General features: G+C 66.8%; 37 protein-coding genes and 1 pseudogene. 17 read left to right on the top strand and 21 right to left on the bottom strand.

Annotated features, from left to right (window positions below):
* Together AC1DN0_RS27345 and AC1DN0_RS27340 are read left to right on the top strand one after the other, a co-directional pair.
* A pseudogene (locus AC1DN0_RS27345) lies at positions 1-96 on the top strand (taurine dioxygenase); the annotation flags it as partial.
* 53 nt (positions 97-149) lie between these two features.
* Positions 150-1,571 carry an aldehyde dehydrogenase family protein gene (locus AC1DN0_RS27340; protein ID WP_477111542.1) on the top strand — a complete coding sequence of 474 codons (1,422 nt, stop codon included), beginning with the start codon at positions 150-152 and terminating at the stop codon, positions 1,569-1,571.
* 153 nt (positions 1,572-1,724) lie between these two features.
* On the opposite strand, the gene AC1DN0_RS27335 is transcribed toward AC1DN0_RS27340, so the two are convergent.
* The 6 genes from AC1DN0_RS27335 to AC1DN0_RS27310 all read right to left on the bottom strand — a co-directional run bounded on the left by AC1DN0_RS27335 (position 1,725) and on the right by AC1DN0_RS27310 (position 7,751).
* On the bottom strand, positions 1,725-2,852 hold the full coding sequence (locus AC1DN0_RS27335; protein WP_441630455.1) for an acyl-CoA dehydrogenase family protein: 1,128 nt from the start codon (positions 2,850-2,852) through the stop codon (positions 1,725-1,727).
* Positions 2,853-2,867: 15 nt separating this feature from the next.
* Positions 2,868-4,064, bottom strand: coding sequence for an acyl-CoA dehydrogenase family protein (locus tag AC1DN0_RS27330; RefSeq protein WP_441630453.1), 1,197 nt, complete (start codon positions 4,062-4,064; stop codon positions 2,868-2,870).
* Between the two features lie 178 nt (positions 4,065-4,242).
* Positions 4,243-5,019 (bottom strand): SDR family NAD(P)-dependent oxidoreductase, encoded by a 777-nt coding sequence (locus AC1DN0_RS27325; RefSeq protein ID WP_441630451.1) that lies wholly within the window; start codon positions 5,017-5,019, stop codon positions 4,243-4,245.
* Positions 5,020-5,041: 22 nt separating this feature from the next.
* The gene (locus AC1DN0_RS27320) at positions 5,042-5,500 is read right to left on the bottom strand and encodes a MaoC family dehydratase (protein WP_441630449.1); all 459 of its coding nucleotides are present in this window, start codon (positions 5,498-5,500) and stop codon (positions 5,042-5,044) included.
* Positions 5,501-5,504: 4 nt separating this feature from the next.
* Positions 5,505-6,473: a Bug family tripartite tricarboxylate transporter substrate binding protein gene (locus tag AC1DN0_RS27315; RefSeq protein ID WP_441630447.1), complete on the bottom strand. Its 969-nt coding sequence runs from the start codon at positions 6,471-6,473 to the stop codon at positions 5,505-5,507.
* A 54-nt stretch (positions 6,474-6,527) separates the two neighbouring features.
* The gene (locus AC1DN0_RS27310; RefSeq protein WP_477111543.1) at positions 6,528-7,751 is read right to left on the bottom strand and encodes a CaiB/BaiF CoA transferase family protein; all 1,224 of its coding nucleotides are present in this window, start codon (positions 7,749-7,751) and stop codon (positions 6,528-6,530) included.
* Positions 7,752-7,997: 246 nt separating this feature from the next.
* Between AC1DN0_RS27310 and AC1DN0_RS27305 the strand changes: the two genes are divergently transcribed.
* A complete protein-coding gene (locus AC1DN0_RS27305; protein WP_477111544.1) occupies positions 7,998-8,942 on the top strand; it encodes a LysR family transcriptional regulator in 945 nt (314 codons plus the stop codon).
* 55 nt (positions 8,943-8,997) lie between these two features.
* On the opposite strand, the gene AC1DN0_RS27300 is transcribed toward AC1DN0_RS27305, so the two are convergent.
* From AC1DN0_RS27300 to AC1DN0_RS27245, 12 genes are all read right to left on the bottom strand, one after another.
* Positions 8,998-9,699 (bottom strand): alpha/beta hydrolase, encoded by a 702-nt coding sequence (locus tag AC1DN0_RS27300; protein WP_441630441.1) that lies wholly within the window; start codon positions 9,697-9,699, stop codon positions 8,998-9,000.
* A 135-nt stretch (positions 9,700-9,834) separates the two neighbouring features.
* Positions 9,835-10,857 (bottom strand): NAD(P)H-dependent flavin oxidoreductase, encoded by a 1,023-nt coding sequence (locus tag AC1DN0_RS27295; RefSeq protein ID WP_477111545.1) that lies wholly within the window; start codon positions 10,855-10,857, stop codon positions 9,835-9,837.
* Between the two features lie 25 nt (positions 10,858-10,882).
* Positions 10,883-11,677 carry a crotonase/enoyl-CoA hydratase family protein gene (locus tag AC1DN0_RS27290; RefSeq protein ID WP_477111546.1) on the bottom strand — a complete coding sequence of 265 codons (795 nt, stop codon included), beginning with the start codon at positions 11,675-11,677 and terminating at the stop codon, positions 10,883-10,885.
* 21 nt (positions 11,678-11,698) lie between these two features.
* Positions 11,699-12,370 carry a hypothetical protein gene (locus AC1DN0_RS27285; protein ID WP_477111547.1) on the bottom strand — a complete coding sequence of 224 codons (672 nt, stop codon included), beginning with the start codon at positions 12,368-12,370 and terminating at the stop codon, positions 11,699-11,701.
* Entirely contained in the window at positions 12,367-13,368 is a 1,002-nt protein-coding gene (locus AC1DN0_RS27280) for an acyl-CoA dehydrogenase family protein (RefSeq protein ID WP_477111548.1), read from the bottom strand. Before AC1DN0_RS27280 ends, AC1DN0_RS27285 begins: the two co-directional genes overlap by 4 nt.
* Positions 13,369-13,420: 52 nt before the next feature.
* On the bottom strand, positions 13,421-14,578 hold the full coding sequence (locus AC1DN0_RS27275; protein ID WP_477111549.1) for an acyl-CoA dehydrogenase family protein: 1,158 nt from the start codon (positions 14,576-14,578) through the stop codon (positions 13,421-13,423).
* A gap of 70 nt (positions 14,579-14,648) precedes the next feature.
* Positions 14,649-16,220, bottom strand: coding sequence for an acyl-CoA synthetase (locus AC1DN0_RS27270; protein ID WP_477111550.1), 1,572 nt, complete (start codon positions 16,218-16,220; stop codon positions 14,649-14,651).
* A complete protein-coding gene (locus AC1DN0_RS27265) occupies positions 16,217-17,152 on the bottom strand; it encodes an SDR family oxidoreductase (RefSeq protein ID WP_477111551.1) in 936 nt (311 codons plus the stop codon). The genes AC1DN0_RS27270 and AC1DN0_RS27265 overlap by 4 nt, the downstream gene beginning before the upstream one ends.
* A gap of 47 nt (positions 17,153-17,199) precedes the next feature.
* On the bottom strand, positions 17,200-18,189 hold the full coding sequence (locus tag AC1DN0_RS27260) for a Bug family tripartite tricarboxylate transporter substrate binding protein (RefSeq protein ID WP_441630425.1): 990 nt from the start codon (positions 18,187-18,189) through the stop codon (positions 17,200-17,202).
* A 90-nt stretch (positions 18,190-18,279) separates the two neighbouring features.
* On the bottom strand, positions 18,280-19,467 hold the full coding sequence (locus AC1DN0_RS27255) for a lipid-transfer protein (RefSeq protein ID WP_441630423.1): 1,188 nt from the start codon (positions 19,465-19,467) through the stop codon (positions 18,280-18,282).
* A 34-nt stretch (positions 19,468-19,501) separates the two neighbouring features.
* Positions 19,502-20,641 (bottom strand): acyl-CoA dehydrogenase family protein, encoded by a 1,140-nt coding sequence (locus AC1DN0_RS27250; protein ID WP_441630421.1) that lies wholly within the window; start codon positions 20,639-20,641, stop codon positions 19,502-19,504.
* Between the two features lie 180 nt (positions 20,642-20,821).
* Positions 20,822-23,599, bottom strand: coding sequence for a winged helix-turn-helix domain-containing protein (locus AC1DN0_RS27245; RefSeq protein ID WP_477111552.1), 2,778 nt, complete (start codon positions 23,597-23,599; stop codon positions 20,822-20,824).
* 263 nt (positions 23,600-23,862) lie between these two features.
* Between AC1DN0_RS27245 and AC1DN0_RS27240 the strand changes: the two genes are divergently transcribed.
* From AC1DN0_RS27240 to AC1DN0_RS27220, 5 genes are all read left to right on the top strand, one after another.
* Entirely contained in the window at positions 23,863-25,026 is a 1,164-nt protein-coding gene (locus AC1DN0_RS27240; protein ID WP_477103641.1) for a CaiB/BaiF CoA transferase family protein, read from the top strand.
* A gap of 46 nt (positions 25,027-25,072) precedes the next feature.
* The gene (locus AC1DN0_RS27235) at positions 25,073-25,582 is read left to right on the top strand and encodes a PaaI family thioesterase (protein ID WP_441630415.1); all 510 of its coding nucleotides are present in this window, start codon (positions 25,073-25,075) and stop codon (positions 25,580-25,582) included.
* A gap of 461 nt (positions 25,583-26,043) precedes the next feature.
* On the top strand, positions 26,044-27,012 hold the full coding sequence (locus AC1DN0_RS27230) for a Bug family tripartite tricarboxylate transporter substrate binding protein (RefSeq protein WP_441630413.1): 969 nt from the start codon (positions 26,044-26,046) through the stop codon (positions 27,010-27,012).
* A 232-nt stretch (positions 27,013-27,244) separates the two neighbouring features.
* Positions 27,245-28,390: a porin gene (locus tag AC1DN0_RS27225; protein WP_477111553.1), complete on the top strand. Its 1,146-nt coding sequence runs from the start codon at positions 27,245-27,247 to the stop codon at positions 28,388-28,390.
* 61 nt (positions 28,391-28,451) lie between these two features.
* Positions 28,452-28,751: a c-type cytochrome biogenesis protein CcmI/CycH gene (locus AC1DN0_RS27220; RefSeq protein WP_477111554.1), complete on the top strand. Its 300-nt coding sequence runs from the start codon at positions 28,452-28,454 to the stop codon at positions 28,749-28,751.
* 9 nt (positions 28,752-28,760) lie between these two features.
* On the opposite strand, the gene AC1DN0_RS27215 is transcribed toward AC1DN0_RS27220, so the two are convergent.
* Positions 28,761-30,650 carry an FAD-binding protein gene (locus tag AC1DN0_RS27215; protein ID WP_441630407.1) on the bottom strand — a complete coding sequence of 630 codons (1,890 nt, stop codon included), beginning with the start codon at positions 30,648-30,650 and terminating at the stop codon, positions 28,761-28,763.
* A gap of 138 nt (positions 30,651-30,788) precedes the next feature.
* Positions 30,789-31,115, bottom strand: coding sequence for a hypothetical protein (locus AC1DN0_RS27210; protein ID WP_035874195.1), 327 nt, complete (start codon positions 31,113-31,115; stop codon positions 30,789-30,791).
* Between the two features lie 1,039 nt (positions 31,116-32,154).
* On the opposite strand from AC1DN0_RS27210, the gene AC1DN0_RS27205 reads away from it, so the two are divergent.
* From AC1DN0_RS27205 to AC1DN0_RS27170, 8 genes are all read left to right on the top strand, one after another.
* Positions 32,155-32,643 carry a VOC family protein gene (locus AC1DN0_RS27205; RefSeq protein WP_441630405.1) on the top strand — a complete coding sequence of 163 codons (489 nt, stop codon included), beginning with the start codon at positions 32,155-32,157 and terminating at the stop codon, positions 32,641-32,643.
* Positions 32,644-32,645: 2 nt separating this feature from the next.
* Positions 32,646-33,869, top strand: a complete 1,224-nt coding sequence (locus tag AC1DN0_RS27200; protein ID WP_477146151.1) for an FAD binding domain-containing protein — start codon at positions 32,646-32,648, stop codon at positions 33,867-33,869.
* Positions 33,870-33,918: 49 nt separating this feature from the next.
* Positions 33,919-34,281 (top strand): DUF485 domain-containing protein, encoded by a 363-nt coding sequence (locus AC1DN0_RS27195; protein ID WP_441630401.1) that lies wholly within the window; start codon positions 33,919-33,921, stop codon positions 34,279-34,281.
* Positions 34,278-35,918: a cation/acetate symporter ActP gene (actP, locus tag AC1DN0_RS27190; RefSeq protein ID WP_477111555.1), complete on the top strand. Its 1,641-nt coding sequence runs from the start codon at positions 34,278-34,280 to the stop codon at positions 35,916-35,918. Before AC1DN0_RS27195 ends, actP begins: the two co-directional genes overlap by 4 nt.
* A gap of 206 nt (positions 35,919-36,124) precedes the next feature.
* Positions 36,125-36,721 carry a TetR/AcrR family transcriptional regulator gene (locus tag AC1DN0_RS27185; protein WP_045242397.1) on the top strand — a complete coding sequence of 199 codons (597 nt, stop codon included), beginning with the start codon at positions 36,125-36,127 and terminating at the stop codon, positions 36,719-36,721.
* Positions 36,722-36,767: 46 nt separating this feature from the next.
* On the top strand, positions 36,768-37,691 hold the full coding sequence (locus AC1DN0_RS27180; protein WP_441630397.1) for a LysR family transcriptional regulator: 924 nt from the start codon (positions 36,768-36,770) through the stop codon (positions 37,689-37,691).
* A gap of 190 nt (positions 37,692-37,881) precedes the next feature.
* The gene (locus tag AC1DN0_RS27175) at positions 37,882-38,994 is read left to right on the top strand and encodes an alkene reductase (protein ID WP_441630395.1); all 1,113 of its coding nucleotides are present in this window, start codon (positions 37,882-37,884) and stop codon (positions 38,992-38,994) included.
* Positions 38,995-39,110: 116 nt separating this feature from the next.
* Positions 39,111-39,329 carry a hypothetical protein gene (locus AC1DN0_RS27170; protein WP_477111556.1) on the top strand — a complete coding sequence of 73 codons (219 nt, stop codon included), beginning with the start codon at positions 39,111-39,113 and terminating at the stop codon, positions 39,327-39,329.
* Here AC1DN0_RS27170 and AC1DN0_RS27165 read toward each other — a convergent pair.
* Entirely contained in the window at positions 39,326-39,985 is a 660-nt protein-coding gene (locus tag AC1DN0_RS27165; protein ID WP_441630391.1) for a response regulator transcription factor, read from the bottom strand. The genes AC1DN0_RS27170 and AC1DN0_RS27165 overlap by 4 nt on opposite strands.
* A 462-nt stretch (positions 39,986-40,447) precedes the next feature.
* Between AC1DN0_RS27165 and AC1DN0_RS27160 the strand changes: the two genes are divergently transcribed.
* The coding region (locus AC1DN0_RS27160; RefSeq protein ID WP_477146150.1) for a hydrolase at positions 40,448-40,964 on the top strand (517 nt) is incomplete at its 3' end.

Genomic DNA, 40,964 nt, shown 5'->3' with positions numbered 1-40,964 from the left:
GACAACCGCTCCACCCAGCACTATGCAGTCCAGGACTACTTCCCGGCGGTACGGCACATGATGCGGGCGACCGTCATCGGCGACCGTCCGGTCTGAGCCGGGCATCCGGCTGCTCGTACCACGCGTACAAAACACGAAGGAGAACGCTAATGAAGATGCTGAACCATTTCTACATCAACGGCCAATGGGTCGAACCATCCGCCGGCAGCACGCTGGTGGATATCGTCGATCCGGCCACCGAAGCACCGGCCGGCAAGCTGGCAATGGGCACCGCCACGGACGTCCACGCCGCCGTCGCCGCCGCGCGGGCTGCTTTCCCGGCGTGGTCGGAAACCAGCCGCGAGGAACGTATCGCCCTGCTTGAACGCGTGATCGAGCTTTACCGCGCCCGCCTGGGCGACATCGCCGAGGCCGTGCGTGCCGAAATCGGCGCCCCTATCACGCTGTGCAAGAACGTGCAGGCGCCCATCGGGCTGGCGCAGATCCAGGCCGCCGTGGAGACGCTGCGCCATTTCGAGTTCGAAACCGCGCATGCCAAGAGCTATGTCCGGCGAGAGGCGATCGGCGTCGCCGCGCTGATCACGCCCTGGAACTGGCCGTTGAACCAGATCGCCGCCAAGGTTGCGCCGGCGCTGGCCGCGGGCTGCACGGTGGTGCTCAAGCCGTCCGAGATTTCGCCGCTGGACGCGATCATCTTCGCCGAGATCATGCACGAAGCCGGCACGCCTCCCGGCGTATTCAACATGATCTATGGCGCAGGCCCGATCGTGGGCGCCGCCCTCTCCTCGCACCCCGGCGTGGACATGGTGTCGATCACCGGATCCACGCGCGCCGGCGTGGAAGTGGCGATCAGCGCCGCCCCTACCGTCAAACGGGTGGCCCAGGAGCTTGGCGGCAAGTCCGCGCTGCTGATCCTCGACGATGCCGACCTGCAAGCCGCGGTGACCAGCGGCGTGGCGCAGTGCATGGCCAACTCCGGGCAGACCTGCGTGGCGCCGACGCGCATGCTGGTGCCGCGCGAACGCTATGAGGAGGCCGTCACCATCGCCGCCGCGGCTGCCAACGCGGTCGTCGTGGGCGACCCGGCGGATCCGGCCACCAGGATGGGCCCGATCTCCAACCGTGGGCAGTACGAAAAGGTGCAGCGCATGGTCGGCATCGGCATCGAGGAAGGCGCGCGCGTGGTGGCTGGCGGCCCTGGCCGTCCGGAAGGGCTGGAGCGCGGCTTCTACGCCAGGCCCACCGTTTTCGCCGATGTGCGCAATGACATGGCCATTGCTCGCGAGGAAATCTTCGGGCCCGTGCTGGCCATGATCCCGTATGACGGCGAAGACGACGCCATCGCGATTGCCAACGACTCCGTGTTCGGCCTGGCCGGCTATATCGCCTCGGGCAACCCCGAACGCGCACGCCGCGTGGCGGCGCGCCTGCGGGTGGGGTCGGTGCGGATCAATGGGGCGATGCTGGATATCACGGTGCCTTTCGGCGGGTACAAGACTTCGGGCAACGGGCGGGAGTATGGGGCCGAGGGTCTGGCCGAGTTCCTGGAGTGCAAGTCGGTGACGAGCTGAAACAAGAGAAGAAAGCGAGGTTTATCCGGCTTTCGTGTGGGTCGATTCATCGCTGGGGTGACTCCAGCAATGCCGCCCTCTCCCGCATGGCGGGAGAGGGGCGCAAACCGGCGTTTTGCCGCAGGCCACCCGCACCCGTTCAGAACACAGGCACTACGCGGCCATCGCCACGCAATACCGCCCCAGGTGGTAATCCGAATCCCCCAGCAGCACATCCATCATCGTCAGCCGCTTGAAGTAGTCTCCCACCTCCAGCTCATCGGTCATGCCCATGCCGCCGTGCAGCTGCACCGCTTGCTGGCCGACCAGGCGGCCAGCCCTCGCCACCACCACCTTCGCGCCGGACAGCATACGGCGACGCGCGGCGAGGTCGGACTCGGTCAGCCCCTGCGCGGCAACATAGGCCATCGACAGCGCCAGCTCGGCCTGCACCAGCATATCCGCCATGCGATGCTGCAGGGCCTGGAAACTCGCCAGCGGCTTGCCGAACTGGTGACGGTTGCGCAGGTATTCGCCGGTGATGGCAATCAGCTTCTCCATCGCGCCCGCCGCTTCGGCGCAGAGCGCGGCAAGGCCGTGATCGATACCGTGCTCGAGCGCGGCCAGGCCATCGGCAGGCTGGCCGATCACCGCATCGCCGCCCACCAGCACATTGCTCAGCGTCAGGTCCGCGGCATGCAGGCCATCCATGGTGGGGTAGGCACCGATGGTCAGCCCGGGCACGTCGCGCGGCACCAGGAATAGCGCAAGGTCGTTGCTGCCGGCGACACGGGCGCTGACCAGCAAGGCGTCCGCGGCCGCACCGTGCCAGGCCAGCGACTTGATACCGTTGAGCACATAGCCGTCGCCGCGGCGCTCGGCGCTGGCGCGCGCGGCCTCCGGGCGGTAACGGGTGGCGGGTTCGAGATAGGCCAGCGCAAGCACGCGCTCGCCGGCGGCAAGCGCGGGTAGCCAGGCTTGCTGCTGCGCCTTGCTGCCGTACGCGGCGAGCACCGCCGTAGCCATCACCGCGCTGGGGATCACCGGTTCCAGCACCAGGCCCCGGCCCAGCTCGCGATGCACCACCAACTGGCTCGCCGCGCCTTGGCCGAAGCCGCCGAATTCCGGCGGCACGGTCAGTCCCAGCACGCCCATCTCGGCCAGCGCCGACCACATCCTGCGGTCGAAGCCACCGCCACCGCGTGCGCTGTTGCGGCGTTGCGTAAAGGTATATTCCGTGTCGACAAACCGGCGCAGGCTGTCCGCCAGCATTTGCTGTTCTTCGCTGTAGGTGAAGTCCATGTCTGCTTAGTCCCTTCAGAAACCGAGGATCATCTTGGCGATGATGTTCTTCTGCACCTCGGTGGCGCCGCCATAGATCGTGGTCTTGCGCATATCGAAGTAGGTCGAGGCCGCCGGCGCGGCCCAGTCCGGGCCGCTCACCGGTTGCACGGAGCCCGCGTCGAGCCATTGCGGCGCAAATGGCCAGGCGTGCGGGCCAGCCACCTCCATCTGCAGCATGGCGATATCCTGCTGCAGCTCGGAGCCGCGAATCTTGATGATGGAGGCCTCGGGGCCCGGGCCCCGGCCGCCATCCTGGGTGATCGCGCGCAGCAGCAACATCTCCAGCGCCATCAGGTCCATCTCCAGGCGCGCGATCTTGTCGCGCATGCGCACGTCCTCGCTCATCGGACGGCCCGCGCCATCGGTGGCCTGGCTGGCATAGTGCTTGAGCTGGCGCAACTCGCGGTGGCAATGGCCGATGCCGGCAATGCCGGTGCGCTCATGGCCCAGCAGGTATTTGGCGTAGGTCCAGCCACGGTTTTCCTCGCCCACGAGGTTGGCGACCGGCACCTCGACATTCTCGAACCACGTTTCGTTGACATCGTGACTGCCATCGAGCGTGACGATGGGCCGCACGGTGATGCCGGGCGAGTTCATGTCGATCAGCAGCATCGAGATGCCTTCCTGCTGCTTGGCCTCGGGATCGGTCCGTACCAGGCAGAAGATCCAGTCTGCGTACTGGGCCATGGTGGTCCAGATCTTCTGGCCGTTGACGATGTAGCGGTCGCCCCGGCGCTCGGCGCGCGTCTTCAGCGAGGCCAGGTCTGAGCCCGAGCCCGGCTCCGAGTAGCCCTGGCACCAGAAATCCTCCATGCCCGGGATGCGCGGCAGGAAGCGCGCCTGTTGCTCGGGGCTGCCGTATTTCATCAGCACCGGGGCGATCATGGTCAGGCCGAACGAGAGCAGGCGCGGCGCGCCGGCGCGGAATGTCTCGATCTCGAAGATCAGGCGCTGCATGGCGGTCCAGCCGGTGCCGCCGAACTGCTTCGGCCAGGCCGGCGCACCCCAGCCGTGCGCGTGCAGGATACGGTGCCAGCGCACGTAGTCGTCCTTACCCAGGCGGCGGTGGCCCAGCACCTTGTCGCGGATATCGGCGGGCAGCCTGTCCTGCGCAAAGGCACGGACCTCCTCCCGGAACCCTTGTTCCGCCGCGGTGAATCGCAAATCCATTGGCTTGTCCCCTCGTATGCTCGCGCGCGCCCGGCGCCTCTCTGCCTGCGCCAGGCCCGGCGTGTTTGAAAGTGTTTGGCTGCCCCCATGCTAGCGGTACGAGATGCGTCCCGGCCGCGCGCCGACGGGTGGGCCACCCATCGGGCAAGAACACCCTGCCGGCGCCGCCGCACCGGGTTCAAAGACCGATGGTGTAGCCCCCGTTGACCGACAGGTGCTGCCCCGTCACATAAGAGCCCGCATCGGAAAGCAGGAAGCAAACCGGACGCGCCACTTCTTCCGGCGCCGCCCAGCGCCCCAGCGGGATCTGCGCGAGGTAGGTGTCCCGGAACTTGTCGCTGCGGATGGTCTCGGTCATCGGCGTCTCCACCACGCCGAAGCCGACGGTATTGACGCGGATGGCGTACTTGCCCCACTCGCGCGCCGCGCACATGGTCAGGCCCAGCACGCCCGCCTTCGCCGCGCCGTAGTTGATCTGGCCGATGGTGCCGCGGCGCCCCGCGTCGGATGAAATATTGACGATGGCCCCGCCCGTGGCGTCTCCGGCGCGCGCGCGCTCCAGCATGTGGCGGCCGGCCGCTTGCAGGAAGTGAAAGGAGCCGGTCAGGTGCACGTCGATCACCTGCTGCCAGGCTTGCGCCGTCATCTTCTCGATCATGGCCGGGCGCGTGATGCCTGCGTTGTTGACCAGGCCATGCACGGCCCCGAAACGCGCCACGGCTTCGCGCACGGCATGCGCGGCAAATTCCGCGTCGGCTACGCTGCCGGCCAGCGTCAGCAGCGGGGCGTCGCCGCAGGCCAGCCGCAGTTCGGCCAGCGCTTCGGCGTTCAGGTCCACGGCGCTCACCTGGGCGCCCAGGTCCAGCGCCAGGCGCGCGATGGCGCGGCCGATGCCCTGTGCCGCGCCGGTGACGATGATGCTCTTTCCCTGCAGGGAATTCGGGGTGCAGTCCATATTCTCTCCTTCCTGTCGGCGATCAGTAGCGCATCTGCAGCAGCCACGTGGCCACCATGGCCGGGCGCTCGCTCCCTTCCACATGGATCTCCACCCGCCAGATGCCGCGCACCTCGCCCGGGCGGACGTCTTCCAGACCGGCCAGGTGGAAGCTGCCGCGGATGCGGGCACCCGCCGGCACCGGGCCGGTGAAGCGGATCTTGTCGAAGCCGTAGTTGAGCAGGAGCTTGCAGCCCGGAAGGCTGAAGCACTGCGTGTAGGCGACGGTGACCATCGACAGGGTCAGCAGCCCGTGGGCGATGGTGCAGCCATAGGGCGAATCGGCGGCGGCGCGCGCCGGATCGACATGGATCCATTGCCGGTCGCCGGTCACGTTGGCAAAGGTGTCGATGGTGGCCTGGTCAAGGGTGAAATAGCCGCTGACCGCGGCCGGCCCGTGTAGCCGGGCGCGAACCGCGTCGATGGAGTTCAGGGTATGCATAGGTCTAATCCGCTTTCAGTCCGAGGGTGTTCGCCACCGGAATCCATTTGGCGCGTTCCTCGCTCAGGAGACGGCCAAACTCCTCCGGGGTGGCAGGAAGGGGTTGCGCGCCGATGGCCTGCAGCTTCTCTATCAGCGCGGGTTGCCGCAACGACACATTGATGGCCTTGCTCAGTCTCGCGATGACCGGCTCCGGCGTCCTGGCCGGGGCCACCACGCCGAACCACGCGCTGGCATCGGTATTGGGAAAACCCAGTTCGCGCAGCGTCGGCACGTCCGGCAGCAGCGCAAAGCGCGTGGCGTCCAGAATGGCAAGCGCGCGGATCTTGCCGGCGCGTACCTGTTGCAGCGACGACGGCAGCGCGTCGAAGAGCAGGTCGATATTGCCGCCGACCAGGCTGATGATGGCGGGAGCGCTGCCGCCATAGGGCACCAGGGTGGCCTTGAAGCCCAGGGCATTGGCGGTGTACTCGCCGGCCAGGTGCGAGATGTTGCCGTTGCCGGCCGATCCCATGGTCAGCTTGCCCGGCTCCTTCTTGCCGAGGGCTACCAGCTCCGCGACCGACTTCACCGGCAAACCGGGCCTGATGGCCAGCAACAGCGGCGTCTTGCCGAGGCCCGCCACCGGCACGAAGTCCTTGACAGGGTCGTAGGGCAATTTGCGGAACAGCGCGCTGTTGATCACCAGCGGGCCGTTCGAACCGATCAGGAAAGTCCTGCCGTCCGGCTCGGCGCGGGCAACCGTCTCGGCAGCGATCATCCCTGCCCCGCCGGCCTTGTTTTCCACCACGATCGGAGTGCCCAGCGCATTGGCGGCTTCATGCGCCACCAGGCGGGTTATCTGGTCCGTGGCGCCACCCGGAGGATAGGGCACGATGAAGCGGATGGGCTGGTTCCGGCCTTGTGCATGCGTGGCCGCCGGCATGCACAGGAAGGCCACGGCAATTGCCATGGCACGAACGAAGCATTGCATGGTTGTCTCCGCCATTTCTGTTATCGATGGATGTGGCGCGGCGCCGGCCAGGGCTCAGATCCGCCCTTTGCCGCGCAGCGCGCCGATGCGCTCGGGCGAATAGCCCAGTTCCCGCGCCAGCACTTCGTCGGTGTGCTGGCCAAGCGTGGGCGCGGCTCGCTCATAGCGGATCGGCGTGTCGGAGAAGCGGATGGGGTTGGCGAGCGAGGGCACCTGTACCCCATTGCCATGGGGCATGGACAGCAGCATTTGCCGATGCCTGACTTGCGGATCCTCGAATACCTGCTGCATGTTGTAGATCGGACCGCATGGCACATTGGCCGCTTCCATGCGCGCGATCCATTCCGCCATCGGGCGCGTCAGCATGGCGCGCGCGATCTCGGGGATCAGCTCCGCGCGATAGCGATTGCGCTGCGGGGCCGAGGAAAAACGGGGATCCGTTGCCAGCCCGGGCCGGTCGATTACACCGCAAAACGCAGTGAACTGGCTGTCGTTGCCGACCGCCACGATGACGTCGCCCTCCTGGCAGCGGAACACCTGGTAAGGCACCATGTTGGAGTGGGCATTGCCCATGCGCTGCGGAATCTTGCCGGACAGGAAGTAATTGATGGCTTGGTAGGAGCCGATGGTGACCATGCAGTCGAGCAGCGCCAGGTCGATATGCTGGCCGCTCCCGCTGATATTGCGGTGTTCCAGCGCGGCCAGGATGGCGGTGCTGGCGTACATGCCGGTAAGCAGGTCGCTGATGGCGATGCCGGACTTGACGGGGCCGCCTCCGGCCTCGCCGTCCGGCAGGCCGCTGATGCTCATCAGGCCGCTCATGCCCTGGAACACGAAGTCATAGCCGGGCAACGACGCATAGGGCCCGGACTGGCCGAAGCCGGTGATGGAGCAATAGACCAGGCGCGGATTCAGCGCGCGCAGGTCTTCATAGGCAAGGCCGTAGCGTGCCAGCGTTCCCACCTTGTAGTTCTCCACAAGCACGTCCGCCGTGCGCGCCAGTTCGCGCACGATCTCCTGGCCTTCCGGCGAGGCCAGGTCCGCCGTGACCGAGCGCTTGCCGCGATTGGCGCTGAGGAAGTACGACGAATCGGCGGCTTCCATGCCTTGCGCGTTCCTCAGGAACGGCGGGCCATAAGCGCGCGTGTCGTCGCCTCCGCCCGGCCGCTCTATCTTGATCACGTCCGCGCCCATGTCGGCGAGATTCTGCGTGGCCCACGGGCCTGCCAGCACGCGTGTCAGGTCGAGCACCTTGATATGTCCGAGCGCTTTCATCATGTCAGTCTGTCCTCGCCAAAAATTGCATCTGTCATCGAATCTGTCATCGAACGTCGCGCCAGATTAGTCAGCGCGCAAGACAGCGTCCAATACCGATTTGCGCGCGGCCGATAGACAATCGTTATCGCGCCGCGTGCCGCCACCGGGCACGTCGTTGCGCTATCGGGCTAACCCGGATGCGTAATGCCCGCGCGGCGGACTAACATGTTCCCTTCGAAGTCCCCTCTAAGCGAAGTCCCCGATCTGATGGATCTCCGACGCATACGGCACTTTGTCGTGCTGGCCGAAACGCTGAATTTCCACCGCGCCGCCGAACGCCTGCATATCGCGCAGCCCGCCTTGTCGGTTTCGATCCAGAAGCTGGAGGCGGAGCTGGATATCACGCTGTTTTCCAGGGACGCGCGCGGCGTCACGCTGACCGCCGCCGGCCGCGCCGCGCTGGCCGAAGCGCGTCTTATCCTCTTTCACGGGGGGCAGTTGAGCGAAGTGGCCCGTGCCGCCAGTTGCGGCACCGGCGGCGTTCTGCGCATCGGCTTTGTCGGCTCCGCCACCCTTGCGTTGCTGCCGCGCCTGGTGTCCCGCTTTCACGCCGACTACCCCGGTGTGGAGCTGGTCCTGCGCGAATCCACTTCCGTGCGCATCATGCAGATGCTGGACGAGGAAGCGCTCGATGTGGGCCTGGTGCGCACGCCCTTGCTCAGGCGCGCCAACGCGGAACTGTTGCAGCTGGAGCACGACCAGTTCGTGGCAGCGCTGCCGCGCGCCCACCCGCTGGCCGGTGAAGGACCCATGCCGCTGGCCGGACTGGCGCAGGAGCGCTTTGTGATGTACGCCCCGGACGAAGGGTCCGGGCTGCACAGCGCGGCCATGATGGCCTGCCAGCTCGCGGGCTTCCTGCCGCGCGTCAGGCAGGAAGCCATCCAGATCCAGACCGTACTGGCACTGGTGGAAAGCGGGCTCGGGGTTGGCCTGGTGCCGTCCATCGTGAAACGCTGGCCGAGCGCCGGCATCGTCTACCGGCCCTTCACCGACTTCCCGCTGGCGGCATCCATCGGCCTGGCGCTGGTCCACCGCCCGGGCCTTGAAAGCCAGGCGGCACATCGTTTCCGGGAACTGGCGGAGCGCGAGTTCCCGCTCGGGACCGTGGCGGACGGGACGGGATGCGCCGGGCTGACGCATCCCGTCCCCTGACTGCCCGTCCCCGCTTGCCTGCCGATGGTCTCGGCAAGCGCTGCGTCAGGCGCGTCTACTTCGCCTCCAGCGAGCGGGCGGCCTCATCGATCAGATCGGCGATCTCTCCCGCATGCGACGCCAGCGAAGCGTGGCTCGCCGCAAGCGAAATCGTCTTCTTCGGCTGCATGCGTTCCGCCATCCAGCGCTCGGCCTCCGGCGGGATCATGCGGTCGTTGTCCGACACCTGGTACCAGGCAGGCTTGGTCTTCCAGGCCGGCGGTCCGGACTTATCCTCGAAGCACCGTGCTGCGATAGGCTTTTGCGTCGCCGCCATCACCAGGGCGTCCGTGTCATCCAGGTCGTCGCCAAAGCTCTCCTTGAAGGCCACGGGATCGAGCCAGAGGAAGCCTTCCTTGTCCGGCCGGATATGCGCGGCGCCCGGAGGCGGCGCTTGCCGTGCAAAGATGCTCCCCAGGCTTTCCCCTTCATCCGGCGCGAACGCGGCGACATAGACAAGGCCCGCCACATTCGGCGCGTGGCCAGCGCCGGTGATGACCGCGCCGCCATAGGAATGCCCCACCAGCAAGGTCGGACCCTCCTGTGCCGCGGCGAGCTTGCTCGTGCGGTCAATGTCGTCGGCCAGCCCCGTCAGGGGGTTTTGCACCGCGACCACGTGGTAGCCCTTGGCGTGCAGCAAGGGGATGACGCCCCGCCAGTGCGAGGCATCGCCCCAGGCACCATGCACAAGAACAATGTTCATCCGAGACTTGGTCATATCCTTTCTCCGTTTGGCAGCATGAAGATCGGGGGCTGCCATCCCGCACAACAATGCCGTAACCATGGAACAAGCTACCGGACCCAAATCCCTCGGGAACCGTATGCTGACTAGCTTAGACGATTGAACCGCGGTCTAAGCCGGGAAAACATGCCCGGGAGCCGCCCAGGCAAAGCGCCCGGCGAACATCCGTGCTGCACTCGCCGCATCGCGCATGAGCCGCTCAACGATCTCCGCCGCCGGCACGATGCCATCGGCAAAGCCGCCGGCGGGCCCCAGCGAGACGATCCCGCCTTCGACATCGCCATCCTGGTAGACCCGCTGCCGGGTACGCGAAGACAGGATCAGGTCGCCAAATTCCGCATGGCGGCGCGCGCCACCGGCTTCCAGCCGCTGCACCTCGCGCGCCGCGTCATTGACCAGGACCCGCCACGTATCGCCGAGCGAAGCAAGGATCGCGGTCGAACAACCCGCATCGGACGCCACGATTCTCTGCTTCAGGGCATCGTGCGCGATGATCTCCGACGCGACCATGAAACGGCTGCCCATGACAACGCCGTCGGCGCCCAGCGCGAGCGCGGCGGCAATCTGCCGGCCGTTGCCGATACCGCCGCCGATCACCAGCGGGATGCGGATCTGTTCCAGCGCAAAGGCGCCATTCAGGAACGCCGACAGCTGGTTGTCTCCCGGATGGCCACCCTCTTCCATCCCGACCAGCGCGATCGCGTCCACCCCAAGCCGCTCCGCGCTCAGCGCATGGCGCACGCTGGGGCACTTGTGGATCAGGATGCCGCCGCCATCATGGATGGCATCGACCAGTTCCCCTGGCGACGAACCCGCGCTCTCGAAGTGGCGCACGCCCTCCGCCAGCGCGGCCTGTATCCACGCGGCGACGTCCTTGTTGGCGCCCGGGCGGCGCGACAGCGTCAGGTTCACGCCGAACGGCCGGCCGTTGGTCAGCGCCCGGCAGCGGCGCAGATCGCTGCGCAAGGCGTCGACACTGTCGAACGAGCGCGCGGTGATAAACCCCATGGCGCCCGCGTTGACCACCGCGGCGACGATGCCGGATTCGCCGAGGTGATGCATGCCGCCGAGCAGCAGCGGATGGCGGATGCCGAAGAGATCGGTGATGCGCGTGCGAAAGCTGGATTCTGTCATGGCATGACGATGGCTTGCGCCATGCTTATCCCTCGAACGACGGGGAACGTTTCTCGACAAAGGCGGAGACCGCTTCCCGATGGTCCTCGGTCTGGTGCGACAGGACCTGAAAGGCCGCCGACATCTCCAGCAGCGTGTCCAGCCGCGTGTGCATGCCCTCGCGCAGCAGCCGCTTGGCCAGCCGGACCGCGTGCGGCGGGTTGGCGGCAATCACCTGCGCGATGCCGTACGCGGTGGGCAGCAGTTCCCCGGCCGGTACCACGCGCGACACCAGGTTCCATTCCAGCGCCTGGCGCGCATCGATCATCCGGCCGGTAAAGGTCAGCTCCGCCGCGCGCGACAGGCCGATGATGCGCGGCAGCAGCCAGGCGCCGCCGTCGCCGGGAATGATGCCCAGCTTGACGAAGCTCTCGGCGAACCTGGCTTGCTCCGACGCGATGCGGATGTCGCACATGCACGTCAGGTCCAGCCCCGCGCCGATGGCAGGCCCGTTGACCGCCGCGATCAACGGCACCTCCAGGTTGAACAGCGCCAGCGGCAGGCGCTGGATGCCGCGCCGGTAGTCTTGCCGGATCTCCATGCCAGGTACCTCGCCGGAGGCATGGCGCCCCATGTCGCGCACATTGCCGCCGGACGAAAACGCCGCGCCGCTACCGGTGATCACCACGGCGCGCACGGAGCGGTCGTCCTGGATCCGGTCGACGGCGGCCAGGAACTCCGGTACCGCCGTGTTGCCGGTCAGGGGATTGCGCCGTTCCGGCTCGTTCATGGTCAGCGTAACGATGTGGCCTTCCTGCTCGTACTTCAGAAAATCGGACATGGATTTGTTCTCCTCGCGGCGTCAATCGCTGCTTGATACGATGCTTCCATCGTGGTGAATGGGTGCGGCATGGCGGGTCACTGTCCATCCCGTGAACGGATCCGACACACTCCAGCGCCGGGTCCATCTGGTGTTGCAGGCGCGGCACTGATGTTCCTTGGTCTGGCACACGACGCCCGCGCCAAAGCTGCGCCAGCGGACGTCGCCGACAGGCCGCAGCGCGGCATGGCCATCGGCGCAGCGCGCGTCGTGGCGCAGGCTTTCGCAACGCGCGCACAGGTCCTGCAATGGCGGTGCCGCCTCCGGGCTGGCGGCCAACGGCGGGGGCGCGGGCGCGCGCATGTCAGGGGCGTGGCCGCGCCGCGCCTGAATACGGCGCAGCGATGCCCAGAACAGCGCGCGCAGCGCATCCGATCCGCTCTCCTGGGCCGCGGCCTGGCAGCGTTCGGCATGGTGCTGCATCGCCATGCCGAACTCCGTCGCCGAGGCGAAGCAGACCACCCGCGTATGGAAGTCGCTGTCCTCGATCCAGCGATCGAACAAGCCGGCCAGATGGGCGTAGTAGTCTTCCGTGCCATTCGCCGTGCGCTTCAGCGTGAGCTTGTGGGCGAGCCGGCTGCGCGCGCGAACTTCCATCCGGAGTTCGCTGAGGATCGGCAGCAGCCGCCCGGCGGCCCGGCTGCGCGCGCTCATGCCGGCACGGCGCAGAGCGTCGTCCGTGCGAAATCCGCCACCGAGCCCTGCGCCCGGTCCAGCAGCGCTTCACCGACCATGCGGTTCCAGAACGTCTCCGCGCCATCGGCCGCGCGCCATTCATGCAGGCGCCGCGTGTAGAGCTGGAGATCGTATTCCTCGGTCACGCCGATGGCGCCATGCAGGGCGTGCGCCGCCGCTGCCACCAGCGGCACCGCCATGCTGGTGCGCGCCTTGGCCATGGCTGCCGGCAGCCGGGCCGGGACCTGGCCCGCATCGCTGAAGGCCATTTCGGCGGCAATGCCCGCCGATGCCACATGCTGGGCCATCACGCTCAAGTGATGCTGCACCGCCTGGAACTTGCCGATCGACTTGCCGAATTGCGAGCGGTCATTGCAGTATTGCAGGGTCATGCCGAACACCCGGTCAAGGGCACCGGCGATAGCGGCCGCGTGGATCGCCGCGCTGAACAGACGAACCTCTTCGCCATTGCCGCCAAGGGCGGCAGGCACGGCGTCACTGTTCCAGCTCAGCGTGCCGCACAGGCTGCCGCGCACGCCGGTGGGCACGCGCTGCGCTTGCGTCGCGTCAAGCAGCAGCAGGCTGCAGTCCACGTTCGCGAGCACATGGTCGCTGGTCATGCCGAACGGCACCAGCGGCGCGCGCAGCACGCCGTCCGGCGTGCGCCGGCAGGCACCGGCCAGGGTGATCATGCCGGCAGGCACCGGCACGCCGGCGTCGCGCAACAGCGCCCGCGCCGCGATGCTCTGCGCCGCAGGCACCGGCAAGGCATAGCGCCCGAAAGCGGTGAAGATGGGCGCCAGCGCCGGCAATGGCAGCCCCGCGCCGCCTTCGGCCTCGGGCGCCAGCAGTTCCAGGAAACCCGCCGCATCCAGCGCGTCCCAGACCGCCGTGGGCGCCGCGCCTTTCTCGATTGCCCGCACCGCTTCCGGTGTGACCCGGTCGCGCAGGATTTGCTCAATGGCTTCGGTGAACATGAGTCTCTCTTTCTAAATCGTAGGCATTAGCCGTATGCGTTGGCCGCGTGCTTCAGCGCAAGCCCAGGCCGCGCGCGATCATGCCGCGCAGCACTTCGCGCGTACCGCCGCGCAGCGAGAATGTCGGCGAGATCTGGCTGAGGTAAGCCACCGTGCGATAGAGCTCGGCATCCACTTCCTGCCCGGGGTCCGCGGCAATGGCGGCTTCCAGCAGCGCGGGGATGGCCTGCTCGAACTCCGTGCCGATGTCCTTCACCAGCGCCGCCTCGACAATCGGGCTTTCGCCGCGGACCAGCCTGGCGGTGACCGCCACCGACAGGCTGCGCAAGGTGGCCAGTTGCGTGGCGAAGCTGCCCAGCAAAACGGTATCGGCGTCGGTGGCGCCGTGCCGGCGCAGGTGCCCGGCCCAGCAATCGATCAGCACGATGCTGGAGTAGATGCGCTCGGGGCCGCTGCGCTCGAAGGCCAGTTCCGCCGTGACCTGCTCCCAGCCGCCGCCCTCGTTGCCGATCAGCGTGCCGTCGGCCAGGAAGACGTCGTCGAAGGTCACCTCGGAGAAGTGCGCGTCGCCGGTCAGGTCGACGATGGGCCGCACGTTGACGCCGGGCAGCGACAGGTCGACGATGAATTGCGAGAGGCCCTTCTGGCGGTCTTCCGGCACACCGGACGAGCGCACCAGCGCGATCATGTAGTGGCAGTGATGCGCGTTGGTGGTCCAGATCTTGCGGCCGTTCAGGCGCCACCCGCCTTCGCAGCGCGTGACGCGCGTGCGCACGCTGGCCAGATCCGAACCGGCGTTCGGCTCGCTCATGCCGATGCAGAAGAACGCCGTGCCCGCGCAGATCCGGGACAGGTAGAAGTCCTTCTGCGCCTCGCTGCCGTATTTCAGGATCAGCGGACCGCTCTGCCGGTCGGCCACCCAGTGGGCCGCCACCGGCGCGCCCGCGGCCAGCAGTTCCTCCACCAGCACGAAGCGCCTGAACGCATCCATGCCCGCGCCGCCGTAGCTGGCGGGCAGGGTCAGCCCGACCCAGCCGCGCTGGGCGAGGCGCCGGCTGAAAGCTGCGTCGAAGCCCAGCCACGAGCGCGCGCGGATATCGGCGGTCGCGGGTGGCAGGCTTTCCTTGAGGAAATCCTTCACTTCCGCGCGAAAGGCCTCGGCCTCGGGAGGCAGGGCCGTAAGGTGGAAGGCATCAAGCAGGTTGCTCACTTCTTGCTCCAGGTTTCGGTGCGGGCGGATGGCACGGCGCTACAGCGCGGCCGGCCCGCCGCATCGTTATTCAGGTCTTGCGCGCCGGTACGGGCGCATTCCAGTAGCGCTCCCGCAGCGGCTGCTTGTAGAGCTTGCCGGTCGGCAGGCGCGGCATGGCGTCGATGAAATCGATCGAGCGCGGCACCATGTAGCGGGCCACCTTGGTGCGCAGGTAGGCCAGCAGTTCCTCGGCCAGCGCTTCCGACGGCACCACGCCGCTGGCCGGCTCGACCACGGCCTTGACCTCTTCGCCCATCTCGGCGTTCGGCACGCCGATCACCGCGGCGTCGCCCACGCTAGGGTGGACCACCAGCGCGTCCTCGATAGCCTGCGGATAGATATTGACGCCGCCCGAGATGATCATGAACGCCTTGCGGTCGGTCAGGTAGAGATAGCCGTCCGCATCCAGGCGGCCCACGTCGCCGACGGCGGTCCAGGTCGGATGCACCGGATGCTGCGCCGAGCGGGTCTTCTCGGGATCGTTGTGATAGTGGAACGGGAGCTGCTCGCGCTCGAAGTACACCATGCCGGTTTCCCCCACCGGCAGCTCATTGCCCTCGTCGTCGCAGATATGGAGGACGCCCAGCAAGGCGCTGCCGACCGAACCGGGGTGAGCCAGCCATTGCTGCGTATCGAGCGTGGTCACGCCATTGCCCTCGGTGGCCGCGTAGTACTCATGCAGGATCGGCCCCCACCAGTCGATCATCTGGTGCTTGACGTCCTGCGGGCACGGCGCCGCGGCATGGATGGCGACACGGTGGCTGGACAGGTCGAAGCCCTGGCGCTGCGCCGGTTCGAGCTTGAGCATGCGGATGAACATGGTCGGCACCCACTGGCTGTGGGTCACGCGGTAGCGCTCGATCATGCGCAGCGCTTCCACCGCGTCGAACTTCTCCATGAAGACGATGGTGCCGCCGCAGAACTGCGTTTCCAGCCCGTAGCCGAGCGGCGCGGTGTGATACAGCGGGGCCGGCGACAGGTAAATGGTCCGCGCGTCGAAGCCGTAGCGTTCGAACTGCGGCCGGCGCGCCGACCCGGAGCCTTCCGTGACCATGCCGTTGGGCTGGTTGCGGATGATGCCCTTGGGCCGCCCGGTGGTGCCCGAGCTGTAGATCATGGTGGCTCCCATCCATTCCTCGGCCAGGCGCTCGGCGGGACAGGCCTGCGTGGCTGCCTCGTAGCTGTCCCAGCCGGGGATCGTGCCATCCATCATCAGTTGCAGGCGGCAGGTGGGCATCTGGCCGGAGAGCTGCGCCGCCAGGTCGCGCATGGCGTACGACGTCACCACCACCTGGGCGTTGCTGTCCTGGATGATGTAGGCCGCTTCCGCCGCCGTCAGGAAGCGGTTGACGGGGGTGATCATCAGCCCCGAGCGCAGCGCCGCCCAGCACAGCTCGAAGCAGCGCATATTGTTCTCGAGCACCATGGCGATGTGGTCGCCGCGCCGCAGCCCCAGCGCGTACAGGCACTGGGCGAAACGATTGGAGCGCGCGTCGAGTTCCCGATAGGTCAGGATCTCGCCGGTGGAGCCGTTGATTGCCGCGGGCTTTTCCGGCGTCAGTTCGGCGTGGTCGCCCAGGTATTTCGGGGTCTTGGTCATCGAGTCACTCCCGGGATCTCGCCGGAGGTGTCGGCGTTGGCCGCGGCCTGCCGTACCAGCCCGGGAATCCTCGCGCCCAGTTCTTCGGCCAGCCAGCGGCCTTCCTTTTCCATGCGCGGGCCGGCATGCCAGCCCTCGGCCACGGTGATGCGGCCGCCGCGCACGCCGAACACGCGCCCGGTGATATCGCTCGATTCGGTACTGCCCAGCCATGCCACCAGCGGCGCCACGTTGCCGGCGTCCAGCGGATCGAAGCCCGGCGCGGCGCCGGCGGTGAACTCGGCGCGCCTGGCCGCGAAGATGTCTTCCGTCAGGCGGCTCATCGCGGTCGGGTAGATCGCGTTGACCGTCACGCCATAGCGGTCCAGTTCGCGCGAGGCAATCACCGACATGGCGGCAATGCCCGCCTTGGCCGCGCCATAGTTGGCCTGGCCCGCGTTGCAGTACAGGCCCGACGACGAGCTGGTATTGATCAGGCGCGCCACGCGCTGGCGGCCCGCCTTGGACTCCTCGCGCCAGTAGGCGGCGGCATGGCGCGACGGCGCGAAGGTGCCGCGCATATGCACGCGGATCACCGAGTCCCAGTCTTCCTCGGTCATGTTGACGAGCGTGCGGTCGCGCAGGATGCCGGCGTTGTTGACCAGCACATCCAGCCCGCCGAACTCGCGGATGGCGGCGTCGATCATGTTCTTCGCGCCGGTCCAGTCGGCCACGTCGTCGAAGTTGGCCAGGGCCTCGCCGCCCATCGCGCGGATCTCCGCGATCACTTCCAGCGCGGGTCCGCTGGCCGCGCCCGAACCGTCGCCCTTCCCGCCCAGGTCGTTGACAACCACCTTGGCGCCCTGCCGCGCGAACTCCAGCGCGTACTCGCGCCCGAGGCCCCGGCCAGCGCCGGTGATAACGACTACGCGATCCTTGCAAAGCTGTTGCATGGCGAATCCTTGATTCCTAATTCTGTTGGCTGGTTGCGTTGCGGCGTTCAGCGCGCGCTGACGTCATAGGTCTTGACCAGTTGGCGGTAACGCACCGTTTCCGCTCCGATCATGGTGGCCATCTGCTTGCCGGACTGGCCGATCACGTCGGCATACGCGGTGCGTGCGGCAAAGTCCTTGAACTCCGGCTTGTCGATCACCTTGAGCAAAGCCATTTCGAGCTTGTGCGCAATGGGTTCCGGGGTTTTGCTGCTGACGCCAAAGCCGATCCACACGGAGAGTTCGTAGTTCGGCAGCCCGCTCTCGCGCACGGTCGGCACGGCCGGCAACTCCGGATGGCGGGCCTTGCCGGTCACCGCCAGCGGCCGCAGCTTGCCGGCGCGGATGAGCGGCAGCGCGCCGCCCACGTCCAGCAGCGCAACGTCCACCGAACCGCCCATCAGGTCCGACTGCACCTGCGACGCGCCCTTGTAGGGAATGTGGTTGAACTCAACGCCCGCCATCTGCTGCATCTGCAGCCCGCCCAGGCGGTAGTGGTAGCTGTAGTTCGCCATGCTGACCGACCGCGCCTTCTTGCGGGCCGCGCCCAGCACATCGTCGAAGGTCTTGAAGCTGGAACCGGCACCCGTCACCAGCACCGAGGTGCTGCGGATGGCGCTGGCCAGCGGCCGGATATCGCGCTGCGGATCGTACGGCAGGCTGTCATGCACCAGCGGGTTGATCACCATGGAACTCGGCGTGATCAGCAAGATGCTGTAGCCGTCGGCCGGCGCGTTGAGCATGCTTTGCACGGCGATCAGCGTATCGGCGCCGGGACGGTTCTCCACGATGCCGGGCTGGCCCAGCTCCTTGCCCACCTGGTCCGCCACGAAGCGGGTCACGGTGTCGGAGCCGCTGCCCTGCGTCAGCGGCACGATAAAGCGCAGCGGGCGCGACGGAAAGCTGTCGGCCGAAGCGGCTGGCGCCGCCAGCGCCGGCGCCAGCATGGAGATGGCGAGGCCGAAGCCAAGCAGGCGCAACGGTAGAGAGAACTTCATTTTGCTGTCTCCTGTCTGGGTGCGGCCGCCGGCTCGGGTCGGCAGGCGGCTCGCACCTTGTCCTTCATGTCGGGCAGGTGGTGCCCTATGTCAGTGCTTGCCGTACAGCGTCACCACGCAGGCGCCGCCCAGCCCCAGGTTGTGCTGCAGCGCCAGTTTCGCATCCTTCACCTGACGCTGTTCGGCGGTGCCGCGCAGCTGATGGGTCAGCTCGTAGCACTGCGCCAGCCCCGTGGCGCCCAGCGGGTGCCCCTTGGAGAGCAGGCCGCCCGACGGGTTGACCACAACCTGGCCGCCGTAGGTGTTATCGCCGTCCATCACGAACTTCTCGGCGCCGCCTTCGGGGCAGAAGCCCAGCGCTTCGTAGCAGATCACTTCGTTCTGCGCGAAGCAGTCGTGCAGTTCGCACACGTCGATGTCTTCCGGCCCGATGCCTGCCTTCTCATAGACCTTGTTGGCAGCCGCGCGCGTCATATGCGTGCCGACATAGTTCAGCATCGACGGCGGATCGAACGAGGCGGGCGGATCGGTGGTCAGCGACTGGGCCAGGATCTGCACATCGGTGCGCAGGCCGTGCTTTTTGGCGAAACGTTCCGACACCAGGATGGCGGCGGCGCCGCCGCAGGTCGGCGGGCAGGCCATCAGGCGGGTCAGTACGCCGGGGAACAGCACCGCGTCGTTCATCACGTCTTCGGTGGTCACCACCTTGCGGAACAGCGCCAGCGGGTTGTTGGCGGCGTGGCGGCTGGCCTTGGCGCGCACCGCGGCGAAGGTTTCCAGGCGGGCGCCATAGCGCTGCATGTACTCGCGCCCCGCGCCGCCGAAGGTGCGCACCGCCTGCGGCAGGTGCGCCATGTCGGCGGTCAGGCCGTGCATGATCGGCTGGAAGCGCGCGCGGGTGACCGGGCGGTCGTCCCAGTGGGACTTCAGCGCGCCGGCCTGCATCTGTTCGAAGCCGACCGCCAGCACGCAGTCGGCATCGCCCATCGCGATGGCCTGGCGTGCCAGGTACAGCGCGGTGGAGCCGGTCGAGCAGTTGTTGTTGACGTTGACGATGGGGATGCCCGTCATGCCCACCTCGTACAGCGCGGTCTGGCCGCAGGTGGAGTCGCCGTAGACGTAGCCGGCGAAGGCCTGCTGCACGAGGTCGTAGCCGATACCGGCGTCGGCCAGGGCGCGGCGCACGGCTTCGGCGCCCATTTCGGTATAGCTCAGGCTCGCGCCGGGCTTGGCGAAGGGGATCATGCCCACGCCGCCAACTAGTACTTTTTCGCTCATGATGGTTTCCTGGTTCTCTGGATGACGGTAGGACTTAAAGCTTGCGGGCGATCAGGTCGCGCAGCACTTCGCTGGTGCCGCCGAAGATGCGGGTCACGCGCATGTCGACGAAGGCGCGCGCGATCGGGTACTCCAGCATGTAGCCGTAGCCGCCGTGCAGTTGCACCATCTCGTCGATGCACTTCCACATGGTCTCGGTGGCGAAAAGCTTGGCGATGGCCGCCTCCTGCAGCGTGAGCTTGCGCTCCATGTGCTGGGCGATGTAGTAGTCCACCATGGTGCGCACGGCCACGGCCTGGGCCTTGACGTCGGCGAGCTTGAACTTGGTGTTCTGGAAGTCCCACACGGTCTGGTTGAAGGCGCGGCGGTCCTTGACGTATTGCACGGTCAGTTCGAGCTGGCGCTCCAGTCTTGCCGCGCAGTACACGGCGATGATCAGGCGCTCCTGGGGCAGTTCTTCCATCAGGTGGATGAAGCCGCCGTTCTCATTGCCGATCAGGTTGCCGGCAGGCACGCGCACGTTGTCGAAGAACAGCTCGGCGGTATCGGCGGCGCGCTGGCCCACTTTCTCCAGCTTGCGGCCGCGGCGGAAGCCCTCGCGGTCCGCTTCCACCATGATCAGGCTCACGCCCTTGGCGCCGGCCTTGGGGTCGGTCTTGCAGACCACCACGACCATGTCGGCATTCAGGCCGTTGGAGATAAAGGTCTTGCTGCCGTTGATGACGAAGTCGTCGCCGTCGCGTACGGCGGTGGTGCGGATCGACTTCAGGTCGGAGCCGGTGCCGGGCTCGGTCATGGCAATCGCCAGGATCTTTTCGCCGCGGCAGATCGGCGGCAGCCATTCGCGCTTCTGCTCCTCGGTGCCCAGGCGCACGATGTACGGCGCGGTAATGTCCGAGTGCACCGAAAAGCTCGGGCCGGAGATCCCGGAACGGTGGTACTCCTCGGCCAGCACCGCCGAGTGGCCGAAATCGCCGCCGCCGCCGCCGTATTCCTCGGGGACGGTCACGCACAGCAGGCCGTCGCGGCCGGCCTTGAGCCAGGTCTCGCGGTCGACCAGGCCGTCCTTGTCCCACTGTGCCTGGCGCGGCAGGCATTCGCGCTCGAAGAACCGGCGCGCGGTTTCCCGCAGCATTTCATGGTCGTCGCGATAGACGGTGCGCTTGATTTCCACCAGAAGCTCCTCATTGGTCGGTTGCGAGGCCAGCGTCTGTCGCGGTGAGTCCGGACCGGGGATCGCTGCCTTGATGGAAGTATTCTGGTTGCCGGGCGGGGAAAAGTACCTACCCCGGTGGAGTAGGGGTAGGGGTAGGTACGGGCGAGGGTGGCGAGGGTGGCCTGCGCGGCCGGTGCCCTAGCGGGTGGGGTGGGCGTGCTGCGGTTGCGCGGTCTTGTAGTCGCGCATGCGGGCAACCGCTTCGTCGCGGCCCGACACGTCGAGCTTGCCGTAGATGTTCTTCAGGTGCCACTTGACGGTGTCCAGCGAAACGCCGAGCACCCGTGCGATCTTCTTGTTGGGCAGCGCCTGCGCAAGCAGGCCTAGCACTTCGTTCTCGCGTTCGCTGAGCGTATCGGTCACCGGGTGAGCCGGAAGGGACACGGACGGCGCCGCCTCCTGCCCGGCCGGTGCCGTCGCCGCCATCAGCCGCTGCGCGTAGAAGCCAAGCACCGGGTCGAACCCCTGCTCCGCCGGCAAGCCTTCGAGCCTGTCACGCAAGCGCGGCGATACATCCAGCAGGCTGCGCATCAGCCCGAGCCGATGCCCCAGGCGCAGCGCTTCGACGAGGTGCCCGCGGGCGCCTTCGGGATTGCGGCGGCCTTGTTCGGCAAACGCCATCTGCAGCCGCAGGCTGGCCACCCGGCACCAGCGTCCGCCGGCTTCGGAGAGCGCGTTGAGCGGCGTGAGCCGCGCCATGGCGCCGTCGAAATCATTGCGGTGCAGGCACATGCCGATACGCGCCATCTGCGCGCAGACGCTGATCTCCCAGGCGGTGCTGCGGGCCGCGCCCGCATAGCGGGCAGCGAGCGCTTCCAGGCGCAACAGGCTGGCGTCCGCCTCGTCGATCTCCCCCTCTTCCAGCAACCAGCGCGAGCGCAGGCAAAGCGCGTTCGCCAGCAGGCGGTCGACACGATGGCGCGCCGCATAGTCTTCCAGACGCTCCAGGCTGGCCCGCGCCTCCAGCCGGCGCCCGCCCTGCCAGTGCGCGTTGGCCAGCACCATCAGGCCGCGCAGCACGGTATCCGGGATCGAGACGCGCTCCAGCACGTCGATCCGCTTTTCCAGCAACTCGCGCGCGGCATCGACATCGTTGAGTTCGTAGAGCGCCTCGCCAAGCAGCGCCGCGGCCATGCAGGCAATGCCGATGTAGGCCGGGCCCTGCTGCTCGGCCTGCGCCAGCACGTCGCAGAAGATGCGCTCGGCCAGCAGGAACTGTCCCTCGGCCGCATGGGTCATGCCGCCCATGCAGCGTCCCAGCAGGACGCCGCGCGGCGCGCCTCCATGCAACGCGCCCTCCTCCAGCACCTTGCGCGCCTGCTTGTACTCGCCGCGGTGGATAAACATCCACGACAGCACATTGCCGCGCCCCGCGTAGGTGAAATCGTCGGCGTCGGACGGCACGCGCTGCAGTTCCGGCAGCAAGGCCACCACCAAGTCGGTGTCGTCGCGCTGCAGCGCCAGCCCGCCGCGCAGCAGTGCCAGCGCATAGCGCTGCCTGGGGCCGAGCCGTTCGTGCTGCGACGCCATCTGCTCGATGCTCTGCGTCAGCGCATCGATCTCGCCGGCATACATCTGCAAGTGGGCCAGCACCAGATGCAGGTCGAAGCGCGCCGTGACCTGTTCCGGCGGCAGCTGCCGCACCAGCCCCGCGAGCTGGCTGAGTTCCCCGCGCGCCAGCAGGTCGTGCGCGCAGGTTTCCACCAGGTCCGCCGCCGCGGCCGCGTCGCCCGCCCGGACCGCATGGCGCACCGCTTCGTCGATGTGCCCCTGCGCGCCGAACCAGTGCCAGGCCGCCGCGTGCAGCGCGTGCTGCTCCGCCGGCGGCAACTCCGCCAGCCGGGCCAGCAGGACTTCGCGCAGCAGCGGATGCAGGCGGTACCAGGTTTCACCGTCCTGGCCGCCACCGATCTGCGTGATAAAGAGGTCATCCGCGTCAAGCCGGGCCAGCCTGGCCGCGATCTCGCCGGCGGCATCCGGGCGCCCCAGCAGCGTGGCGCACAAGGACGCGCAAAAGCGGTTGCAGACGGCCATGCGCGTCAGCAGGTGCAGATCGCCGCCGGCCAGGCGCACCAGCACCTCGCGTTCGAAATAGCTGGCAAACGCCTGGGCGTCGCGCACCTGCACCCGCGCAAAGCCTGCCCCCTGCTTGCCTTTGACATCGATCGCGAACAGCTGGAGGCCCGCAGCCCAGCCATCGGTCAGCTCGTGCAGCACCTGCGCGTCGCGCCTGTCGATACTGCCAAGCTGTTCGCGCAGGAAACGCTCGGACTCCTCGGCCGTGAAACGCAGGTCGCGCAGGTCGAATTCGGTCGCCAGGCCCTGGTTGCGCAGGCGCGCCAGCGAGAGCGGCAACGCATTGCGCGAGGCCAGGGCCACGTGCAGGTGGGGCGGCGCGTAGTCGAGCAGCCAGCGCAGCGCCTGGAATATCCGGGGATCGTCCAGGAGGTGGACGTCGTCCAGCATCAGCACCAGTTCCCGCCGGCGGCTTGCGATGCCGCGCACCAGCGTGATCACCCAGTGCTCGGCCGCGGACTCGTCGCCGTCGCGCCCCATCAGGATTTCTGCTTCGCGCACCATCGCCGCGTCCACCGCGGCGAGGCTCGCCAGCAGTCCATGGAAGAAGCTGGTCAGGTCGTTGTCTTCGGGCGCCAGCGAGAGCCAGGCCACATCGAAGTCCAGCGTCAGCAGGGCCTGCCGCCAGGCGAGCAAGGTGCTGGTCTTGGCGCTGCCCGCCGGCCCCTGGATCACCACGCAGCGCTGGCGGCGCGCGTCCACCAGGCGCGCCATCAAGGCCTCGCGGGGCATCAGGTGGCGCGCCCCGCGCGGCGGAGTGAGTTTGGTGGGCGTGATTGGCTGGACCGGGCGCTCGGGTGAAGCGCGCGTTCCCGCCAGCTGCTCGCCGGAGTCGGACATGCTGGGAAGCCTTGTAAGCACTGCTTTCCGGGTGGGGGGGGGCAGCGCGCTATCGCGAAGGGATCTGGTGCCTGGATTATAGGGGCCGGATATGCCTCTCCGAGCGCCCGGCGTGGTCCCCTACCCGACGCGGGTAGGTCCGCGCATGGCCGCAATTTGTTCTACTTTGCCCCATGACGCCGGCGGCATTTGCCCGCTCCGGCCCCTTCCAAACCGGCCAGGACGCCGCGCCGCGCCCGGCCAGACCGTTCACAGGATCAGCAATGGGTGTACTAAGCGGCATTCGCGTAGTGGAGTTCGAGGCAATCGGGCCGGGCCCGTTCGGGGCCATGTTGCTGGCCGACATGGGCGCGGACGTGCTGCGCATCGACCGGCCGGTGGCGCCCACCGACCTGGGCCCCAAGTCCGCCACCGGCAAGCGGGTGGACGTCACGGGCCGGGGCCGGCGCTCGGTCACGCTCGATCTCAAGCAGCCCGAGGCCCGCAACGCCGCGCTGGAGCTGATCGAGCGCGCCGACGTGGTGATCGAGGGCTTCCGGCCCGGCACCATGGAGCGCCTTGGCCTGGGGCCGGACGTGGCGCTGGCCCGCAACCCGAAGCTGGTGTACGGGCGCATGACCGGCTGGGGCCAGACCGGGCCCATGGCCGAGCGCGCCGGCCACGACCTGAACTACATCGCCCTGTCGGGCGTGCTGTCCGGCATCGGCCGCGCGGGCGAAGCGCCGGTGCCGCCGCTGAACCTGGTGGGCGACTATGGCGGCGGCGGCATGCTGCTCGCCCTGGGCGTGGTTGCCGCCCTGCTCAATGTGCAGCGCGGTGGCAAGGGCCAGGTCGTGGACGCGGCCATGATCGAGGGCGCCGCGCAGCTTGGCGCCGTGGTCTGGGGTCTGCTGGCTTCGGGCAACTGGCGCGAGCAGCGCGCCAGCAACCTGCTGGAYGGCGGCACCCCCTGGTACGACAGCTATCGCACCAGCGACGGCCACTACATGGCGGTGGGCGCGGTGGAATCGCGCTTCTATGCCGAACTCCTCGAAAAACTCGGCCTGGCCGGCAAAGACCTGCCCAGGCAGCATGACCGCAGCGGCTGGCCGGTGTTGCGCCAGCATTTCGAAGCGGTCTTCCTGACCCGCACGCGCGACGAGTGGTGCGCCATCTTCGAAGGCAGCGATGCCTGCGTGGCGCCGGTGCTGGGCTTCGCCGAAGCGCCCGATCATCCGCAGCACCGCGCCCGCGGCAGTTTTGTCGAAGTGGCCGGCGTGGTGCAGCCGGGGCCGGCGCCGCGCTTTCTCGGCACGCCGTCGGAAGTCACAGGGCCCGCGCCGGCACGCGGCGAACACGGCGCCGCGGCGCTGCGCGACTGGGGGTTCGACGCACAGTCGGTGGCGCGCCTGCGTGAACTGGGCCTTGGTTTCCTGCCCCACGCGTGATGACGGCCCCGCGACGCCGGGCCGCCCTGACCATAGAGTGAATTCCATGTCTCAATCGCAATCTTCCGTGGCGGCAATCCTGCCCCATCGGGATCCGCAAGACCGCGGCGTGCCGGCCGGCTTCGAGCCGCTTGCCGGCGCCAGGGGCTTCATGCGCCATTGTGCCGATTTCTACCTGCACGCGGAGCGGCCGGTGGTGGGCGTGCGCATCGCCGACGAACACCTGAACGCCATCGGCATCGTGCACGGGGGCTTCATGGCCATGCTGGCCGACAGTGCGTTCGGGATCGTCATGGTGCGCCGCTTCGGCACCCTGCAGCCCCGCACGCTGCATCTCAGCGTGGACTATCTTGGCCCGGCACATGCCGGCGACTGGGTGGAGGCGCATGTGGACATGCTCAAGCAAGGCCGGCGCGTCGCCAACGTGAACTGCCGGATCATGGTCGGGGACCGCACGGCGCTGCACGCCGCCGGCGTGTTCTACCTGGGCACCAGCGATGGCCGCCCGGACCAGACGGCAAGGGTTTCGCCACTGGGAGGGCACGCGCCATCCTGAGAGCCATCTCCCGCGCCCCTCCCTTCTGGCGGGGGCGCGCGCATCCTGATCAACGTATGCTGGCCTGAGTCGCCGGCGGTCACGCATGTCTGGCCGCCGGCCCGCAACGAAGCACAAACCGGGCGGCGGGACGGCCCTTTCCGTGTCTCCACCTTGACGGCGCTCGATGCCGGCAGGGTCTTGATCTCCGGCCTCGCGGCCGGAGTTCTTTTTTTCCGGGCCTCAAACACACTGCCTCCGGCCCCAGCCCGTCGCGTCGTGCGTGAGCGCTACCGAAACGCGCGGCGGCGCCCATCGGGTTCACCCGGATAGTGAAATCCCGCCCCGCCAATATGGCTGGTTACAGCCCTTCGCGCATCCCCTACCGTCGCACTTGAGCAGCCCTTCCGGCCAGCACGGCGTGACCACGCCGACCCCTGCCAGGCGGGCACCACTCCCAACTCACCGCGAGGTCATGCCAAATGCGTAAGAAGACTCTCTTTGCCGTTGCCGTTCTTGCCTGGAGCGCGCTTTGCGGCGCGCAAAGCTATCCCGCGCGCACCATCACGTTCGTCGTACCCGCACCGCCCGGCGGCGCAACGGACACCATCGCGCGCGCACTGGCCGACGATATGGGCAAGCGGCTGGACCAGACCATCATCGTCGACAACAAGCCTGGCGCCGCGGGCATGCTGGCCGTCCAGGCGGTGACGCGCGCCGCACCGGATGGCTACACGCTGCTGATCACGCATTCCGCGCCGATCATGAACACACCGTATCTCTACTCGCACGTCTCTTACGACGTGCGGCGCGACCTGGCCTTTGTCTCCGAGATCTGCATCGGCCAGGTCGTGTTCGCGGTCAATAGCAAGATCCCGGTCAAGAACATGCAGGAGTTTTTCGACTGGGCCGCGCAGAACAAGGGCAAGGTCAGCTATGGCTCCTATGGCACCGGCAGTTTCCCGCATCTGCTGGGCGCCTACCTCAACCAGTCCCGGGGGCTCGACATGGCCCATATCGCCTACAAGGGCGAAGCGCCGATGGCGCAGGACATGATCGGCGGCAACATCTCGTGGGCCATCGGCTCGGTCAGCACGCTGGGCCCGCATATCCAGAGCGGGCGCCTGCGCGCGCTGGCGATCGTGGGCAAGCAGCGCGTCAAGGCGTTGCCGAACGTGCCGACCCTTGCCGAGATCGGCCTGAAGGACCAGGAACTGAGCCCGCCCGGCTGGGTTGGCCTGATGGCGCGCTCAGGCACGCCCGCGCCGGTACTGGCCCGCCTGGAAACGGAGGCACGCGCTTCGGTCAACGCCGCGCCGATGAAAGAGCGGCTGCAGATGCTTGCGCTGGAGCCGGTCGGCAGTTCCTCGGCGGAATTCAAGCGCGACTTCGAGACGCTCGAGCCGGTGATGGCGCGACTGATCAAGTCGACCGGGGCCAAGGCTGACTGACCGCCGACTGGCTGTCGGCTGGCCCGCGTTGCGAGGAATCATCTTCCGCATTCGTCAATAGGTACTGACCGCCTCGCCGATTTTCTGCGGGATTAAAACCACCATCGCAGCGATTCACTCCCTTTTGGGTGGGTCGGAAAAAAGGAGCGCCACGCTCTAATGCCATCACGGGATCCGACGAGGAGGCTGGTTCCCGGTGACTCTGAAAACAAGCACAAGGAGAAGACATAGCATGAAAAGAACATTGGTCGCGCTGGCGGCGTTGTGCGCGGTGAGCGGCGCAGCGCAGGCACAATCGAGCGTTACCCTCTATGGCGTGATCGACGCTTCCGTGGAGTACGTCAATCGGGTGGCTGCATCGCCGGCAACACCGAACGTCGGCGGCTACCGTTTCGCGCAACCCAGCGTCGGCGGACTTTCCGCATCGCGCTGGGGCTTGCGCGGCGTGGAAGATCTCGGCGGCGGCAACCAGGCGCTGTTCGTGCTGGAGAGCGGCTTCCAGCCCGATACCGGCAACCTGCAGTCGGGCGTTCTGTTCGGGCGCCAGTCGTTCGTCGGGTTGCAGAACAGCGCTTACGGCAAGATCACGGTGGGCCGCCAGTACACCAGCTTCTTCGATGGCCTTGCCAACTTCTCGCCGCTGCGGTTTGCGGCCACCTATGAACCGGGCATCTGGTGGATGGGCCTGAACTACCGCGAAAGCAATATGGTCAAGTACACCGGCCAGTTCGGCGGGCTCCAGGCCGTGGCGCATTACTCCTTCGGCACCGGCGTCTCGGTACTGAACGCCAGCACGGCGCTGGCCAACGGCGGCGCCGGCGAGACGCCGGGACACTTCAGCGACAACACCGCCTTTGGCGCCTCGCTGCAGTACCTGAGCAATGGATTCGGGGCGTCGCTGGCCTATGACGAATGGAGACCGGCCGTGACCACCGGGCAGCCCGGCACGGTACGCAAGTTTGCCGGCGCCGCGAGCTACGCTACAGGCCCGCTCAAGGTCATGGGCGGCTATCGCTGGAACAAGGCTGACTTCAGCAACGGCAGCACGCTGCTGCGCGACGACTACTGGTGGGCTGGCGTCAACTACCAGGCCACGCCGGCCCTGGGCTTGTCGCTCGCCTACTACTACGCCGACGTGAAATCCGCGCGCGCGGCAGTCGGCGCGCCGCAGACCAACCCCGCCAACATGCAGCAGTACAGCTTTATCGCCGACTACAACTTCACCAAGCGCACGGACGTCTACCTGTCCGCCGGGTACGCGCGTAACGGCGGGTTGAGCTTCGATAGCGCGGCGACTGCCTTCGCGTTCAACTATCCGACGATGACGGGGCAGAAGAGCATGGTTGGCGTCACGGTCGGCGTGCGGCACATCTTTTAAGGTAAGCCTGGCACTGCGGAGCTGACGCGGCGTGAGAGCCCCGCGGTGGTGACCGGCACGGTTGCGCCGCGCGCCCGGCGACACGGTCTTCATCTTCACCCGTGCGGTACAGGGCCCGCGCATGCCGCTTGCCGTACTGAAGCGGCAGGTGCGCGACCTGCCAGTCACGTTCACGCTGGACGATACGCTGGCGCTTTCCCCGGCCAACCGCCTCTCTGGGCATGCCGAGGTCATGTTAGAGGCGCGCATCTCTCCCGGCGGAACCGCGATGCCGCACGCCGGCGACCTGTTTGGGCAAGTCGGTCCGGTTGCTTTGGGAAGCAGCGATGTGCGGATCGTGATCGATAGGACGGCCCCCTAGGTAGCTGGCTCAGCCTGGCTTGCCCGGCAAATTCGTGTCTCCCAGCAGCGCCGCCACGAAACTACTGCGGAAACTGCCCTTCGGATCGCAGGTTCGCCGGTAGGCGTCGAAGGCCTTGGTTCGAACACTGCGGCGCTTCGCGAGATCCTGCAGGAAAACCGGGTTGAATGGCGGCGAGAAGGTCCCGGCAGGTTGACCCGGGTCGTAGAAGCCGAACATCTTGCCGGTATGCGGCATTCCTCCCAGCGCAACCCAGGCTCGCTCGATGTCCGCGAAGAAATGGAGCAGACGGTCGGGGTACTCGGACCCTGCGACGGCCGGCACGTACCCGATAAGGTCCAGATTGACGAAGGTTGCATTGGGGGTGTCCGTGTATGTCCCGGCCAATGCGGTGTTGCCGCCGCGGACGAAGCGGAATTCCATCGGTGCAACCACCAGGAAATCGGTGGAACTCCTGATACGAGCCATCACCGCATCAAGGCCCTGCCAGGCCTTGCCTAGCCCCGCGTCGTCGAGCGCAGGAAGCTCGATGAAATAGGACATGAAGATCACGCGGGAGGCCTTCGTCAGCCATAAGTCAGAGTAGACAGCCGTGGCCTGATCGAAGAGCGTTTCGACAGTCAGGTATCCGGCATCAATGATCGCGCTCGCAGCGGTTGTGATTCCAGCATACTGCGCCGCGATGAGCGGAGGCTCGATGATGGGCTCCAGCGGTATCAGGTAGGGCGCGCCAAAGACATCCTCTCCCGCCAGGGTGCACGCATCCGGGACACTTGGCTTCAGGTTCGGAATCTTCGTCGACGGCGACGCGACCACGTCCCACCACAAGACGAGAAAGTTGCTGTTGTACGGGTTGAGGAAGGACTCAACGCGGTCATGGCCCGCGAGCAGCGTCTTGAACTGGGCGACGAACGCCGTCTCATCCATACACGTAATCCGGCTGTTCTTGCCTGGGCTCAAGGTCGTGGCCCACGGGCGTGGCAATACATCGACGGTGACGGAGGTGACGACCCCCAGCACACCGAGAGAGACGCGCGCGAACTGTAAGGGCGACCAGCCACCCTCCGCCGGAGTCTGTGTGTCGATGGTCTTCACCTGGCCATCCGGGCCCATGATGCTGAACGCCGAGGCCGTTTCCGCGAAGATCGGCGCGTTGATTGTCGCCCCATGCACATCGACCGCCGTCATCCCGCCAAGGCTGAAGAAGCCGCCCGCGGTAACGGTCTTGAGCATCATGTCGTTGGCGGTCAGGAACGCATCCAGTTCATCTTCGCGGACGCCGGTATTCACCGTGACCGTGCCTTCCGCTTGATGCAGCACGATCGACTGGTCGCCGCCGGGACCGAGGTCCTTATAGCAGGAAAGGTCGATGAGCCACTGGTCGGGAGCGGGGGCGAGGCGATTGTCCTCGGCGACCAGCGGCGGCTGCGCATGCCGCTGGCCGGAAACACGAACCGTCGCGCCAGCCTGCACTGCCTGGCGCACGATGCCCTGGAGTTCTGCGCGGCTCGTCGGAGAGAAGTAGTATTCGCCATCGATCGTCATCGTATGAACGATGTTCTGCGCCCAGTTCCTCCACGGCAGTGGCAGAACACGGAAGTCCAGGGTCGTCCCCGTGACCTCATACGCGGCCAGCCTGCCGTTACTCGCCGGCTGCACCAGGGGCGTCCCCCGGTTACTTGCTCCCAGAACCGCGGAAACGTAGGGCGCCACCCCAATCGCGTCTGCCGGGATCCCGATCGACGAAAGTGGAGGACTCACCTTGTACAGGCCGTTGTCGAAGTTGCCACTATTCCAGTCGGAGGTATGCCAACTCCCCTTCGAATCGAACCATTGAATCGAAAAGTTCATCTTGAAGATGCCATTGTTAAGGCAACCAATTTTATTGACTTGTCTCATGGTAATTCCCTCCGGCGATCCATCAGGCTGTTATATGAAAACTGGACGATCGGGCAAGGTGAGGCCCGGCGCCGGCCTCCCCCCGATGACGGATCGCAGGAACGCTGATGCCGGGCCTCACAGAGGAGAGTTTGCTGCCTACTCAATCAGATTGATTGCAAAGCCAATGTAAGTCGTCCCGACTGCATCATATGTTGCGATCTGATTGTTCGGCGCGAAACCAACAAACGGTGTTCCCTGACCGGAAGTCCCGGCCACCGCGTGCCCGTATGGCGTCACAGCCAGCGCATCGGCCGGGACACCGATTGTGTCGAGCGGGGGAGATGTCCTGGACTGCGCCACGGGATAATTTCCGCTGTTCCACTCGGTGGTATTCCACTTGCCGTCGCTACCAAGCCATTGGACGGAAAAATTGAACACGTACCCGCCTTTGTTGTTGACGGTGATCTTCTGGACCGGTCTCATGGTGTGTCTCCTGCTACGGAAAAAGTGTTAAGCGAAAAACGATCAGGATGCCGCTGCGTGGCGTCGATGTTCTTTACGTCYAACCTGACATAATTTTCTCCTTTTTCATTCAGGAACTATGAAATTGTTAAATCTCTCCAGATAGGGAGTCGAATTATTGTTGAATTGACAGGATAGGGTTCCGTGAATAATTGACATTAGTCTTCCCTATTCATGACGGCATATCTTGAACAGAGATACCGCCATGAACAGGGAATCAGACGTCGGGGTCCGGCATTGGGCGCATGTTGCCTCCCACAGAAACCTGGGCGAGATTGCGGAAATCTGCCTTCCGGCAAATGAGGTGACGACTATCGAGTGCGGCGAATCAGCGCGATCGTTGCGGCCGGTGGTTCGGCCCGCGCACCGTAGCCCTGCTGCTTAGCGCCGGAGGATGGGTGTGGATCGCACGCCAGACCGGGCCGTGGTGCGACCCTGGTGCGGTCCCTCATTGGGAAATCGGGTGATCCGCCTGATGAGTTCGTCCACTGCAGCAGTTCCAGTGATCAGGCATACGAAGTCGAGATGATGTTGCACGAGAGAGATTCCATGAAGTTTGATAGGTTCGAACCCGGTAAGCACCGCGCAAGCGCGCACGAAGCCCTTCAGGTGCGCCTCACTAGTGGTTTCTGTGGGCGCCGCCGCCGTGTCCCGGGCTAGCATCATGGTTCCCATCTCGCCGCGTCTTGGAATGCTAGTGCCTGTGGATCAATTCGGAAGTAGAAGATGCTTAAGTCTTACTTGCGTGAGGTGCAAGTGTGCTGCTACCAAGCATTGATCTGCGCATTGCATCCGGCGCTGCCGTTGCCCACATGGGCAACCGCATCAAGGGGATCTCACTTCACTGAGGCACAGGCCCGTGCCTCAGCGAAGTGGCCCACCCGGCGCGCGACCCGCCGATCAGGGTAAGTACCCCCCTGCCCACCCTTGGCCGTTTTACTCAGTCGCCCTACAATTTATCAACCGATCACTAATCGGTCGATCAATAGCAGAGGCAACCATGGCAATCCGCAAACTCGCGCACTTCTCGATCCGCACCACGGACCTCGAGACATCCTGCGCCTTCTACGAACGCATTCTCGGCTTCAGGCAAGGCTATCGCCCGCCTTTCGATTTCCCCGGCGCATGGCTGTACATGGGCGGTGACGAAGGTGACTTCGGCACCGTCCACATCATCGGCGTCGCCCCGGACAACCCCGGCGGGCTGTCCGCCTACCTCGGCGACCGCGCCCTTGCGGCGGCGGGTACCGGCACCCTCGACCACATCGCCTTCCTGGCCACCGGCGTGGCGCAGATGTGGGCAAGGCTGGAAGCCGAGGGCATCCCGTGGCGCGACCGCACCGTCCCCAGCCTGGGCCTGCACCAGGTGTTCATCGAGGACCCTTCCGGCGTCACCATTGAACTGAACTACCCCGCCGCCGAGGTGGCGGGCCTTGAAATCCCGGGCGACGGCGCACGCGCGCCCCTCCCCGCAGTGGCAGGAGACTGACCATGACAGCCCTATCGACACGGCCAAAGGCCATCATCGTGGGCGGCTCGCTGGGCGGGCTGTTCGCGGCCAACCTGCTCGCCCGCGGCGGGTGGGAAGTGGAGGTATGCGAGCGCGTTCCCGAAGCCCTTGCCGGGCGCGGCGCGGGCATCGTCACGCATCCGGAATTGTTCGAGGCCCTGGCCGCCGCCGGGGTCGAGGTGGACGACGCCATCGGCGTGCAGGTGAAGTCCCGGCTGACGCTGGGCCAGGACGGCAGCGTCCTGGCCCAGCGGGAGCTGCCGCAAACGCTGACAGCATGGGGCAAGATGTACCACGTGCTGCGCTCCGCCTTCACCGGAGGCACCTACCGCACGGGCGCCAATGTGGTGTCGGTGCGCAGCGAGCCCGGCCGCGCCGTGGTGATGCTGGACGACGGCTCGATCCATCACGCCGATCTTGTGGTCGCCGCGGACGGCTTCCGCTCCGCGTTGCGCGAGTGCCTGTTGCCCGAGGCCCGGCTCCAGTACGCCGGCTACATCGCGTGGCGCGGCCTGGTGGACGAAACGAGCCTGAGCGAAGCCACGCGCGACATGCTGTTCGAGAAGTTCGCCTTCTGCCTGCCGCCGCGCGAGYAGATCCTCGGCTACCCGGTGGCGGGCCAGGGCAACAGCACCCGGGTTGGCGAGCGCCGCTACAACTTCGTGTGGTACCGCGCCACCAGCGAAGACATGGACCTGCCCAACCTGCTGACCGACGCCAGCGGCAAGCGCTGGTCCGGCGGCATCCCGCCGGCGCTGATCCGGCCGGACGTGCTGGCGAGCATGGAGGAAGCCGCGCTGGCCAACCTGGCACCCCAGTTCGGCGAGGTGGTGGCCAAGGCCGCGCAGCCGTTGTTCCAGCCCATCTTCGACCTCGAGGTGCCGCGCATGGCGTTCGGCCGCGTGGCGCTGCTCGGCGACGCCGCCTTCGTGGCGCGCCCGCACTGCGGCATGGGCGTGACCAAGGCCGCGGGCGACGCCATGTCGCTGGTCAACGCGCTGCAAGCGCATGACAGCGTCAGTGCCGCACTGGAGAGCTACAGCGCCGAGCGCGTGCAGGTGGGTGCGGCCATCGTCCGGCACGCGCGCCACCTCGGCGCCTATATGCAGGCGCAGCTCAAGAACGAGACCGACCGCCAGATGGCCGAGCGCTATCGCACGCCGGAAGCCGTGATGCGCGAGACGGCGGTGTCGACGCGCTTCTGAGCGCGCCGCCGCCCCACGCCAAACCAACCGCCCCCAAACGGAGACAACCTTGGATCACACCGCCCCCACCTTTGCCGCAGCCGCCCGCGAAAGCGCCACGCCCGCCGCGGCCCCACCGAATCCCCTGCTCGCCAATCCGGCATTCCAGTCCCTGGTGCGCGCGCGGCGCAGGTTCGCGTGGGCCCTGACCGCCACCATGCTGGCGGTGTACTTCGGCTACATCCTCACGCTCGCCTTCCGGCCCGCGCTGCTGGGCCGCCAACTGACCCTGGGCCAGCCCATGAGCGTGGGCATTCCCGTGGGCTTCGGCATGTTCGCGGTGACCTTCCTGCTGGTGGCGGTGTACGTGCATCGCACCAACACCGTGTACGACCAGCGGATCAGCGACCTCAAGCAAGGGGCAGCAAAATGAAGCAAACCGCCATTTCCGCCACTGCCGCAGCCCTGCTGCTTGCCGCCCTGCCCGCGTTCGCGGCGCCGGGTCCGGTGGGCCAGGGCATGAACGTCATCGCCATCGCCATGTTCCTGGTGTTCGTCGCCGCCACGCTCCTGGTCACGCGCTGGGCCGCCAGGAGCAACCACAGCGTGGCCGACCACTACGCCGCCGGCGGCAAGATCACCGCCCTGCAGAACGGCTGGGCCATCGCCGGCGACTACATGTCGGCGGCCTCCCTGCTGGGCATCTCCGCGCTGGTCTTCACCAGCGGCTACGACGGCCTGATCTATTCCATCGGCTTTCTCGCCAGCTGGCCGATCATCCTGTTCCTGATCGCCGAGCCGCTGCGCAACCTCGGCCGCTTCACGCTGGCGGACGTGGTCTCCTACCGCCTGCAGCAGCGGCCCATCCGCGCGTTCTCCGCGTCCAGTTCCATCGTCATCGTGCTGCTGTACCTGGTGTCGCAGATGGTGGGGGCCGGCAAGCTGGTGGAGCTGCTGTTCGGTTTCAGCTACACGGCGGCGGTGGTGCTGGTCGGCGTGCTGATGGTGGTCTACGTGTTCTTCGGCGGCATGCTGGCCACCACCTGGATCCAGATCATCAAGGCGGTGCTGCTGCTCGCCGGCGCTGCCTTCATGGCGTTCATGGTCATGAGCCGCTTCGGCTTCAGCCTGAACGCGCTGTTCGCGCAGGCCATCGAGGCCCACGGCAAGCACGCGGCCATCATGAGCCCGGGCGGCCTGGTCTCCGATCCCGTCTCGGCGGTATCGCTCGGCCTGGCGCTGATCTTCGGCACCGCCGGCCTGCCGCATATCCTGATGCGCTTCTTCACCGTCGGCGACGTCAAGGCGGCACGCAAGAGCATTCTCTATGCCACCGGCATCGTCGGCACCGGCTACGCGCTGATCATCATCATCGGCTTTGGCACCATCGCGCTGGTGGCCAGCGATCCGGCCTACCACACGCCCGCTGGCGCGGTGATCGGCGGCGTCAACATGGTGGCCGTGCACCTGGCCCATGCCGTCGGCGGAAACCTGTTCCTCGGCTTCATCTGCGCGGTGGCGTTCTCGACCATCCTGGCCGTGGTGGCGGGGCTGACGCTGGCTGGTTCCTCGGCCATCTCGCACGATCTCTATGCCAAGGTCCTGCGCCAGGGCAACGCCACCGACAAGGAGGAGATGCGCGTCTCCCGGATGACCACGCTCGTACTGGGCGTACTGTCCATCCTGCTGGGTATCCTGTTCGAGAAGCAGACCATCGCCTTTATCGTCAGCCTGACCTTTTCCATCGCCGCCAGCTCGAATTTCCCGGTGCTGCTGCTGTCGATCTACTGGCGCGGGCTGACCACGCGGGGCGCCGTGGCGGGCGGCTCGCTCGGGCTGCTGACCGCGGTGGTGCTGACGGTGCTGAGCCCGACCGTGTGGATGCAGGTACTCGGCCATGCGAGTGCCATCTACCCGTACGAGTATCCGGCGCTGTTCTCCATGCTGGTGGCCTTTGCCGGCATCTACGTGTTCTCGGTCACCGACCGGTCCGCGCGCGGTGCGCGCGAACGCGGCGCCTTCAACAATCAGCTGGTCGATTGCGAGCTCGGGCTGGTCAAGCCGAGGTAGCACCCGTGCCCTGTGCTGCCGGCCGCACTGCCGGCAGCCCGGCCGCGCCTCAATTTATCACCCGATTGGTACAATGCCGCAAGCGCTCCGCACGGGACGTGCCTGCCACAGGTGAACGAATGAAACGAGACGCAACGCCGACCGAGAACGATGCACCGGCCAAGACCGGAAAACGGCTGCTCCCCGAAGAGCGGGAGCAGCAGATCGTGCAGAAGGCCATCGAACACTTCACGCGCAACGGCTTCTCCGGCAGCACGCGCGATCTCGCCAAGCAGATCGGCGTCACCCAGCCCTTGCTGTACCGCTACTTCTCCAGCAAGGAGGCGCTGATCGATCGCGTCTACAGCGAAGTGTTCCAGTGGCGGCCCGACTGGGAACGCCAGATCGCCGACCGCGCCACGCCGCTGACCGAACGGCTGTATGCGTTCTACCTCGACTACGCATCCGTGATCCTGCGCGAGGAATGGATCCGGGTCTTCATCTTTGCCGGCCTCACGCGCGAAGGCATCAACAACAAATACCTCAACAAGCTGCGCAGCAAGGTCTTCCTGCCCGTGCTGGCCGAGGTGCGTGCCGAGTACGGCATCCCGGAGCCGCGCAACGCGGCGGAGCTGGAAGCCGAGGTCGAGATGATATGGGGCCTGCACGCAGCCATCTTCTATCTCGGCGTGCGCAAATGGGTCTACGGCCTCAAGGTACCCTCGGACATCGACGCCGTGATCCGCCGCAAGGTGGACATGTTTCTCCACGGCGCGCCTGCCGTCATGCGTTCCCTGCGCGCGCCCGACAAGCCCGGCAAATAAGTCCCTGCGAGGATAACCGACGCCCCTTTCCGCTGGAGTCTTACCCATGGACAAGCTGCTGGCATTGAAGCTGTTCGTCGAGACGGTCGACGCCAAGGGGTTCTCCTCCGCCGCGCGCCGGGTCAACCTGGCCACGTCATCGGTGACCCGCATGATGGACAGCCTGGAGCAGGAACTGGGCACCGTGCTGCTGAACCGGTCGACACGGCAGGTGACGGTGTCCGAAGCTGGCGCAGCCTATTACCAGCGGGCGCGCAAGATCCTCGACGCGGTGGCGGAAGCCGATGCGCTGATCGCCGACCGCGGCGATACGCCGGTGGGCCAGCTTCGCGTGTCGCTGCCGGTGGCGTTCGGGCGCCGCTGCATCGCGCCGTTCCTCGGCAGCCTGCTCGCGCAGTATCCGAAACTGGAGATGGAGGTAACGCTGACCGACGAGATCGTCGACCTGCTAGGCCAACGCATTGATCTGTCCATCCGCCTGGGCAGCGCCGCGTCGCTCGACGAGGTGGTGGCGCGTCAGATCGGCACGTTCCGGCGCAGGGTGGTGGCAAGTCCGGGCTATCTGCGGCAGCGCGGCATCCCCGCCGCGCCGGCGGAGCTGGCCGGGCACGCGTGCCTGCGCTTCAGCTACGGCGCGGGCCAGCAGATGTGGACCTTCCTGCGCGGCGCCGAGGAAGTCCAGGTGCCCGTTCCGGGCACCTTCAGGAGCAACAACGCCGAAGTGCTGCGCGAACTGGCGCTGGCCGACGGCGGCATCGCCCTGCTGCCCGACTGGCTGGTCGACGAGGATATACAGGGCGGGCGCCTGACCGCCATCCTGGACGACTGGACCGTCAACCCCAACCGCGCCAGCTCGGCCATCTCCGCGCTCTACCTGCCCAACCAGCGCGGCTCGCGGCGCATCGCCGCCTTCCTCGACTTTCTCTCGCGGATTCCCGGCCCGACCGGCGGGAAAGAAGCGGGCGGCTGACCCCCCTTCCCTTTCCCCTTCCCCGCCCCTTGCCCCTTGCTTCCAGCGCAACGCAACGTTGCGCGGCGGCCCGATTCTCCGCCGACGGGTTGGCGCCTAACCTTCAGGTCATCTCTTTTCGAGACGGGCAGCGCGGCGCAAAGGCGAGCCTGCAGCCGCCGCCCCCCATCGCACCTGACGGAGAACCACCGTGACCCACCATCTCTTCACCCCCATTCGCCTCGGCAACCATACCCTGCCGCATCGTGTTGCCATGGCGCCGCTGACGCGCTCGCGCGCCGGCCAGCCCGGCAACGTGCCCACCGCCATGAACGTCGAGTACTACCGGCAGCGTGCCGGCGCGGCGCTGATCGTCACCGAAGCCACGCAGATCTCGCAGCAGGGCCAGGGCTACGCCTGGACGCCGGGCATCCATAGCGAGGCGCAGATCCAGGGATGGCAGGCCGTCAGCGACGCCGTGCACGACCAGGGCGGCATCATCTTCATGCAACTGTGGCACGTCGGCCGCGTTTCGCACCCGGTGTTCCAGCCCGGCGGCGCGCTGCCCGTGGCACCCAGCGCCCTGCCCGTCCCCGGCAAGACCTACATCATCGACGCGCAGGGCAACGGCGCCTGGGGCGACGTGCCGGTGCCCCAGGCGCTGACCCTCGATGGCATCCGCGACATCGTGTCCGACTACCGGCGCGCCGCCCGCAACGCCATGGCCGCGGGCATGGACGGCGTGGAGATCCACGCCGGCAACGGCTACCTGCTCGACCAGTTCATCAATTCCAGCAGCAACCAGCGCGATGACGCCTACGGCGGCAGCATCGAGAACCGGGCACGGCTGCTGCTGGAGGTGGTGGACGCGATCGCGGCGGAGGTGGGGCCCGCGCGCGTTGCCGTGCGGCTGACGCCCATGGGACGCTTCATGGGCATGGGCGATGTGTCGCCCGAAGAGACCTTCGGCTATATCGTGCGCCAGCTCGATACCCGTGGCCTGGCCTATCTGCACCTGGTCGAGCCGGCCATGGTCGGCACGGTCAGGGAAGAGCACGCCGATCCCCGCTGGGACGCAATCATCCAGCAGTTGCGTGGGGCCTACCACGGTGTGCTGATGCTGGCGGGCGGCTACGGGCGCGACAGCGCAGAGCATGCGCTCGCCAGCGGCCGCGCCGACATCATCGCCTTTGGCCGCCCGTTCATCGCCAATCCCGACCTGCCCGTCCGGCTGCGCGGCGGCCTGCCGCTGAACGCGCCCGATGCCTCGTCCTTCTTCGGCGGCGGCGCCGGTGGCTACATCGACTATCCGGCCGCGGCGTGAGCGCGGGGCGTGCGGGGGCTTGGGCCGCAGGCCCGATTGTGGTCAGTCATACCAAGGTCTGATTTCCCTAAACGCATACGCTAGCCGACCCGTCCTGATGGACAGCGGCATAGGCAATGCGGCACACCTATGATGCTGACAAGGCACGGCGCCAGCAGGGACGCTTCGCGGTACTGGAGCATCCGGGCGGCGGGCAGCGGGCAGCGGGTGTGGCGGGGGCTGGCCCCGCCCTGCCGTACAGCGTCTCCTCCTTGCCGGGCCGCGCCTCCAGCATCCCCGGGGCCGGCCGGCTTTTCTTCACGCCGGCTTGCCGCCATCGGGTGCGCCCGGCCTAGCCTTCGGCGTGGCACACGCCCAATTTCTGCGCCATCAGTACCAGATCGGCAAAGGTGCGCGCCTTCATCTTGCGCATCGCCTGTCCGCGGTGGATCTTCACCGTGACCTCGCTGATGCCAATCTCGCCGGCAATCTGCTTGTTCATCAGCCCGGAGACCGCCAATGCCATGACTTCCGACTCGCGCGGCGTCAGGGTCTGGAAGCTGGCGCGCAGCATCTGGAGCCGGCGCATGCCCTCGCGCCGCCGCCGGTCTTTCTCCAGCGCCACCGATACCGCGTCGAGCAGGTCCTGGTCGCGGAACGGCTTGGCCATGAAGTCTTCGGCGCCGGCCTTCATCGCGGCCACGGTCATCGCGATATCGCCGTAGCCGGTCATGAAGATGATCGGCACGTGGATACCCAGCTGCGCCAGGCGCGCCTGCAGGTCCAGTCCGCTCGGGCCGCGCAGCCTGACATCGAGAACCAGGCAGCAGGGCACGTCCGGCATCTGGTACTCGAGCAACTCCGCGGCCGAGCCGAACAATGCAACATTCATGCCGACCGAGCGGAACAGATTGCCGAGCGCGCCGCGCAGCATGGCATCGTCGTCGACGACCAGCACCAATGCGTCGTCCCGAGCGCTCGGCTCGGCGGGCTCCAGGCTTTGGGATGTCACGATCTGCTTCTCCATTCAGCGTCAAAAAAGACCGGCAGGCGCTCGGCCATGCCGGTTGCTGTCCGGGGCTGCGCGGCATCCCCGCCTGGAATCTACGCCGCTGTCTCGCCTTTGTATTGTCAATTTGTGCCGCCGGTTTTGTCTATTGTTGTCTATTGTTCTTTAACCCGTGGTCGACACAATAAAGTTAGCTATCAGGCGCCTTGTGATTACTGCGCCCGCCCTGCCGGCATACACCCCGACGGCAGCCGACTAATACGAACAGACGATAGTGATTTCCTCCGGGCAAGTTTAGCCTTCGCTCGGGTTGCTTGCGCAGAGAGATCCAGCCTCGCTCCCGCGCATCACGGCCGCGCCGCTGCCGTGATCGGGCGCCGCAGCAACCCACCGGGAATCGGCCGTCTGCCGCCAGTGCCGCGTCATGTCTGCACGATCCCGACAACCCAACCTCAGGAAAGAATCATGACCAACGCCAAGCTAGAAGTGCTGACCCCGCAAAACAGCCAGCTGATCTTCATCGACCACCAGCCGCAGATGGCCTTCGGCGTGCAGTCGATGGACCGTCAGGCGATGAAGAACAATGCCGTTGGGCTGGCCAAGGCCGCCAAGATCTTCAACATCCCCACCACCATCACCACCGTGGAGAGCGAATCGTTCTCGGGCTTCACCTACCCCGAGCTGCTGGACGTGTTCCCCAACCAGAAGACGCTGGAACGCACCTCGATGAACTCGTGGGACGACCAGAAGGTGCGCGACGCGCTGGCCGCCAACGGCCGCAAGAAGGTCGTCGTCGCCGGCCTGTGGACCGAAGTCTGCAACACCACTTTCGCGCTGTGCGCGATGCTCGAAGGCGACTATGAGATCTACATGGTGGCCGACGCCTCCGGCGGCACCAGCAAGGAAGCGCACGACTACGCCATGCAGCGCATGGTGCAGGCCGGCGTGGTGCCGGTGACCTGGCAGCAGGTGCTGCTCGAAT

It is taken from the genome of Cupriavidus sp. 05N39, assembly GCF_056397325.1.
This window is presented reverse-complemented; position numbering and strand designations above follow the sequence as displayed.

What these genes read in the sequence shown, in the direction of transcription:
- AC1DN0_RS27335 (WP_441630455.1), bottom strand. Translation starts at nt 2,852, where the DNA reads ATGGACTTCACCTACAGCGAAGAACAGCAAATGCTGGCGGACAGCCTG.
- actP (WP_477111555.1), top strand. Translation starts at nt 34,278, where the DNA reads ATGAAGCAAACCGCCATTTCCGCCACTGCCGCAGCCCTGCTGCTTGCC.
- AC1DN0_RS27180 (WP_441630397.1), top strand. Translation starts at nt 36,768, where the DNA reads ATGGACAAGCTGCTGGCATTGAAGCTGTTCGTCGAGACGGTCGACGCC.
- AC1DN0_RS27255 (WP_441630423.1), bottom strand. Translation starts at nt 19,467, where the DNA reads ATGAGCGAAAAAGTACTAGTTGGCGGCGTGGGCATGATCCCCTTCGCC.
- AC1DN0_RS27325 (WP_441630451.1), bottom strand. Translation starts at nt 5,019, where the DNA reads ATGGACTGCACCCCGAATTCCCTGCAGGGAAAGAGCATCATCGTCACC.
- AC1DN0_RS27270 (WP_477111550.1), bottom strand. Translation starts at nt 16,220, where the DNA reads ATGACCAAGACCCCGAAATACCTGGGCGACCACGCCGAACTGACGCCG.
- AC1DN0_RS27265 (WP_477111551.1), bottom strand. Translation starts at nt 17,152, where the DNA reads ATGCAACAGCTTTGCAAGGATCGCGTAGTCGTTATCACCGGCGCTGGC.
- AC1DN0_RS27305 (WP_477111544.1), top strand. Translation starts at nt 7,998, where the DNA reads ATGGATCTCCGACGCATACGGCACTTTGTCGTGCTGGCCGAAACGCTG.
- AC1DN0_RS27320 (WP_441630449.1), bottom strand. Translation starts at nt 5,500, where the DNA reads ATGCATACCCTGAACTCCATCGACGCGGTTCGCGCCCGGCTACACGGG.
- AC1DN0_RS27170 (WP_477111556.1), top strand. Translation starts at nt 39,111, where the DNA reads ATGCGGCACACCTATGATGCTGACAAGGCACGGCGCCAGCAGGGACGC.
- AC1DN0_RS27205 (WP_441630405.1), top strand. Translation starts at nt 32,155, where the DNA reads ATGGCAATCCGCAAACTCGCGCACTTCTCGATCCGCACCACGGACCTC.
- AC1DN0_RS27295 (WP_477111545.1), bottom strand. Translation starts at nt 10,857, where the DNA reads ATGACAGAATCCAGCTTTCGCACGCGCATCACCGATCTCTTCGGCATC.
- AC1DN0_RS27310 (WP_477111543.1), bottom strand. Translation starts at nt 7,751, where the DNA reads ATGATGAAAGCGCTCGGACATATCAAGGTGCTCGACCTGACACGCGTG.
- AC1DN0_RS27330 (WP_441630453.1), bottom strand. Translation starts at nt 4,064, where the DNA reads ATGGATTTGCGATTCACCGCGGCGGAACAAGGGTTCCGGGAGGAGGTC.
- AC1DN0_RS27245 (WP_477111552.1), bottom strand. Translation starts at nt 23,599, where the DNA reads ATGTCCGACTCCGGCGAGCAGCTGGCGGGAACGCGCGCTTCACCCGAG.
- AC1DN0_RS27290 (WP_477111546.1), bottom strand. Translation starts at nt 11,677, where the DNA reads ATGTCCGATTTTCTGAAGTACGAGCAGGAAGGCCACATCGTTACGCTG.
- AC1DN0_RS27260 (WP_441630425.1), bottom strand. Translation starts at nt 18,189, where the DNA reads ATGAAGTTCTCTCTACCGTTGCGCCTGCTTGGCTTCGGCCTCGCCATC.
- AC1DN0_RS27340 (WP_477111542.1), top strand. Translation starts at nt 150, where the DNA reads ATGAAGATGCTGAACCATTTCTACATCAACGGCCAATGGGTCGAACCA.
- AC1DN0_RS27225 (WP_477111553.1), top strand. Translation starts at nt 27,245, where the DNA reads ATGAAAAGAACATTGGTCGCGCTGGCGGCGTTGTGCGCGGTGAGCGGC.
- AC1DN0_RS27315 (WP_441630447.1), bottom strand. Translation starts at nt 6,473, where the DNA reads ATGCAATGCTTCGTTCGTGCCATGGCAATTGCCGTGGCCTTCCTGTGC.
- AC1DN0_RS27215 (WP_441630407.1), bottom strand. Translation starts at nt 30,650, where the DNA reads ATGAGACAAGTCAATAAAATTGGTTGCCTTAACAATGGCATCTTCAAG.
- AC1DN0_RS27300 (WP_441630441.1), bottom strand. Translation starts at nt 9,699, where the DNA reads ATGACCAAGTCTCGGATGAACATTGTTCTTGTGCATGGTGCCTGGGGC.
- AC1DN0_RS27235 (WP_441630415.1), top strand. Translation starts at nt 25,073, where the DNA reads ATGTCTCAATCGCAATCTTCCGTGGCGGCAATCCTGCCCCATCGGGAT.
- AC1DN0_RS27280 (WP_477111548.1), bottom strand. Translation starts at nt 13,368, where the DNA reads ATGTTCACCGAAGCCATTGAGCAAATCCTGCGCGACCGGGTCACACCG.
- AC1DN0_RS27210 (WP_035874195.1), bottom strand. Translation starts at nt 31,115, where the DNA reads ATGAGACCGGTCCAGAAGATCACCGTCAACAACAAAGGCGGGTACGTG.
- AC1DN0_RS27230 (WP_441630413.1), top strand. Translation starts at nt 26,044, where the DNA reads ATGCGTAAGAAGACTCTCTTTGCCGTTGCCGTTCTTGCCTGGAGCGCG.
- AC1DN0_RS27285 (WP_477111547.1), bottom strand. Translation starts at nt 12,370, where the DNA reads ATGAGCGCGCGCAGCCGGGCCGCCGGGCGGCTGCTGCCGATCCTCAGC.